Annotated in this window: 57 protein-coding genes (2 of these 57 running past the window's edge); 42 read left to right on the top strand and 15 right to left on the bottom strand. The window is 72.0% G+C overall.

The genetic code is table 11. From position 1 onward, the window contains the following. The 3 genes from BUE30_RS09985 to BUE30_RS09975 form a co-directional block, all read right to left on the bottom strand. Positions 1-1,598, bottom strand: the beginning of a protein-coding gene (locus BUE30_RS09985) for an alpha-2-macroglobulin family protein (RefSeq protein ID WP_073329505.1). Its footprint begins 3,808 nt before the window's first position; 1,598 of the gene's 5,406 nt are visible here — the first part of the coding sequence; it begins with the start codon at positions 1,596-1,598; its stop codon lies off the left edge, out of view. Between the two features lie 490 nt (positions 1,599-2,088). Next, entirely contained in the window at positions 2,089-4,131 is a 2,043-nt protein-coding gene (recQ, locus tag BUE30_RS09980; protein WP_073329502.1) for a DNA helicase RecQ, read from the bottom strand. Positions 4,132-4,272: 141 nt separating this feature from the next. Continuing rightward, positions 4,273-4,737, bottom strand: a complete 465-nt coding sequence (locus BUE30_RS09975; RefSeq protein WP_244526327.1) for a c-type cytochrome — start codon at positions 4,735-4,737, stop codon at positions 4,273-4,275. 207 nt (positions 4,738-4,944) lie between these two features. Here BUE30_RS09975 and BUE30_RS09970 point away from each other — a divergent pair, with 207 nt between their 5' ends. Then, positions 4,945-6,177, top strand: coding sequence for an Hsp70 family protein (locus tag BUE30_RS09970; protein WP_073329496.1), 1,233 nt, complete (start codon positions 4,945-4,947; stop codon positions 6,175-6,177). 84 nt (positions 6,178-6,261) lie between these two features. On the opposite strand, the gene BUE30_RS09965 is transcribed toward BUE30_RS09970, so the two are convergent. Next, positions 6,262-7,158: an LOG family protein gene (locus BUE30_RS09965; RefSeq protein ID WP_073329493.1), complete on the bottom strand. Its 897-nt coding sequence runs from the start codon at positions 7,156-7,158 to the stop codon at positions 6,262-6,264. Between BUE30_RS09965 and BUE30_RS09960 the strand changes: the two genes are divergently transcribed. The 4 genes from BUE30_RS09960 (at position 7,076) to BUE30_RS09945 (ending at position 10,292) form a co-directional block, all read left to right on the top strand. Continuing rightward, on the top strand, positions 7,076-8,140 hold the full coding sequence (locus BUE30_RS09960; RefSeq protein WP_083601345.1) for a phosphotransferase: 1,065 nt from the start codon (positions 7,076-7,078) through the stop codon (positions 8,138-8,140). The two genes, BUE30_RS09965 and BUE30_RS09960, sit on opposite strands and share 83 nt — an antisense overlap. Positions 8,141-8,201: 61 nt before the next feature. Beyond that, a complete protein-coding gene (dapD, locus tag BUE30_RS09955) occupies positions 8,202-9,029 on the top strand; it encodes a 2,3,4,5-tetrahydropyridine-2,6-dicarboxylate N-succinyltransferase (RefSeq protein ID WP_073330303.1) in 828 nt (275 codons plus the stop codon). A 184-nt stretch (positions 9,030-9,213) separates the two neighbouring features. Next, complete coding sequence (locus tag BUE30_RS09950) at positions 9,214-9,468, top strand: GlsB/YeaQ/YmgE family stress response membrane protein (RefSeq protein ID WP_073329490.1); 255 nt, start codon at positions 9,214-9,216, stop codon at positions 9,466-9,468. 464 nt (positions 9,469-9,932) lie between these two features. After that, positions 9,933-10,292 carry a hypothetical protein gene (locus BUE30_RS09945; protein WP_073329487.1) on the top strand — a complete coding sequence of 120 codons (360 nt, stop codon included), beginning with the start codon at positions 9,933-9,935 and terminating at the stop codon, positions 10,290-10,292. Between the two features lie 28 nt (positions 10,293-10,320). Here BUE30_RS09945 and BUE30_RS09940 read toward each other — a convergent pair whose 3' ends face one another. Beyond that, positions 10,321-10,590, bottom strand: coding sequence for a DksA/TraR family C4-type zinc finger protein (locus BUE30_RS09940; protein WP_073329483.1), 270 nt, complete (start codon positions 10,588-10,590; stop codon positions 10,321-10,323). Between the two features lie 214 nt (positions 10,591-10,804). On the opposite strand from BUE30_RS09940, the gene BUE30_RS09935 reads away from it, so the two are divergent. The 7 genes from BUE30_RS09935 to BUE30_RS09905 all read left to right on the top strand — a co-directional run bounded on the left by BUE30_RS09935 (position 10,805) and on the right by BUE30_RS09905 (position 18,307). After that, the gene (locus tag BUE30_RS09935) at positions 10,805-11,743 is read left to right on the top strand and encodes a sugar-binding transcriptional regulator (RefSeq protein ID WP_073329480.1); all 939 of its coding nucleotides are present in this window, start codon (positions 10,805-10,807) and stop codon (positions 11,741-11,743) included. A 163-nt stretch (positions 11,744-11,906) separates the two neighbouring features. Further along, positions 11,907-13,226: an ABC transporter substrate-binding protein gene (locus BUE30_RS09930; RefSeq protein WP_073329477.1), complete on the top strand. Its 1,320-nt coding sequence runs from the start codon at positions 11,907-11,909 to the stop codon at positions 13,224-13,226. Between the two features lie 138 nt (positions 13,227-13,364). Then, positions 13,365-14,231, top strand: coding sequence for a carbohydrate ABC transporter permease (locus BUE30_RS09925; protein WP_073329475.1), 867 nt, complete (start codon positions 13,365-13,367; stop codon positions 14,229-14,231). A gap of 13 nt (positions 14,232-14,244) precedes the next feature. Then, positions 14,245-15,072, top strand: a complete 828-nt coding sequence (locus BUE30_RS09920; RefSeq protein WP_073329471.1) for a carbohydrate ABC transporter permease — start codon at positions 14,245-14,247, stop codon at positions 15,070-15,072. 14 nt (positions 15,073-15,086) lie between these two features. After that, complete coding sequence (locus BUE30_RS09915) at positions 15,087-16,091, top strand: ABC transporter ATP-binding protein (protein WP_073329469.1); 1,005 nt, start codon at positions 15,087-15,089, stop codon at positions 16,089-16,091. Between the two features lie 67 nt (positions 16,092-16,158). Further along, positions 16,159-17,628: a mannitol dehydrogenase family protein gene (locus tag BUE30_RS09910; protein ID WP_073329466.1), complete on the top strand. Its 1,470-nt coding sequence runs from the start codon at positions 16,159-16,161 to the stop codon at positions 17,626-17,628. A gap of 13 nt (positions 17,629-17,641) precedes the next feature. Next, a complete protein-coding gene (locus tag BUE30_RS09905) occupies positions 17,642-18,307 on the top strand; it encodes an HAD family hydrolase (RefSeq protein ID WP_244526326.1) in 666 nt (221 codons plus the stop codon). 226 nt (positions 18,308-18,533) lie between these two features. Here the strand turns inward: BUE30_RS09905 and BUE30_RS09900 are convergent, their stop codons facing one another. Further along, on the bottom strand, positions 18,534-19,562 hold the full coding sequence (locus tag BUE30_RS09900; RefSeq protein WP_073329464.1) for an NAD(P)-dependent alcohol dehydrogenase: 1,029 nt from the start codon (positions 19,560-19,562) through the stop codon (positions 18,534-18,536). 114 nt (positions 19,563-19,676) lie between these two features. Here BUE30_RS09900 and bglB point away from each other — a divergent pair, with 114 nt between their 5' ends. From bglB to BUE30_RS09845, 11 genes are all read left to right on the top strand, one after another. After that, the gene (bglB, locus tag BUE30_RS09895) at positions 19,677-20,756 is read left to right on the top strand and encodes a beta-galactosidase BglB (protein WP_073329461.1); all 1,080 of its coding nucleotides are present in this window, start codon (positions 19,677-19,679) and stop codon (positions 20,754-20,756) included. Positions 20,757-20,846: 90 nt separating this feature from the next. Next, on the top strand, positions 20,847-21,692 hold the full coding sequence (gene kduI, locus BUE30_RS09890; RefSeq protein WP_073329459.1) for a 5-dehydro-4-deoxy-D-glucuronate isomerase: 846 nt from the start codon (positions 20,847-20,849) through the stop codon (positions 21,690-21,692). A 52-nt stretch (positions 21,693-21,744) separates the two neighbouring features. Further along, positions 21,745-24,222 carry a PA14 domain-containing protein gene (locus BUE30_RS09885; protein ID WP_212590714.1) on the top strand — a complete coding sequence of 826 codons (2,478 nt, stop codon included), beginning with the start codon at positions 21,745-21,747 and terminating at the stop codon, positions 24,220-24,222. Between the two features lie 62 nt (positions 24,223-24,284). After that, positions 24,285-25,568, top strand: coding sequence for an ABC transporter substrate-binding protein (locus tag BUE30_RS09880; RefSeq protein WP_073329454.1), 1,284 nt, complete (start codon positions 24,285-24,287; stop codon positions 25,566-25,568). Positions 25,569-25,577: 9 nt separating this feature from the next. Then, a complete protein-coding gene (locus tag BUE30_RS09875) occupies positions 25,578-26,588 on the top strand; it encodes a carbohydrate ABC transporter permease (RefSeq protein ID WP_073329451.1) in 1,011 nt (336 codons plus the stop codon). Continuing rightward, entirely contained in the window at positions 26,585-27,646 is a 1,062-nt protein-coding gene (locus BUE30_RS09870; protein WP_073329449.1) for a carbohydrate ABC transporter permease, read from the top strand. The genes BUE30_RS09875 and BUE30_RS09870 overlap by 4 nt, the downstream gene beginning before the upstream one ends. Continuing rightward, positions 27,646-28,710 carry an ABC transporter ATP-binding protein gene (locus BUE30_RS09865; protein WP_073329446.1) on the top strand — a complete coding sequence of 355 codons (1,065 nt, stop codon included), beginning with the start codon at positions 27,646-27,648 and terminating at the stop codon, positions 28,708-28,710. Before BUE30_RS09870 ends, BUE30_RS09865 begins: the two co-directional genes overlap by 1 nt. 169 nt (positions 28,711-28,879) lie before the next feature. After that, positions 28,880-29,701 carry an aldo/keto reductase gene (locus BUE30_RS09860; protein ID WP_073329443.1) on the top strand — a complete coding sequence of 274 codons (822 nt, stop codon included), beginning with the start codon at positions 28,880-28,882 and terminating at the stop codon, positions 29,699-29,701. 231 nt (positions 29,702-29,932) lie between these two features. Then, positions 29,933-30,805: a non-homologous end joining protein Ku gene (gene ku, locus BUE30_RS09855; RefSeq protein WP_073329440.1), complete on the top strand. Its 873-nt coding sequence runs from the start codon at positions 29,933-29,935 to the stop codon at positions 30,803-30,805. A 154-nt stretch (positions 30,806-30,959) separates the two neighbouring features. Beyond that, a complete protein-coding gene (ligD, locus tag BUE30_RS09850; RefSeq protein ID WP_073329437.1) occupies positions 30,960-33,389 on the top strand; it encodes a DNA ligase D in 2,430 nt (809 codons plus the stop codon). Between the two features lie 66 nt (positions 33,390-33,455). Further along, entirely contained in the window at positions 33,456-33,827 is a 372-nt protein-coding gene (locus BUE30_RS09845; RefSeq protein WP_073329433.1) for a VOC family protein, read from the top strand. A gap of 224 nt (positions 33,828-34,051) precedes the next feature. Here the strand turns inward: BUE30_RS09845 and rnhA are convergent, their stop codons facing one another. From rnhA to BUE30_RS09830, 3 genes are all read right to left on the bottom strand, one after another. Then, positions 34,052-34,510: a ribonuclease HI gene (gene rnhA, locus BUE30_RS09840; protein ID WP_073329431.1), complete on the bottom strand. Its 459-nt coding sequence runs from the start codon at positions 34,508-34,510 to the stop codon at positions 34,052-34,054. 67 nt (positions 34,511-34,577) lie between these two features. Beyond that, positions 34,578-35,036, bottom strand: coding sequence for a DUF3429 domain-containing protein (locus BUE30_RS09835; RefSeq protein WP_073329428.1), 459 nt, complete (start codon positions 35,034-35,036; stop codon positions 34,578-34,580). Next, positions 35,033-35,644: a LysE family translocator gene (locus BUE30_RS09830; RefSeq protein ID WP_073329425.1), complete on the bottom strand. Its 612-nt coding sequence runs from the start codon at positions 35,642-35,644 to the stop codon at positions 35,033-35,035. Before BUE30_RS09830 ends, BUE30_RS09835 begins: the two co-directional genes overlap by 4 nt. Before the next feature lie 159 nt (positions 35,645-35,803). On the opposite strand from BUE30_RS09830, the gene BUE30_RS09825 reads away from it, so the two are divergent. Beyond that, the gene (locus BUE30_RS09825) at positions 35,804-36,343 is read left to right on the top strand and encodes a cupin domain-containing protein (RefSeq protein WP_083601318.1); all 540 of its coding nucleotides are present in this window, start codon (positions 35,804-35,806) and stop codon (positions 36,341-36,343) included. 6 nt (positions 36,344-36,349) lie between these two features. Here BUE30_RS09825 and ispH read toward each other — a convergent pair whose 3' ends face one another. The 3 genes from ispH to BUE30_RS09810 all read right to left on the bottom strand — a co-directional run bounded on the left by ispH (position 36,350) and on the right by BUE30_RS09810 (position 38,884). Beyond that, complete coding sequence (gene ispH / locus BUE30_RS09820; protein WP_073329422.1) at positions 36,350-37,300, bottom strand: 4-hydroxy-3-methylbut-2-enyl diphosphate reductase; 951 nt, start codon at positions 37,298-37,300, stop codon at positions 36,350-36,352. 67 nt (positions 37,301-37,367) lie between these two features. Next, entirely contained in the window at positions 37,368-38,120 is a 753-nt protein-coding gene (locus BUE30_RS09815) for a helix-turn-helix transcriptional regulator (RefSeq protein ID WP_073329419.1), read from the bottom strand. 176 nt (positions 38,121-38,296) lie between these two features. Then, positions 38,297-38,884, bottom strand: a complete 588-nt coding sequence (locus tag BUE30_RS09810) for a LabA-like NYN domain-containing protein (protein ID WP_073329416.1) — start codon at positions 38,882-38,884, stop codon at positions 38,297-38,299. Between the two features lie 168 nt (positions 38,885-39,052). Here BUE30_RS09810 and folK point away from each other — a divergent pair, with 168 nt between their 5' ends. The 15 genes from folK to BUE30_RS09735 all read left to right on the top strand — a co-directional run bounded on the left by folK (position 39,053) and on the right by BUE30_RS09735 (position 50,916). Next, on the top strand, positions 39,053-39,610 hold the full coding sequence (gene folK / locus BUE30_RS09805; RefSeq protein WP_244526325.1) for a 2-amino-4-hydroxy-6-hydroxymethyldihydropteridine diphosphokinase: 558 nt from the start codon (positions 39,053-39,055) through the stop codon (positions 39,608-39,610). Between the two features lie 125 nt (positions 39,611-39,735). Continuing rightward, positions 39,736-40,089, top strand: coding sequence for a DNA-directed RNA polymerase subunit omega (rpoZ, locus tag BUE30_RS09800; protein ID WP_073329410.1), 354 nt, complete (start codon positions 39,736-39,738; stop codon positions 40,087-40,089). Between the two features lie 199 nt (positions 40,090-40,288). After that, positions 40,289-42,544 carry a RelA/SpoT family protein gene (locus BUE30_RS09795; protein WP_083601314.1) on the top strand — a complete coding sequence of 752 codons (2,256 nt, stop codon included), beginning with the start codon at positions 40,289-40,291 and terminating at the stop codon, positions 42,542-42,544. 22 nt (positions 42,545-42,566) lie between these two features. Beyond that, complete coding sequence (locus BUE30_RS09790; protein WP_073329407.1) at positions 42,567-43,265, top strand: DUF2062 domain-containing protein; 699 nt, start codon at positions 42,567-42,569, stop codon at positions 43,263-43,265. 38 nt (positions 43,266-43,303) lie between these two features. After that, positions 43,304-44,053 (top strand): pyridoxine 5'-phosphate synthase, encoded by a 750-nt coding sequence (locus BUE30_RS09785; protein ID WP_073329404.1) that lies wholly within the window; start codon positions 43,304-43,306, stop codon positions 44,051-44,053. After that, positions 44,050-44,358: a Dabb family protein gene (locus BUE30_RS09780; protein ID WP_073329401.1), complete on the top strand. Its 309-nt coding sequence runs from the start codon at positions 44,050-44,052 to the stop codon at positions 44,356-44,358. The genes BUE30_RS09785 and BUE30_RS09780 overlap by 4 nt, the downstream gene beginning before the upstream one ends. Beyond that, a complete protein-coding gene (locus BUE30_RS09775) occupies positions 44,355-44,795 on the top strand; it encodes a hypothetical protein (RefSeq protein ID WP_073329398.1) in 441 nt (146 codons plus the stop codon). The genes BUE30_RS09780 and BUE30_RS09775 overlap by 4 nt, the downstream gene beginning before the upstream one ends. Positions 44,796-44,801: 6 nt before the next feature. After that, complete coding sequence (gene acpS, locus BUE30_RS09770; RefSeq protein WP_073329396.1) at positions 44,802-45,233, top strand: holo-ACP synthase; 432 nt, start codon at positions 44,802-44,804, stop codon at positions 45,231-45,233. A gap of 46 nt (positions 45,234-45,279) precedes the next feature. Then, complete coding sequence (locus BUE30_RS09765; protein WP_073329394.1) at positions 45,280-46,584, top strand: MFS transporter; 1,305 nt, start codon at positions 45,280-45,282, stop codon at positions 46,582-46,584. A 2-nt stretch (positions 46,585-46,586) separates the two neighbouring features. After that, complete coding sequence (lepB, locus tag BUE30_RS09760) at positions 46,587-47,459, top strand: signal peptidase I (RefSeq protein WP_073329391.1); 873 nt, start codon at positions 46,587-46,589, stop codon at positions 47,457-47,459. Continuing rightward, a complete protein-coding gene (gene lepB, locus BUE30_RS09755) occupies positions 47,456-48,496 on the top strand; it encodes a signal peptidase I (RefSeq protein ID WP_073329388.1) in 1,041 nt (346 codons plus the stop codon). The genes lepB (BUE30_RS09760) and lepB (BUE30_RS09755) overlap by 4 nt, the downstream gene beginning before the upstream one ends. Next, complete coding sequence (gene rnc, locus BUE30_RS09750) at positions 48,493-49,173, top strand: ribonuclease III (RefSeq protein WP_073329385.1); 681 nt, start codon at positions 48,493-48,495, stop codon at positions 49,171-49,173. The genes lepB (BUE30_RS09755) and rnc overlap by 4 nt, the downstream gene beginning before the upstream one ends. Beyond that, positions 49,170-49,670 carry a GNAT family N-acetyltransferase gene (locus BUE30_RS09745; RefSeq protein ID WP_083601311.1) on the top strand — a complete coding sequence of 167 codons (501 nt, stop codon included), beginning with the start codon at positions 49,170-49,172 and terminating at the stop codon, positions 49,668-49,670. The genes rnc and BUE30_RS09745 overlap by 4 nt, the downstream gene beginning before the upstream one ends. Positions 49,671-49,673: 3 nt before the next feature. Next, positions 49,674-50,576 (top strand): GTPase Era, encoded by a 903-nt coding sequence (gene era / locus BUE30_RS09740; protein ID WP_073329382.1) that lies wholly within the window; start codon positions 49,674-49,676, stop codon positions 50,574-50,576. Positions 50,577-50,586: 10 nt separating this feature from the next. Beyond that, positions 50,587-50,916, top strand: a complete 330-nt coding sequence (locus tag BUE30_RS09735) for a DUF1491 family protein (protein ID WP_073329379.1) — start codon at positions 50,587-50,589, stop codon at positions 50,914-50,916. On the opposite strand, the gene BUE30_RS09730 is transcribed toward BUE30_RS09735, so the two are convergent. After that, complete coding sequence (locus BUE30_RS09730) at positions 50,913-51,488, bottom strand: COG4315 family predicted lipoprotein (protein ID WP_073329376.1); 576 nt, start codon at positions 51,486-51,488, stop codon at positions 50,913-50,915. The genes BUE30_RS09735 and BUE30_RS09730 overlap by 4 nt on opposite strands. Positions 51,489-51,556: 68 nt before the next feature. After that, positions 51,557-52,201: a Pr6Pr family membrane protein gene (locus BUE30_RS09725; RefSeq protein WP_083601309.1), complete on the bottom strand. Its 645-nt coding sequence runs from the start codon at positions 52,199-52,201 to the stop codon at positions 51,557-51,559. 98 nt (positions 52,202-52,299) lie between these two features. Here BUE30_RS09725 and recO point away from each other — a divergent pair, with 98 nt between their 5' ends. From recO to BUE30_RS09710, 3 genes are all read left to right on the top strand, one after another. After that, a complete protein-coding gene (gene recO / locus BUE30_RS09720) occupies positions 52,300-53,022 on the top strand; it encodes a DNA repair protein RecO (RefSeq protein ID WP_170865629.1) in 723 nt (240 codons plus the stop codon). A gap of 169 nt (positions 53,023-53,191) precedes the next feature. After that, complete coding sequence (locus BUE30_RS09715; RefSeq protein ID WP_073329373.1) at positions 53,192-53,815, top strand: hypothetical protein; 624 nt, start codon at positions 53,192-53,194, stop codon at positions 53,813-53,815. A gap of 493 nt (positions 53,816-54,308) precedes the next feature. Further along, the gene (locus BUE30_RS09710) at positions 54,309-55,061 is read left to right on the top strand and encodes a sulfite exporter TauE/SafE family protein (RefSeq protein ID WP_073329370.1); all 753 of its coding nucleotides are present in this window, start codon (positions 54,309-54,311) and stop codon (positions 55,059-55,061) included. A gap of 252 nt (positions 55,062-55,313) precedes the next feature. On the opposite strand, the gene fmt is transcribed toward BUE30_RS09710, so the two are convergent. Then, positions 55,314-55,444 carry the 3' end of a methionyl-tRNA formyltransferase gene (fmt, locus tag BUE30_RS09705; protein ID WP_073329367.1) on the bottom strand. Its footprint extends 766 nt past the window's final position, so 131 of the gene's 897 nt are visible here — the last part of the coding sequence; its start codon lies off the right edge, out of view; the stop codon is at positions 55,314-55,316.

Genomic DNA, 55,444 nt, shown 5'->3' with positions numbered 1-55,444 from the left:
CCGAGCACCGCGTTCCCGGTCGAGATCAGCTCGACCTCGGCGCCCGGCACCGCCGCCGCGCTGCCGAGCGAGCGGATCGCGACCGTCAGCCCGTCCGATCCTGCCCAGCTCGTCAGGCCGAGATCGGACAGGACGAACCATTGCGTCGCGGGCGGATCGTCGTAGGGATCCTGCCCCGGCACCCCCGCGACGAGGACGAAGAGACCCGGCTCCGCCCCCTCCAGCGGCTCGGACAGGGGGATGCGGCTGCGCCGCTCGACATTCAGCTCCTGCGGGACCTCGACCGTCCCTTCCCAGATCAGCGCGCCCGTCTCGTCCGAGAACTGCTCCTCCTGCCAACCGTAGAGCGGGTCGCGGAACAGCCCCTCGATCATCGTCGAGACGATGGCCCGGTCCGAGACCCGGTAGAGCCGCAGCTCCGCCGCGCCGGTATTGACGCTGTCGAGCGGCAGGGCCGGCTCGCCGGCGGCGGGCAGGATGTAGGCGCGGCCGGGAAAGCGGACGGCCGGCGCGCGGTCGCGGACGTAGAGCGACAGCTCCGTCGTCTCCGGCAGCACCTCGCCCGTCGCGGCGGGCAGGCCGGCGCGCAGGGCGAAGTCCACCTGCGCCCCGTGGGTCAGCCCGTCGAGGCACAGCTCGCGCCCGCTCACCGTGACCGAGAGGGCAGGATCGGCGCGGCGGACATAGGAATCGTAATCGACGCCGGCCGGGACGAGATCCTCGTTGAAGACCACGCAGACGCGGGGGGCGGCATTGTCGCTCTCCACCTCGGTCTCGACGACGCGGAAGCCGTAGAGCCCGGTCAGCCGGGCCAGCGCCTCCGTCCGGTCGGTGCCGGGATCCAGCTCCTGCGCGCGGCGCAGGGCCGTGAGGGCGGCGCGACCGTCGCCCCGCGCCTCGGTCACGCGGGCGATGTCGGCGAGGATCGCGGCCTGCTCCTCCGGCGGCCCGGCGCGGAGGAAGGCGTTCACGAGGGCGGGCACAGCGCTCCAGTAGGCCTCGTCCTCGGCCGGCAGCGCATCGGCGGCGAGGCCGTAATCCCGCCACTCCGCCGCCCGGTCGGTGAGAGAGACGGCGGCCCCCGTCAGCCGCAGCGCGCCCGGCCAGTCGCCCGCGGCGCGCCGCGCATCCGCCGCCTCGATCAGCGCCCCGGGCGCCATGCCGTTGGCCGGGTGGGTCCGCCCGATCCGCCGGGCGAGGCGGCGCGCCTCGGTCAGCTCCTCCGGCGCGAGGAAGGACAGCGCCGCCGCCCGCTGCGCCGCCCTCTCAAGCACGGCGGGATCCGTGCGGATCACCTCGCCCGAGATCGCGCCGAGGAAGGGCGCGGCGGGACCGCCGCCCGACTTGACGAAGCACGCGGCGGAGCGGGTGTTGTAGGTGAAGGCGCCGCAGCCCTCGTCGGCGAGGCAGGCCGCCTGGCAGGCGTCGAGCGTGGTGTCGAACCAGCTCGACCGATCGCCGCCGGGAAAGTCCGTGTCCTCGCGGATCGCGACGTGCCGGTCGGGCACCGGCCCGTCCTGCGCGCTCGCCCGGCCCGAGGCCAGCCCCGATGCGGCGGCGACGAGGAGGGCGAGGGCGGCGGCGCGGAACAGGGTCATCGTCGAAATCCGGAGGAAGAATGGCGCCAACCTGTCACGCCGCCCGATTCGGGACAACGACGGGCTGCGCCCCATGCCGGGTCCGTGAGGCCCGCCCCGGCGGCCGCCCGATCGCCCACCCTGTCTGTCTCTGGGCGGGCCGTCCCGGACAGACCCGGCGCAGACCGGACCGGACGAGGCCCGCCGGCCCCTCTGCGCCCGCCGGCGTCATGCCCCGCCCGGCCCCGGGCGAGGGGGCGGGCCGGGCATCGCACGATGCGCGCCCACCCTGTCTGTCTCTGGGCGGGCCGTCCCGGACAGACCCCGCGCCGACCGGACCGGACGAGTCCCCCCGGCCCCTCTGCGCCCGCCGGCGTCATGCCCCCGCCCGGCCCCGGGCGAGGGGGCGGGCCGGGCATCGCACGATGCGCGCCCACCCGCGCCGGACAGCGCGGGACAGGTGCCGACCGATCGCAGCCGGACCCGGGACCCCGGGCGCGCCGCCCCGGCCCTACTCCCCGCGGATCGCCTCGAGGAAGGCGTCGCCGAACCGCTCGGCATGACGCTCGCCCAGCAGCCGGACCAGCGCGTCGCGGTCGGCGGGCCGCGACCGGGCCACCCGGGCCAGCTGCGCGGCGGTGCAGGACATCGGCTTGTCGAGGCCGCTCTCGCCCCGCGCCAGGTCGCCCTGCGCCGCGACGAGGCGGTCGTAGACCTCCCCCTCCGCGCGGCCGGCAAGCTTGCGGCGGGCGGGATGCACCTCCTCCGCCGCGCCGGCGATCACCTCCAGGAAGGCCGCGCCGTAGCTCTCCAGCTTCTTGGCCCCCACCCCGCCGACCTTCGCCATCGCGTCGAGCGTGGCCGGCCGGGTCTCGGCCATCTCGATCAGGGTGCGGTCGGTGAAGATGATGTAGGCCGGCACACCCTGCTGCTCGGCCAGGAACCGGCGTTTCGCCTTGAGCGCGGACAGGAGCGGCGCGTCCTCCTCAGCGACCATCGCCTTCACCTTCGGTCCCGCCTTGGCAGACCGGATCGTGTCGCGCCGCAGGATCACCTCGGCCTCGCCCTTCAGCACCGGGCGGGCCGCCTCGGTCATCCGCAGGCCGCCGTGGCGCTCGGGGTCGGGGCGCATCAGGTCGCGGCCCAGCATCTGCCGGAAGATCGCCTGCCACTGGGGCTTCGACGTCTCCTTCCCGACGCCGAAGGTCGGCAGGTCGTCGTGGCCGCGCTGGCGCACCTTGTCGGTGGCGTTGCCCATCAGGATGTCGATCAGGTGCCCCGCGCCGAAGGTCTCGCCCGTCCGCAGCGCGGCCGACAGCGCCATCCGCACCGGCGTCGTGGCGTCGAACGTCTCAGGCGGGCTGTCGCACAGGTCGCAGCGCCCGCAGGGGCCCTCCGGCGTCTCGCCGAAATAGGACAGCAGCTCCAGCCGCCGGCACCGCGTCGCCTCCGCCAGGCCGAGCAGGGCGTTGAGCCGGCCGTGATCGGCCTGCCGCCGCTCCAGCGGGGCGGGGCTCTCGTCGATCTGGCTGCGGCGGAAGCGGATGTCCTCGGGACCGTAGAGCGTCAGCGTCTCGGCCGGGGCGCCGTCGCGGCCCGCGCGCCCGATCTCCTGGTAGTAGCCCTCGACCGATTTGGGCAGGTCGGCATGGGCGACCCATCGGATGTCCGGCTTGTCGATCCCCATGCCGAAGGCGATCGTGGCGCAGACGATGAGCCCGTCCTCCTGCTGGAAGCGCGTCTCGGCGGCGCGGCGATCCTCGGCCTCCATCCCGCCGTGATAGCTGATCGCGCCGTGCCCCGCCTCGCGCAGGGCCTGGGCCAGCGTCTCGGTCTTGGCCCGCGTGCCGCAATAGACGATCCCCGACTGCCCCTTCCGCGCCGCCGCGAAGTCGAGGATCTGGCGGCGGGGAGAGTCCTTGACCGCGAAGGCGAGGTGCAGGTTCGGCCGGTCGAAGCCGCGCAGGAACATCGCCGGCTCGCGCCCGGCGAAGAGCTTCTGCACGATCTCCTCGCGGGTCTCGGCGTCGGCCGTGGCGGTGAACGCGGCGAGCGGCACGTCCAGCGCCCGGCGCAGGTCGCCGATCCGCAGGTAGTCGGGCCGGAAGTCGTGGCCCCACTGGCTGACGCAATGCGCCTCGTCCACGGCGATCAGGCCGACGCCCGCGCGGGACAGCATCTGCACCACGCCCCCCACGGCCAGCCGCTCGGGCGCCATGTAGAGCAGCTTCAGCCGGCCGGCCGACAGCGCGTCCCAGACCGCGTCGGTCTCCTCCGGCGTGTTGCCGGAGGTGAGCGCCCCGGCCTCGACCCCCGCCTCGCGCAGGCCGCGGACCTGGTCGCGCATCAGCGCGATGAGGGGGGAGATGACGACCGTCACGCCGCCGCGCAGCAGGGCCGGCAGCTGGAAGCACAGCGACTTGCCGCCGCCCGTCGGCATGATGGCGAGCGTGTCGCGCCCGGCGGTCACGGCGTCGACAATCTCTTCCTGCCCGGGCCGGAAGGCGTCGAATCCGAACGTGTCCCGCAGGACCGCGAGGGTCTCTCTCTCCATGTGCCCGCTCCGCCTGGACCCCGGTGACAGGGGGTGTGGCCCTTGCGGGGGCGCCTCTGCGCCCCCCGGCTCTTCGTATCGGAGGATACCGGGGTTAACGGCCGATTGACAGACCCGGGGCCCGGCGCCCCGTCCCCGGCCTCAGCCCGAGGGGAGCCCCGAGAGATAGGCCCAGATGTCGCGCGCATCGGCCGGATCGCGCACCTCGTAGGCCATCCGGGCGCGGGCCCGCCGGTCGTCCAGCGCCTCGCGCAGGAAGCCGGTGGGCGACTGGATGTAGGCGGTGAAGTTCCCCTCGCCCCAGCTCGTGCCGCGCTGCCCGTAGGCGACCAGCGCATCGCCGTAGACGAAGCCGGGCAGGCTGCCCGGCTGGCGCCCCGCCACGCCGTAGAGGTTCGGGCCGGTCTCGGCGGTGCGCCCGGCCAGCGTGCGCCCGTCGGGGCTGCGGACGACGTGGCAGGCCACGCATTGGCGGTTGAACTGCGTCTCGCCGTTCGCGGCGTCGGCCTGCTGGGCGCGGGCGGGCGCGGCGGCGGACAGGGCCGCGACGACGGCCGTCGCGGCGAGGGCCGCAGCCCGGGCCATTCCCCGAAGTGACGATGTCATGGATGGTGGTCTCTCTTCTGCGGACAGGTGCGCGACTTCCCCGGTCGGCACACAGATACGCCCTGCGGACGGGCGTGCCAACGCCCCTGCCCGGCGAGATCACGAAAGGCGGATGCCGGCGCCCGGGAACGCGGGCCGCGCCGCGGCTTGACCGGCGGGGCCGCCTTGCGTATCGACCGCGGCTTTCCGCGAGGGGAGAGGCCCGCCATGACGGACTGGATCGGCATCGATTTCGGCACCTCGAACACCGCCGCCGCGCGCATGGCGGGGGATGCCCCGCGCCTGATCGAGCTGGAGCCGAGGCGCGATTCCATCCCCTCGGCCGTGTTCCTCGACTTCGACGGAGGAGAGATGCTGTTCGGCTCGGACGCGGTGGCCGCGCTGACCGACGGGCGCGAGGGGCGGTTCCTGCGCGCGCTGAAGCGCGTGCTCGGCACGCCGCTGATGCGCGAGACGCGGCAGCTGCTGAACCGTCGCATGACCCTCGTCGACCTCGTGGGCGAGGTGCTGGCACTGGTGAAGGCGCGGGCCGAGGCGGCGGAGGGGCGCCGCTTCACCCGCGTCGTCGCGGGCCGGCCGGTCCGGTTCCAGGACGATCCCGCGCGCGACGCGCAGGCGGCGCTCGACCTGACCGACGCCTATCGCGCCGCCGGGTTCGAGACGGTCGAATGGCTGCCCGAGCCGGAGGCCGCCGTGCTGGCGACCGGGATCGGCGAGGGGCTCGGCCTCGTCTTCGACATCGGGGGCGGCACGTCGGACTTCACCCTGTTCCGCGCGCGGAACGGCGTGCCCGAGGTGATCGCCAGCCACGGCGTGCGCGTCGGCGGCACCGATGCCGACCGGCTCGTCAGCCTCGCCCATGTCATGCCGCGCCTCGGCATGGGGGGCCTGCTGCATGCCGAACTCGGAAGCGATCTCTTCCCTGCCCCGCAGGCCCCGTTCCAGGACATGGCGACATGGGAGAAGATCGGCTTCCTGCAGACCCCGCAGATGATGCGCGAGGCCGCTCGCTGGACGAAGCTGGCCGACCGGCCCGAGCTCTTCGCCCGCTGGCAGCGCGTGCTCGAGGACCAGCTTGGCTTCGAGCTGGCGATGCAGGTCGAGGACGGCAAGATCGCGGCCAATGCCGGGGCGGCCGAGCTGGACCTGTCGCTGGTCGAGTCCGGCCTCGGCGCGCCGCTGGACCCGGGCCGGCTGGAGCGCGACCTCGCCCCGATGGCCGACGCGGTGGAGGCGGGCGCCCGCGAGGCGCTGGACCATGCGGGCGTGCGCCCGCAGGAGGTGACGCATCTCGTCTACGTGGGCGGCTCCGCCCTGCTCGGCGCGCTGCGGGGGCGGGCCGAGGCGCTCTGCACCGCGGCCGAACCGGTCGAGACGGCGGCCTTCACCGCCGTGGCGGCGGGCCTCGCCCGGCGGGCGGCGGCGCTGGAAGCGGCCTGACGCCCCGGGGCGCCGGGCGAGCCGGCCCCGGGCGCCCAGTTCGCCGGACCGGCCGGGGCCGCCCCGTCCCGGCTGATCCCCGGCCTAGTCGCCCGTCCGCTCTTCCTTCACCGGCGGCTCGCGGCCCGGAATGTCCTGCCGGATCTCGCCCTTGCCCGCCCAGCTCTCGATCGCCGCGATCGCCTCGTCCGCGGTCTCGACATAGGCGAAGAGGTCGAGATCGACGCGGCTGATCGTGCCGGCCTCGGCCAGCGCCTCCCAGTTGACGATCCCTTCCCAGAAGTCCCGGCCGAACAGCAGGACCGGCACCTTCGCCATGCGGCCCGTCTGGATCAGGGTCAGTGCCTCGAACAGCTCGTCCAGCGTGCCGAACCCGCCCGGAAAGACGCAGATCGCCGCGGCCCGCATCAGGAAATGCATCTTGCGGATGGCAAAGTAGTGGAAGTTGAAGCACAGCTCCGGCGTGACGAAGAGGTTCGGCGCCTGCTCGTGAGGCAGCACGATGTTGAGGCCGATCGACCGGCCGCCCGCATCCTGCGCCCCGCGATTGCCCGCCTCCATCACGCCGGGGCCGCCGCCGGTGACGATGACGTTCTCGTGGCCGCCCGTCTCCATCGAGAGGCGGGTCATCTTCTCTGCGAAGAGGCGGGCCTCCTCGTAATAGGCCGAGAGCCGGCCCAGCGTCTCGGTCCGGGCGCCCGCCGCCTTCGACGGCTCGGGGATGCGCGCCCCGCCGAAGAGCACGATGGTCGAAGTCACGCCCGCCGCATCCATCGCCAGTTCGGGCTTGAGCAGTTCCAGCTGCAGCCGGACCGGCCGCAGGTCCTCGCGCGTCAGGAAATCCTCGTCCGCGAAGGCGAGCCGATAGGTCGGCGAGCGCGTCTGCGGCGTGTCGGGGATGTGCTGCGTCGCCTGCCTGTCGGACCGGCTGTCGCGCAGCGGGTGGCGGCGGGCATCGTGGGGGCGGCGGATGTCGGGCATGTGCGTCTTCCGGGATCAGGGCGGCGCCGGTGTGCCGGAACCGCGGCGGCGTGTAAACGCCATGCAGGCCGCATGGATGCGGCGCGACACGACAGGACCGTCCGATGCGCCCCCTCCCCCCGCCCCCGACCGCCGCGACCGCTCGCGCCCTCGTCGCCGCGCAGGCCCCTGCCTTCCTCGACGGGGCGCCGTTTCCCCGGTCCCGGGCGGGACGGACAACGCCCTGTTCCGGCTGGGACCCAGGGCGGTGCTGCGGCTGCCCTTGCGGGAGTGCGGCGTGCGGCAGGTCGCGACCGACCGGCACTGGCTGCCGGGTCTCGCCCCCCTGCGCCCGCCCGGGCTGGCCGTGCCGCGCCTTCGCTTCGCCGGGGCGCCGGGCCCGGGCTTTCCCCATCCCTGGACGATCCAGGACTGGCTGGAGGGCGACAGCGCCCATCACGCGCCGCCGCGGGACGACCCGGCGGCAGGCCGCGCCCTCGCGGGAATGATGCGCGCCCTCCAGGCCCTGCCGGGGGCCGGGGCGCTGCCGCCCTCGCGCAGCCTCGCCGCGCAGGACGAATCCGTGCGTGCCCAGATCGCCGAGTTCCGCCCCGGGGAAGGCGACCGGGGCCGGCTGGAGGCCGAATGGGACGCGGCGATGGCCCTGCCCCGCCATGGCGGCCCGTCCGTGGTTGTGCATGGCGATCTGCATCCGCTCAACCTCGTGGTGCGGGGCGGCGCGCTGTCGGGCGTGATCGACTGGGGCGGCCTCTCGCGCGGCGACCCGGCCCGCGACCTGATGGCGGGCTGGACGGTGCTGGGCGTCCCCGGCCGCACGGCGCTGGCCGCCGCCCTGCGCCCGGACCCCGCGGCGCTGGCGCGGGGCCGGGCCCATGCGCTGGCCATGGCCTGCATGGGCATCCCGTTCTACCGGCGCGGCAACCCCGCCTTCCTCGCCATGATCCACCGCATCCTCGCCGAGGTGCTGGCCCATCCCGCGTGATGGACGGGGGCGCCCGGGTCGGCTAGGGGACGGGCGGACCACCCCGCCGATGGAGACCGCCATGCCCCACGCCCAGCTCGAAGCCGCGATCGAAGCCGCCTGGGAGGCCCGTGCCGAGATCACCCCCACGACCGGGGGCGAGACGCGCGAGGCGATCGAGGCGACGCTGGACGCGCTCGACGCCGGTACACTTCGGGTGGCCGAGCGCGGGGGGGACGGCACCTGGCACGTCAACCAGTGGGCCAAGAAGGCGGTGCTGCTGGGCTTCCGCATCAAGGACATGGAGCAGCATGCCGGCGGGCCGCAGGGCGGCGGCTGGTGGGACAAGGTGGACAGCAAGTTCAAGGGCTGGGGCGACAACCAGTGGCGCGCCGCGGGCTTCCGCGCGGTGCCGAACGCGGTGGTGCGCCGGTCGGCCTACATCGCGCCGGGCGTGGTGCTGATGCCGTCCTTCGTCAACCTCGGCGCCTACGTGGACGAGGGCACGATGGTCGACACATGGGCGACGGTCGGCTCCTGCGCCCAGATCGGAAAGAACGTGCATCTGAGCGGCGGCGTCGGGATCGGCGGCGTGCTCGAGCCGATGCAGGCGGGCCCGACGATCATCGAGGACAACTGCTTCATCGGGGCGCGGTCCGAGGTGGTCGAGGGCGTGATCGTGCGCGAGGGATCGGTCCTCGGCATGGGCGTCTTCCTCGGCCAGTCGACGAAGATCGTCGACCGCGAGACGGGAGAGAACTTCTATGGCGAGGTGCCGCCCTATTCCGTCGTCGTCGCCGGCTCGATGCCCTCGAAGAACGGCGTGAACCTCTACTGCGCGGTGATCGTCAAGCGCGTCGACGAGCGCACCCGGTCCAAGACCGGCATCAACGAGCTGCTGCGCGACTGATCCCCCGGCCCCCGATCCACCGGCCCCCGAACCACCGGCCCGCGACCGTCGGCGCCGACCCGGGGCGCCGCGACGGGTTCCGCGCCGCGCGATGGAACCGAACAGATGACAATCGCGTTATGAGCCCGATACGGACGGACCGATAGAGGTCCGCCGCTGCAAACGGGACGAAAGGACTAACGTCATGAACGGAGTGGGTTGGATCGCGGCCATCATCATCGGCGGCATCGCCGGTTGGCTGGCCGAACAGTTCATGAAGTCGAACATGGGCATCCTGATGAACATCATCCTCGGGATCATCGGTGCCATCGTGTTCAACTTCCTGCTCGGGCTCTTCTTCGATACCACGACCTATGGCTGGATCGGCTCTCTCATCGCCGGCTTCATCGGCGCCTGCCTCCTGATCTGGATCGCGCGGCTGGTCCGCCGCAAGACCTGATCTCTCCAGACATCCCGGCCCCGGGCCGGTCAGGGGCCCGTCGCGACAGCGGCGGGCCCTTCGACATTCAGCGCCCATCGGTCGGCCCTCGCCCCCGCATCCTGCCGCGCGATCCGCCCGGGCCAGTCCCGCGACAACGCCTCCGCCGCGCGGCGGCGCAGCGAGGGCGGGCGGGGCGCCCGCCCGGTCCGGGCCCGCGCCGCAGGCCGCCCGCAGGGCCCTCTGCCCCTCCGCCCCCGGGAGACGGGCCGTGTTCGGGCGGGGCAGCAGCATTTCCGCCCGCGCGCCATCGACCGTCACGAGGCCGTGACCCGCGATGGCGAGATGCACGTCGACGACGGACCGCTCCGCCGATCCGCGCCGCACCCCCGGCAGGACGGCGAAACCCAGCCTGCGGGGGACTTGTTCTTCCTATCCGCGAGGGATTAACGAGCCGTTGACAAGGGCCAGCAAGGCGGGACGTGATGCCAGAAAAGAGCGAGAAGCCGCGCCGGACGCCGCGTCCGCAGCATGTCTACACTCTGCTGGTCGAGGTCGGGCGGCGCCGGGGCGACGACCTGCCGGAGGGATCCACCGGCGCCGCGCTGATGTGCTATGCCTCCGGCGTGGACGAGGCCGAGGCGGTGCGCGAGACGGTCGCCATCCTCAAGCAGGCCGGGCTCGCCCCGCTCGACGTGTCGGGCTACGGCACGCTGGAGGAACGGCTGGCCGAGGGGCACGACATCGCCGACGAGGAACGCGCCCTGATGGACCGCGCGCGGGCGGAGAATTCGGTGATCATCGCGCAGATGACGCCGTTCTACGAAGACGGGCGGAAGGACTAGCCGCTGCGGCTCATCCTCCCCGCAGCAGTCACTTCAGCTGGCTGTCCTTCGATCCGCGGCGATTGATGCCGCCCCGCGCGACCTGGCGGCGGTCGCGCCCCGAGGCGCAGTCGACGCAGAGCTTCACCCCCGGTAGGGCCTCGCGCCGCTTCTGGGGGATCGGCTCACCGCATTCGGCGCAGTCCTCGGCGCTCTCGCCCTGCGGGGCGCGGCGGGCGCGCATCCGCGCCAGCTCGTCCGAGATCGACGCCTCGATCTGCTCGTTCACCGCGCCGTCGCGGGACCATCCGCCTGCCATGCGTCGCGCCTCCTCGCATCAGGGCCTCTCGCTTCAGGATCGTCCGGGGTCGCCGCGCCCTCGGCATCGCGAGATGCGCGCCCCGTCGCCTGCGCCCTGCGCACAACATAGGAAGCCGGGACGCCCTGGGCAAACCCGGCCCGGTGGACCGGGCGGCGCGCCTCGCCTACCCTTGCGCCCGCGCCCCGCGGAAGGGCGCGAGGGAAACATCACCATGACGACCGACCGCAAGCTCGACGATGCCGCCCGCGCGGCCTGGCTGTCCTATATCAGCGGGCTGAAGCAGGAGGAGATCGCGGCCCTGATGGGCGTGTCGCGCCAGACGGCCCAGCGCCTCGTCAGCCAGGCCGTGTCGGCCGGGCTGGTGAAGGTGCGGATCGACCATCCGATCGGCGCCTGCATGGAGCTGTCGCGCCGGATCGCGGACCGCTACGGCATCGCCTGCGACGTGGTGCCGACCCTCGGCCCCGGCGCGACCCATGCCGCCGTCGGCACGGCCGCCGCCACCCAGATCGAGCGCTGGCTCGCCCGGCCCGATCCCATCGTCATCGGTCTGGGGACCGGGCGCACCCTGCAGACGGCCGTGGACCTGCTGCCGCAGATCGACTGCGCGCAGCACAAGATCGTCTCGCTCACCGGCAACATCGCCCCCGACGGCTCCACCGCCTATTACAACGTGCTCTTCTCGGTCGCGGACCGGGTGACGGCGGCGACCTTTCCCATTCCCCTGCCCGTCATCGCCGCCACGACGGAGGAGCGCGACGCCCTGATCGGGCAGAAGACGCTCGCCGCCACCCGCGCCCTGTCCGAGCGGACGGACGTGCGGTTCATCGGGATCGGCACGATGGGCGAGGACGCGCCGCTGGTGCGCGACGGGTTCCTCACGCCCGCCGACCGCGACCGTCTTCTTGCCAAGGGCGCGGTGGGAGAGGTGATCGGACGGGTCTACGACGCGGCGGGAGAGCCGCTGCAGGACGAGATCAACGCCCGCGTCAGCAGCGCCGAGACGCCGCATGCCCCGCCCTGCCCGACCATCGCGGCGGCCTGGGGGGCGGACAAGGTCGGCCCGATTCGCGGCGCGATGGCGGGGCGGCTGATCACCGGCCTCGTCACCGACGAGGACACGGCGCGCGCGCTGCTCGAAAACGCCTGACCCGCGGGCGGCGTGCGCCCGGATCGCCCGATCCCCAAGCAGGATTGAGATCGCTGCAACGCGGCATCCATGCTGCGTGCGCATGGCTGCCCGGTTGACCGCGCATGGGGCGATGTGTCAAATGCTCGGGAGCTTGGCAATTGCTCATACCGGGAGGAAAGACATGCAAAGCCTGACCCGCGCCCTGATGGGCGCCACCGCCCTTTGCGCCGCCGCGACGCTCGCCGTCGCGCAGGACGACCCCGTCACGATCACCATCGCCACCGTGAACAACGGCGACATGATCCGGATGCAGGGGCTGACCGACGACTTCACCGAGGCGAACCCGAACATCACCCTCGAATGGGTGACGCTCGAGGAGAACGTGCTCCGCCAGAACGTGTCGACCGACATCGCCACGTCGGGCGGCCAGTACGACGTCGTCACCATCGGCACCTACGAGGTTCCGATCTGGGCCGAGCGCGGCTGGCTCGTGCCGCTCGACGACATGCCCGAGGGCTTCGCCGCCGACGACCTGCTGCCCTCCATCGCGGGCGGCCTGTCCTATGACGGCTCGCTCTACGCCTCGCCGTTCTACGGCGAGAGCTCGATGGTGATGTACCGCACCGACCTGATGGAAGAGGCCGGGCTCGAGATGCCCGACGCCCCGAGCTGGGACTTCATCGAAGAGGCCGCGGCCGCGATGAACGACCCCGAGAACGAGGTCTACGGCATCTGCCTGCGCGGCAAGCCGGGCTGGGGCGAGAACATGGCCTTCCTCACGGCCATGGGCAACTCGTTCGGCGCCCGCTGGTTCGACGAGGACTGGCAGGCCCAGTTCGACAGCGAGGAATGGGCCAACACGCTGAACTTCTACGTCAACCTGCTGACCGAGTACGGCCCGCCCGGCGCGCCGAACAACGGCTTCAACGAGAACCTGTCGCTGTTCCAGCAGGGCCGCTGCGGGATGTGGATCGACGCCACCGTCGCCGCCTCCTTCGTGACGAACCCGGATGACAGCCAGGTCGCCGACAGCGTGGGCTTCGCGCTGGCGCCCGACAACGGCCTCGGCAAGCGCGGCAACTGGCTCTGGGCGTGGTCGCTGGCCATCCCGACCTCGTCCGACGCGCAGGACGCGGCCAAGGCGTTCATCGACTGGGCGACCAACCCCGCCTATGCCGAGCTCGTGGCCGAGACCGAGGGCTGGGCGAACGTGCCCCCGGGCACCCGCACCTCGCTCTACGAGAACCAGGACTACCTGGACGCGGCGCCCTTCGCGCAGATGACGCTGGAGAGCATCCAGGCGGCCGATCCGACCAACCCGACGGTCGATCCGGTTCCCTATACGGGCGTCCAGTTCGTCGCGATCCCCGAATTCCAGGGCATCGGCACGCAGGTCGGCCAGTACTTCTCCGAGGCGCTGGCGGGCCAGATGTCCGTCGAGGACGCGCTGGCCCAGGCCCAGGACTACACGACCGAGGAGATCGAGGCGGCCGGCTACTGAGCCGCGCCTCCCGATCGCTCTGCCGGGGGGCGGCCCGCCCGCCCCCCGGTCCGAGACCGGCGACGACGGACCGGGCTGACGGACCGCCGCCCAAGAAGATCAAGAATCCACACCCCTTCCGCGACAGGGACACCCCAGATGGCTACCCAGCATTCGAGATCCGCCGCGCGATTCATGATGGCGCCCTCGGTGGTCCTGCTCCTGATCTGGATGCTGGTCCCGCTCGGCCTGACGCTCTGGTTCTCGTTCATGGACTACCGGCCGCAGCGCGGCACGTTCGATTGCTGCGTGGGCTTCGAGAACTACGCCCGCTTCGTCACCTCCTCCTCCTTCCAGGATGCGGTCATCACGACGCTGATCATGGTCGGCGGCATCCTCGCCATCACGGTGATCGGGGGCATCTTCCTGGCCCTCCTGCTCGACCAGCCCTTCTGGGGGCAGGGCGTGGCGCGCATCCTCGTCATCGCGCCGTTCTTCGTCATGCCGACCGTGTCCGCGCTGGTCTGGAAGAACCTCATCATGAACCCGGACAACGGCCTGCTCGCCTATCTGTGGCGGTTCTTCGGGGCCGATCCGGTGGTCTGGCTGACCGATTACGCGCTGTTCTCGATCGTCGTCATCGTCAGCTGGATGTGGCTGCCCTTCGCCACGCTGATCCTGCTCACCTCGATCCAGTCCCTCGACAGCGAGCGGCTGGAGGCGGCCGAGATGGACGGGGCGGGCGCGGTGGCGCGGTTCTGGTACATGATCCTGCCGCACCTCGCCCGGGCGATCACCATCGTCATCCTGATCGAGACGATCTTCCTGCTGGCGATCTTCGCCGAGATCTTCGTCACCACCGGCGGCGCCTTCGGCACGCAGAACCTGACCTACCTGATCTACCAGCGCGTGATCGAGAGCCAGAACATCGGCCTCGGATCGGCGGGCGGGATCATCGCGGTCATCCTCGCCAACATCGTCGCCATCTTCCTGATGCGCATCGTCGGCAAGAACCTGGACGCGTAAGGAGCACCCGAACATGGCCCGCGCCGTCTCTCCCCAGCGCAAGGCGATGACCACGATCGTGGTCTACCTCATCGCCTTCACCCTCTTCTTCCCGATCCTCTGGACGATCCTCGTCAGCTTCAACTCCGAGGCGCAGGCCATCGACCCGCCCCGCGTGCTCGACGGGTCCTGGACGCTGGAGAACTACACGCTCGTGCAGGAGCGGTCGGACTACATGCGCTATCTCTGGAATTCGGTGGTGATCGCGGTGGGGTCCACCCTGCTCGGCATCGTCATCGCGATCCCCGCGGCCTGGGCGATGGCCTTCGTCCCCGGCAAGCGCACGAAAGACGTGCTGCTCTGGATGCTGTCGACCAAGATGCTGCCGGCCGTCGGCGTTCTCTTCCCGATCCGCCTCGTCCTGATCGAGCTGGACCTGCTCGACACCAAGGTGGCGCTCGTCTTCATCCTGACGCTCATCAACCTGCCGATCATCGTCTGGATGCTCTACACCTACTTCAAGGAGATCCCGGGCGAGATCCTCGAGGCGGCGCGGATGGACGGCGCGACCCTGCGCAGCGAGATCGTGCACGTGCTGACGCCGATGGCCGTGCCCGGAATCGCGTCGACCATCCTGCTCAACATCATCCTGGCCTGGAACGAGAGCTTCTGGACGCTGACGCTGACCACGATCGACGCGGCCCCGCTCACCGCCTTCATCGCCAGCTATTCCTCGCCCGAGGGCCTGTTCTACGCCAAGCTCTCCGCCGCCTCGACGATGGCGATCGCGCCGATCCTCGTCATGGGCTGGTTCAGCCAGAAACAACTCGTCCGGGGCCTGACCTTCGGCGCCGTGAAATAAGGGATATTGGACCCATGGGACGCATCACGCTGAACAAGGTGACGAAGCGGTTCGGGGACGTCGAGGTCATCCCGCCGCTGGACCTGGAGATCGAGGACGGCGAGTTCGTCGTCTTCGTCGGCCCCTCGGGCTGCGGCAAGTCCACGCTGCTGCGCCTGATCGCGGGGCTCGAGGACGTGAGCTCGGGCCGGATCGACATCGACGGGTCCGACGCGACCTCGGTGCCGCCGGCGAAGCGGGGGCTGGCCATGGTGTTCCAGTCCTACGCGCTCTACCCCCACATGTCCGTGCGCAAGAACATCGCCTTCCCGATGAAGATGGCCGGCGTGCCGCAGGACGAACAGGCCCGCCGGATCGAGGGCGCGGCCAAGGCGCTGAACCTCACGGACTATCTCGACCGCCGGCCGGGCCAGCTCTCGGGCGGGCAGCGCCAGCGCGTCGCCATCGGCCGCGCCATCGTGCGCGAGCCGGCCGCGTTCCTCTTCGACGAGCCGCTCTCCAACCTCGACGCCGCGCTGCGGGTGGGCATGCGGCTCGAGATCAGCGAGCTGCACAAGCGCCTCGCCACGACGATGGTCTACGTCACCCACGACCAGGTCGAGGCGATGACCATGGCGGACAAGATCGTGGTCCTGCGCGCCGGCAACATCGAACAGGTGGGCTCGCCGCTGGAACTCTACCGCACCCCGCGCAACCTCTTCGTCGCCGGGTTCATCGGATCTCCCAGGATGAACCTGATCGAGGGGCCCGAGGCGGCGAGGCACGAGGCGCACACGATCGGCGTGCGTCCCGAGCATATCGCCGTCTCGGGAACCGAGGGGACCTGGAAGGGCCGCATCGGCGTCAGCGAGCATCTCGGCTCGGACACGTTCTTCCACGTCCACGACACGGGCCTGGCCGAGACGCTGACCGTCCGCGCCGGCGGCGAGGTCGACCTGCATCACGGCGACACCGTCTACCTCACCCCCGAGGCCGACAAGATCCACCGCTTCGACCGGAAGGGGCTGCGGATCGCCTGATCCGCCCGCCCCCTCCCCCGCCGGGGCCGAGCCCCGCCCCACGCAACGCCCCTGCCCGGAGGAATCCATGGCGATCCGCCTGTCCGCCGCGACCCTGTCCGACCTGCCCGCCACCGTCACCGCCCCCGGCTACGACCGGTCCGTCCTGACCCCAGGCATCGTCCATTTCGGGGTCGGCAACTTCCACCGCGCCCACCAGGCGATGTATCTCGACACGCTCTTCGCCACGGGGCGCGACCACGACTGGGCGCTGGTCGGGGCGGGCGTCTTCGCCGGCGAGGCGCAGGGCCGCGCCGTGCTCGAGGGGCAGGACTGGCTCTACACCCTCGTCGAGCAGGAGGCGGGGCGCAGCGCCGCCCGGGTCATCGGCTCCTATGCCGGGTTCGTGCCGCCGGCCGACGGCCCGGCCATCGTGGCGCAGCTGGCGGACCCGGCGATCCGCATCGTGTCGCTGACCATCACCGAGGGAGGCTACTTCCTCGATTCGAACGATGCCTTCGACGCGGCGCATCCCGCCATCGTCGCCGACGCCGCCGCCCCGGACGCACCGAAGACGGTGTTCGGCCTCATGCTGCAGGGCCTGCGGGCCCGCCGCGACGCGGGGATCGCGCCCTTCACCGTGATGTGCTGCGACAACATCCCCCATAACGGCGCGGTGACGCGGCGCACCCTGACCGGCCTCGCCCGGCTGTCGGATCCCGCCTTCGCCGACTGGGTGGAGGGGAACGTCGCCTTCCCCAATTCCATGGTCGACCGCATCACCCCCGCGACGGGAGAGCGCGAGCGCGAGATCCTGCGGACCGAGTTCGGGGTGGAGGACGGCTGGCCGGTCTTCTGCGAGGACTTCACGCAATGGGTGCTCGAGGACGCGTTCCCCCTCGGCCGTCCGGCGCTGGAGGATGTGGGCGTGCAGTTCGTCCCCGACGTCGCCCCCTACGAGCTGATGAAGCTGCGCATCCTCAACGGCGGCCATGCCGCAATCGCCTATCCCGGCGGACTGATGGACGTGCATTTCGTCCACGAGGCGATGGAGCATCCCAGGATCCGCGCCTTCCTGCGCAAGCTGGAGGAGACGGAGATCATTCCGAACGTCCCGCCCGTGCCGGACACCGACACCGCCGCCTATTTCGACACGATCGAGGCGCGGTTCTCGAACCCCAAGATCGGCGACACGATCCGGCGGCTCTGCCTCGACGGGTCGAACCGGCAGCCGAAGTTCATCCTCCCCACTCTCCGCGACGCGCTGAAGGCGGGCGGATCCGTGACCGGCCTCGCGCTCGAAAGCGCGCTCTGGTGCCGCTACTGCGCCGGCACGACCGACAGCGGGGCCGAGATCGCGCCGAACGATCCGAACTGGGACGCCCTGCAGGCCGTGGCGATCGAGGCGAAGGCCCGCCCCCGCGCCTGGCTGGAGCAGCGGGCGATCTACGGCGACCTGGCCGACGCGGCCCCCTTCGCCGAGGCGTTCGGCCACTGGCTGCGCCTGCTCTGGGCGGACGGCACGGAGGCGACGCTCGACGCCTATCTCGCCGGTTGACGCCTGCGCCGCGATGATGCCCCCCGGCCTGATCATCTTCGATTGCGACGGCGTGCTGATCGACAGCGAGGTGATGGCCGTCGAGGTGCTGACGGCCACCCTGACCGAGAGCGGCTGCCCGATGAGCCCGGCCGAGGGCTATGCACACCTGCTCGGCCGGTCCTCGAGCCATGCGACCGACTGGCTGGCGCGCGAGCGCGGCTTCGCCCTGACCCCGGCGGTGAAGGCGCTGAACCGCGACCGCCTGCTCGCCCGGTTCGACCGCGACCTCGCCGCGATGCCGGGCGCGGCGGAGGTGCTGGCCACGCTTCCCTGCCAGAGCTGCGTCGCCTCGTCCTCGGACCCCGAGCGGCTGCATCACGGGTTGCGGGTCACGGGGCTCTGGCCGCTGGTGGAGGGACGGGTCTTCTCGGCGGTGGAGGTGGCGCGCGGCAAGCCGGCCCCGGACCTGAACCTGCACGCCGCCGCCCGGATGGGCGTTCTGCCGCAGCGGACCTGGGTGATCGAGGACAGCCCGGCCGGGATCATGGCCGCGCAGGCCGCCGGCATGCGCGCCATCGCCTTCACCGGAGGGGCGCACATGCGGCCCTCGGGCCTCGCCGACGCGCTGGCCGCGCTCGGGCCGGACGCGACGATCTCGAACCTGACCGACCTTGCCGGGCTGATGGGCGGCGCGTGACCCCGCCCCGGCCCGGGGCCTCGGACGGCCGCCGGCCGAGCGGGCCGCGCGCGGACCACATACCCAAGGTCCGGCCGCACATGTCCTGCCCCGATGGGGTCGCGCCCCGGGGCCATGCGGGGCCTGCGGGCGCCCCGGCCCGCAGGGTCCCGGCCGGCGTCTGGGGCCGTCCCGCCGGGCCCGGCCCCGTAACAACGGCGGGACCAGCCCACCCGGCCCGCCCCGGTCAGAACGCGATCTGCATCTTCACGTCGCCCTTCGGCGCGCTGGCCGCGACCTCGAACGCCTCCACGCTGTCCTCGAAAGCGAAGGTGCGGGTGATCAGCGGTTTCACGTCGATCGCCCCGCTCGCGATCATCGCCACGCAGCGCGGAAAGACATGGGCGTAGCGGAAGATGTTCTCGACCCGCGCCTCGCGCACCATCGCCGCGCCCGCGTCGTACGGCACCGGCTCGGACTGGCCGCCGATCATCACGACGCAGCCGCCCGGCGCCAGCGGGGCGAAGACGCCCGCCGCCGCCTTCGGCGATCCCGTCGCCTCGTAGACCACGTCGCAGCCCCAGCCCTCGGTCGCGGGCAGGATCGTCTCGGCCGGCGTTCCCTGCCCCACGTCGATCGGATCGAAGCCGAGGCCCCGCGCGATCTCCAGCTTGGCGGCGTCGAGATCGGCCACCCAGACCCGCGCGCAGCCGCCGGCCCGCGCCGCCATCGCGGTCAGCAGGCCGATCGGCCCCGCGCCGAGCACCAGCGCGGTGTCGCCGGGCCGGATCCGCGCCTTGGTCGCGGCATGCACGCCCACGGCCAGCGGCTCCACCATCGCGCCCTCGGCGAAGCTCACGTCCTGCGGCAGCTTGAAGCAGTAATCCGCCGGGTGGGTGCAGGACGGGCGCAGGATCCCGTGGACCGGCGGCGTCGCCCAGAAGCGCACGGCGGGGTCGACGTTGTACATGCCCTGCCGCGCGGCGCGGCTGGTCTGATCGGGGATCCCCGGCTCCATGCAGACGCGGTCGCCGACGACCAGATGCGCGACCTCGGCGCCCACCTCCGTCACCACGCCCGCCGCCTCGTGGCCGAGGATCATCGGCGCCTCGACGACGAAGGGGCCGATCCGGCCGTGGGTGTAGTAATGCAGGTCGGACCCGCAGATCCCGACGACCTTCAGGTCGATCCGCACGTCGCGCGGGCCCAGCCTCTCCTCGATCGGGAATTCCCGCAGCGACAGCTGCCCCACCTTCTCCAGCACCAGCGCCCGCATCGCATCCTCCCCCTCGGCTCGCCCCGACATCCCCGTCCGCCGGGCCGGGGTCAAGCGGGGTCTTGACCGCGCGGGGGGCGCCGCCGCAGGGTCCGCCGCGACCGGAGGAGCCCCATGCCAGACAACGCCGCCCTGCGCGCCGCGCTCGACCGCCTCGTGACGGGCCTGACCGGCCTCGCCGACGAGGGCCGGTTCGACGAGCCCAATCTCGATGGCAGCCGCAGCGACTACATCAGCTTCCTCGGCTGGGAATGGCCGCAGGGGGTCGGCAATTACGGCCTCGTCCGGCTCTGGCAGGAGCGGCGGGACGACGCGCTGAAGGCCGAGCTCTCCCGCTACTACGCGCACAATCTCGAGCGCGGCCTGCCCCCGCTCAACGTCAACACGACGGCGCCGATGCTGGCTCTCGCCCTTCTGTGGCAGGACGAGCGGCGGCCGGACTGGCGGGCCGCGCTCGACGACTGGGCGGACCGGCTGACGCGCGAGGCCGCCCGGACCGAGGAGGGGGGCTTCCAGCACGACGTCTCCGACAGGGTGAACCCGGGCGAGCTCTGGGACGACACGCTGGTGATGGTCGGCCTCTTCCTCGCCGCCTGGGGCCAGGTCTCGGGCCGCCGCGCTCTGGTGGACGAGGCGGAGCGGCAGTTCCTCGTCCATGCGCGCTACCTCGCCGACCCCGCGACGGGCCTATGGTTCCACGGCTGGACCTTCGAGGGGCGGCACAACTTCGCCCGCGCCCGCTGGGCGCGCGGCAATGCCTGGATCACCGCCGGCCTCGTCGACCTGCCCGAACTCTGCGACCTCTCCCCCTCCGTCGCCGCCTACCTGCAGGGCGTCCTGCAGGCCCAGATCGCCGCCCTCCTGCCGCTCCAGACCGCGTCCGGCGCCTGGCGCACGCTGCTCGACGATCCGACCAGCTACGAGGAGACGTCGGCCACGGCCGGCATCGCCTACGGCCTGATGAAGGCGGCCCGCCTGGGCCTCGCGGGAGAGGAGGCGCGCGCGGCCGGCCTGCGCGGCGCGGATCACGTGCTCTCCCGCATCGACGCTGAAGGCGTGGTGCAGGGCGTCAGCTACGGCACCCGGATGGGCCACGACCTGCAATTCTACCGCGACATCCCGATCCAGCCGACCGGCTACGGCCAGGCCCTCGCCATGCTCTGCCTCGCAGAGGCCGCGCGCGCCCCGACCTGATCCCGCTCTTATCTTGCCCGAAATACTCCGGGGGGCTGCCGCAGGCAGCGGGGGCAGCGCCCCCTCCCCCGCCGATCACAGGAGATCCCGATGACCACCACCTGGACCACCCGCTACGGCGGCTCGCCCGCGATGATGGATTCGATGACGCAGGAGGATCTGCGCGAGGAATACCTGATCCCGGCGATCTTCGCCCCGGGCGAGGCGCGGCTCTGCTACACCCATGTCGACCGGATGATCGTCGGCGGCATCGTCCCGGCGGGCGGGGCGCTGCAGATCGGCGACGGCGCGGAGGTCGGGACCGATCATCTGTTCCAGGCGCGCGAGGGCGGCATCGCCAATCTCGGCCGGGGCGCGGGCACGATCACGGTCGACGGCACGGCCCACCGGCTCGATCCGCGCGACATCCTCTATGTCGGACGCGGCGCGCGCGAGGTCATGCTCGAGAGCGACAGCGCCGGCACCCCGGCGGAATTCTACCTCAATTCCGTCCCCGCGCAGGTCGACCACCCGACGAAGGTCATCACCCGGGCGGAATCCAAGGCCGTCACCATGGGCGATCCGGCGAAGGCGAACCTGCGGACCCTGCGGATGTACATCCACCCCGAGGTCTCGCCCTCCTGCCTGCTGCTGATGGGGATCACGGATCCGGCCGAAGGCAGCGTCTGGAACACGATGCCGCCCCACACGCATGAGCGCCGGATGGAGGCCTATGTCTATTTCGGCATGTCCGAGGAGGACCGCGTCTTCCACTTCATGGGCCGGCCCGACAACACCCGGCACCTCACCGTCGCGTCCGGAGATGCGGTCCTCTCTCCCGCCTGGTCGATCCACATGGGCTGCGGCACGGGGCCCTACGCCTTCGTCTGGGGCATGACGGGCGAGAACCAGGTCTACCAGGAGATGTCGCCCGTCGCGGTCAGGGACCTCGTCTGATCCCGTCCCGACCGTCACCGTCCCGATACCGAAGCCAGCGAGAGTGCCGCCCGTGCCCCACCTGACCCGCCCCCTTCCCGCCGGCGCGCCGCTCACGCTCTGGCGCCATTCGCCCGTGGCGGCGGCGGAGTTCGACGTCGAGCCGCGCCCGATGAAGGGCGAGATGGATCCCTTCTTCTTCCTGACGAAGGAGAAGAACTTCATCCCCCACGAATATCCCTGCCGCACCGAGTTCGCCGCCCGCTTCCGGGGCCGCCGCCCCGAGCCGCTGCAGACGGGCCCGGCGGAGGAGGTCTGGCTCGGTTTCGGCTCGCCCCGGCTGGACCTGTCCGGCTTCTGGTTCCGCGCGACCCGCGTCGCGGCCCGGGCGACCGGCACGATCCTGGCCGAGGCGGCGGGCCGGGCGCGACTGCGTCTCGCCACCTGCGGCGGCGCGATCCTGACGGTGAACGGGCAGGAGGTGCTCTGGACCGCCGCCTACAAGCGCAATTTCGAGGAAAGCGCCGAGGTCGAGGTCGATCTGGTCCCGGGCGAGAACCGGGTGGAGGTGGTCTTCGACGACCTCGCCGAGCGGGACGCACGCTTCTACGTGCAGCTCGACTACCTCTCCGGCCCCGCCGCCCGGCAGGGGATCGACGTGCAGGGAACCGGCGCGGCATCGGTCGAGGACGCGCTGACGCGGATGCATGTCGAGCGGGCCAGCTACGACGGCGGAACGGTCGCCCTGATCCTGGCCGCCCCGCTGCCGGGGCCGGCCAGGGCCACGATCCGGGTCGAGGGGGATTTCATGTCCCACGATCCCTACCCCCCGGTCCATGTCGATCTCGCGGAGGGGGCCACCCGGATCGAGGTGGGCGCGGCGGACGACCTGCCCGCCGATTTCCGGCATCTCGCCGTGCGGCTCGAGATGGACGGCTTCGCCGCCGAGCGCACCTTCGGCACCGAGATCAGCCACGCCACAAGGCAGGGTCCGGCCCCGTCCACCCTGCTGGGGCGCATCGACGAGGCGCTGGCCGTGATCGCCCGCGACGGCGAATCCGACACGGTCCGGGCGCTCGCCCGCCTCGCCACCGGGGATGGCGGTGACGAGACCCGCCGCATGATCGAGGACACGCTGCCCCGGATCGACGCCTGCTGGGATTGCGCCGATTTCGCGCTGGTGCCGCTGATCTGGGGCCGCAGCCGCTTCGGCGATCTTCTGGGGGCGGATCTCTGTGCGCGGATCGACGCCACGATCCTCGGCTACCGCTACTGGATGGACGAGCCCGGCAACGACGTGCAGTGGTATTTCTCCGAGAACCACGCCCTGCTCTTCCACACCGCCGCCCATCTGGGCGGGCACCTGCTGCCGGAGGCCACCTTCGCGCGCTCGGGCCGGACGGGGGCGGAGCAGTCGCGCATCGGGGCCGAGCGGCTGCGCGCCTGGTTCGACCATTTCGAGCAATGGGAGATGGCCGAGTTCAATTCCGGCCAGTACTTTCCCATCGACCTCAAGGGCCTGACGGCGATCCAGGCGCTCTCGCCCGACGCGGACCTGCGGGACCGGGCCGCGAAGGCCATCGCCCGGTTGGTCGAGATCGTCGCCAATTCCGCGCATCGCGGCGTCTTGACGGCGGCGCAGGGCCGCAGCTACGAACATTCGCTCCGCGCCGCCGGCAGCCATGAGCTGACGGCGATGGCGCGGATGCTGTGGGGCACGGGCAGCTTCGGCGCCCGGTTCCACTGCGTGCCGGGCCTCGCGCTCTGCCTGCGGGATCACGACCTAGATCTGCCCAACCTGACAAGCCGCGCCGTCTGGCGCAGCGAGGACGCGCAGGACTGGTCCTTCGCCCAGGGGCAGAACCGGATCGCCAAGCTGACCCACTACAAGACCGCCGATTACGCGCTCGGCACGGCGACGGCCTACCGCTGGTACGACTGGGGCTACCAGGAGACGCTGCTCCAGCTGCGGATGGGCAGCGATCCGAACGCGCAGGTCTGGATCAACCATCCCGGCGAGGTGATCCATTCGGGCTACGGCCGCCCCTCCTACTGGGGCGGCAGCGCCTCGGTCCCGCGGGTGCAGCAGTACCGCGACCTCGCCATCGTCCGCTTCGCCGGCCAGCCGCCGCAGCCCGCCTTCATCCATGCCTGGTTTCCCGCCGCGTCCTTCGACGCCGCGCGCGTCGAGGGCGACACCGCCTGGGCCGAGGCCGGGGCGGCCCGGCTGATGCTGCGTGCCTCGGGACCGCTGGAGGCGGTGAGCGAGGGGCCGACGGCGGGCAACGAGCTGCGCCTCGCCGGCCTCGACGGCTGGTGGCTGGTCCGCCTCGGCCGCGCCGCCGTCGCCGGCGGCGACTTCGCCGCGCGATTGATGCACTTGCGCCCCGAGGACCGAGAGGGAACACTCGCCCTCGACGACCCGGATTACGGCATGGTGCTGTTCCACCCCGACGGCACGGTGGAGGGAGAGGGCCGCCGCATCCGGCCGGAGGACATCACGGTATCGGGCACGCGGACGATCCTGCCGCGCGGCCCGCTGAGGACCTGACAGGATCGAGAGGGGACCGGCGCGGCGCCAAGACCGCAGGCCCCCGCCAAGGGAGGACACCCATGAAGCTTCTTCACACCAGCCTCGCCGCGCTGGCGCTCGCCGGCTTCGCCGGCGCCGCGCTCGCGCAGGACCCGACCGAGATCCGCATCCAGTGGTACTCGGACGGGATCGAGGGCGAGGTCATGCAGGACCTGCTCGACCGCTTCGAGGAGGAGAACCCGGATATCGACGTCGTGCTCGACAACGTCGCCTATCAGGTCATCCAGGAGCAGCTGCCGATCCAGCTCGCCTCGGGCCGGGGCCCCGACATCGCCCGCGTGACCAACCTCAAGGAGCAGGCGCAGCACTGGCTCGACCTGCGGCCCTATCTCTCCGACGAGCAGGTGGCCTACTGGGAGGAGAATTTCGGCAACCGCTTCGACTGGATGCGCGAGGACGGCTCGGACGCGATCCCCGGCTTCCTGACGCAGCTGACGATGGTCGGCGGCTTCGCCAACGCCACCCTGTTCGAGCAGGCGGGCGTCGAGATGCCGGGCGACGGCGCGACCTGGGACGAGTGGGTCGAGGCGGCGGCGCAGGTGATGGAGAGCCAGGGCACCGCCGCGGCCTTCGCCATCGACCGCTCGGGCCACCGGATCTCGGGGCCCAACGCCTCCTTCGGGGCGAACTACATCGCCGAGGACGGCTCGCCGGCCCCGATCGACGACGGCACGATGGAATTCGTGACCAAGCTCGTGAACTGGACGAACGAGGGGCTGCAGCTGCCCGACGTCTGGGTCTCGGCCGCGGGCACGACCTATCGCTCGGGCGCGGACGATTTCATCAACGCACAGATCCCGCTGCTCTATTCCGGCTCGTGGCAGGTGGCGAACCTGTCGACCACGATCGGCGACGCCTTCGACTGGGTCGCCATCGGCTCGCCCTGCGGGCCCGCGGGCTGCTCGGGCCTGGCCGGCGGCGCGGCGCTGGTCGCGATCGAGTACACCGAGCATCCCGAGGAGGTCGCGCGGGTGATGGACTGGCTCGCCAGCGAGAAGATCGTGCGCGAATTCTCCGAGCGGACGCTGTTCCTGCCCGCCCATGCCGGCATCGTCGAAGAAGGCGGCCTCGAGTTCCAGTCCGACGATCCGAACGTGCCTCCGGCGCTCGACCGGTTCGTCCAGGCCTCGGGCGAGACGCTGCCGCTGGCCGACCAGCTGCCGGCCTGGCGCTGGGCGAACGCCTATTACGGCGCGCTCGTCACCCGCATCAGCCAGGCCATGGCGGGCGAGATCACGCTGGATCAGGCGCGCGAGCTGATGGACCAGGACATCGCCGACGTCGTCGCCAACGCGAACCAGTAAGGGCCCGCGTTGAGCACCCTCGGACAACGGGCGGGCGCCGTGGTGACGGCGCCCCTCACCCTGCTGGCGCGGATCGTCGATCCGCCGCTCCGGCTGTGGCAGCGCTGGACCGGCCTGAACGGCATGGCCGCGTTCTTCCTCCTGCCGAACATGGCGATCTTCGGGGTCTTCGTGCTGATCCCGCTGGCGCTGAACTTCGTCTATTCCACGACCGCCGGGACGAACATCCTGCTGCGCGACCGGTCCTATGTCGGCGCCGAGCAATACGCCCGGCTGCTGGACTGCGCGAACTACCTCGAGCCGCTGACCTGCCGCGAGGACCAGTTCTGGACCGCGGCGTCGAACACGCTGGTCTTCGTCATCTTCCAGGTCTCGCTGATGATCGCGGTGTCGCTCATCACGGCGCTGATCCTGAACCGCGAGATCCGCGGCCGCAGCTTCTTCCGCGCGGTCTTCTTCTTTCCCGTCCTGCTGTCCCCGGTCGTGGTCGGCCTGATCTGGAAGTGGATCCTGCAGCGGCAGGGCCTGCTGAACCTGATGATGGTCAATCTGGGGCTGGAACCCGAGGTCTGGCTGAACGACCGCTTCTATTCCTTCGTCGCCACGATCGGCGTGTCGACCTGGGCGCATATGGGCTTCTACACGCTGATCCTGCTGGCGGGCCTGCAGGCGATCCCCAAGGATCTCTACGAGGCGGCCGAGATGGACGCGACGCCCCCGACCCGCGTGTTCCGCCGGATCACGCTGCCGCTGCTGGGACCGAACCTCGCCGTGGTGCTGGTGCTGGCGCTGATCCGGGGCGTGCAGATCTTCGACGAGGTCTTCGTCCTGACCGGCGGGGGGCCGGGCACGTCGACCCTCTACCTGACGCAGTACATCTACGAGGTCGGCTTCGCCTCGCTCCTGCGCAATCCGGGGCTGGCGGCGGCGGCGTCGATCGTGATGGGGGCCGTGCTGGTCGTGCTGACGCTGGCGCAGCTCTCCCTCAGCCGCCGCAGCGAACGGGCGGGCGAGCGATGAGCAACATGACCATCCGCCAGTTCGTCGGGCAGAGGCGCGGCCATGGCGGCCGCTGGCACTGGACCGACATCGCCACCTGGATCTGGCTGATCGGCGGAACGATCCTGATGTTCGGCCCGGCGCTCTGGCTCGTCATGTCGTCCTTCAAGAGCCCGGCCCAGCTGGCCGAGTTCCCCCCGACCCTGCTGCCCTACGCGCAGGAGACGGTGATGGTGGAGGGCTACGACGATCCCCTGCCCCTCTACACCGCGAGGCTGGAGGACGGCACGACCGCCGAGCTGGCCGAGATCCGGCGGATCGGCACCAATTCCCAGATGGTCGACCCCGCCGATCCCGGGACGCGGATCGACGTCAACATCGCCGACCGCACGCCGATCCGGTCCATCGGCTTCGCCACCGGGAACTACGTCGAGCCGCTGGTCGCCAACGACTTTCCCCGCTTCCTGTGGAACTCGGTCTTCGTGACCGTGATGGCGACGCTGATCACGCTGCTGACCAATTCGATGGCCGCCTTCGCGCTGTCGAAATACCGCTTCCGGGGGCGCGACGCGGTGATGCTGCTGATCGTGGCGACGCTGATGGTCCCGCTCTCGGTCATTCTCGTGCCGCTCTATTCGGTGGTGAACTTCACCGGGCTGCTCAACTCGCTCTGGGGGGTCATCCTGCCGACCGTGGCGACGCCGACGGGCGTCTTCCTGCTGCGGCAATACATGCTGACGATCCCGGACGAGCTGCTGGAAGCGGCGCGGATGGACCACGCCTCCGAATGGCAGATTTACTGGCGCATCGTGCTGCCCCTCGCCGCGCCGGCGCTGGCGGTGCTCGCCATCTTCTCGGTCGTGTGGCGCTGGAACGACTTCCTCTGGCCGCTGATCGTCCTGTCCCGGCGCGAGCTCTACACGCTGCAGGTCGGCCTCAACTCCTATGCGGGCGAGCTGAACGTGCAATGGCACTACATCCTGGCGATGACCGTGGTGACGATGATCCCCGTCGTGCTCGTCTTCGTCTTTCTCCAGCGGTTCATCACGACCGGCATCGCAGGCGCGGGGATCAAGTAATGGCCACCCTCTCCCTCAAGGACATCCGCAAGAGCTTCGCGGGGATCGAGGTGATCCACGGCGTCGACCTCTCGGTGAAGGACGGCGAGCTCGTCGTCTTCGTCGGCCCCTCGGGCTGCGGCAAGTCCACGCTGCTGCGCCTGATCGCGGGGCTCGACCGGCCGACCAGCGGGACGATCGAGCTGGACGGAAGGGACGTCACCGGGGTCAACGCCGCCGACCGGGGGCTGGCGATGGTGTTCCAGTCCTACGCGCTCTACCCCCACATGACGGTCCGCCAGAACCTGTCCTTCGGGCTCGAGAACACCCGCATGCCGAAGGCCGAGATCGCGCGCCGCGTCGATGAGGCGGGCCGGATGCTCGAGATCGGCGAGCTGATGAACCGCCGCCCGACGCAGCTGTCCGGCGGGCAGCGGCAGCGCGTCGCCATCGGCCGGGCCATCGTGCGCGAACCCTCCGCCTTCCTGCTGGACGAGCCGCTGTCGAACCTCGACGCCGAGCTGCGGGTGACCATGCGGGCCGAGCTGGCCCAGCTGCACGAGCGGCTGGCGACCACGATGATCTACGTCACCCACGACCAGGTGGAGGCGATGACGCTGGCAGACCGGATCGTGGTGCTGCGCGGCGGGCGGATCGAGCAGGTGGACACGCCGCTGGGGCTCTATAACCAGCCTGCCAACCTCTTCGTGGCGGGGTTCATCGGCGCGCCGAACATGAACCTCTTCCCCGCCACCGCGCGGGACGGACAGGCCGAGCTTCCGGGCGGGCTGAGGATCGACACCGGGCCCGGGGCGGCGCGGGACGGCAAGGTGACCATCGGCATCCGCCCCCAGCACATGCACCTCGCCGAGGCCGGCGAGCAGACGCTGGAGGGGCGGGTCGAGCTGGTCGAGAGGCTGGGCGCCGAGACGGTCGTCCACGCGGTCACGGCCGAGGGCACGACCTTCGTGACCGTCCTCGCCGGCCAGCCGGAGGTGGCGATGGGCGATACGCTCCACGTCACGCCCGACCGGGGGCAGGTCCATGTCTTCGACGCGGACGGACAGAGGGTGGCGCGGGACTGAAAGCCCGGCCGGCGGCCAGAGCGGCCCGGATCTCGCGCGAGGGGCGGGCATCGGCGCTGCGACGACGCCCCCGGCATCCCGGGGCCACGGCCCCTGACCCCGCGACGGGAACGGAACCCCGGGCGGGGCTCGCGCGCTCCTCCCCGTCACGGAGAAAAGGAAAAGACCGATGCGTTTCGACCGCCCGACGCTCGAATTCAACGACGGCCACACGATCCCCCGCCTCGGCTACGGCCTGTGGCAGGTGAAGGAGGCCGAGAAGATGACCGAGGCCGCGATCGGCCACGGCTTCCGCCTGATCGACGGCGCCGCCGCCTACCAGAACGAGGAGGGGATGGGTCGCGGCATCGCGCGGAGCGGCGTCGCGCGCGAGGAGCTCTTCGTCACGACGAAGGTGCCGAACGACCAGCAGGGACGGCAGAAGGCCAAGGACTGCCTGCGGGGCAGCCTCGACCGGCTGGGCCTCGACCGGGTCGACCTCGTGCTGATCCACTGGCCCGCGCCGAAGAACGACCTCTATCTCGAGACGTGGGAGGCCTTCATCGAGCTGCAGGAAGAGGGGCTGGCGACCTCGATCGGCGTATCCAACTTCGAGGAGGAGCATCTGCGCCGGATCATCGAGGCGACGGGCATGACCCCCGCGCTCAACCAGATCGAGCTGCATCCCGGCCTCGCGCAGGAGCACATGCGCCGGATCGACGAGGAGCTGTCGATCGTCACCCAGTCCTGGTCGCCGCTGGGCCGGGGCGCGTCGATGGAGGCCGGGCCCGTCACCGCGATCGCCGAGCGGCTGGACGCCTCTCCCGCGCAGGTGATCCTCGCCTGGAACCTGAAGCTGGGAAATTCCGTCCTGACCCGCACGGAGAACCCGGACCGCCTGACCGAGAACCTGGCCGCGATGGAGCTGGACCTGACGGACGAGGACATGCGCGCCCTCGCCGCGCTGGATACCGGCGACCGGCAGGGCCCGCATCCCGACGACAACAACTGAGGGCGGCGCTGACCGGCCGCCTGCCGCCCCGACCATCGCCGGCCGGGGGGAGGCGGCCGGTCGGCCTGCATGGCGGGATCGACGGACGGGCCATCGCCGCACCCGGGGCGGCATGCCCGGTCGCCCCGCCGCCGCCCCTCGCCGGCCGCGCTGCCAGAGCGGCGGGAACCGTCGCCCCCGCGCCGCGCGTTCCCCCGTTATCCGCAGACCCGATCGAAAGGGGAGTCCGCCATGGCCTCGCGTGCCGTCTGGAAGGGTCAGATCCGCCTCAGCCTCGTCTCGATCCCGGTCGAGATCCATTCCGCCACCAAGTCCGGCGCCCGCGTGTCGTTCCGGCAGATCCACGGCCCCAGCGGCAAGCGCGTCCGCTACGAGAAGACGGTGCCGGGGATCGGCCCGGTCAAGGCGGACGACATCCTCAAGGGCTACGAGGTCGGCGACGACGAATACCTGCTGCTCGAGCCGGACGAGATCGACGCCATCCGGCTGGAGACGAAGAAGACGCTTGAACTGGTGCAGTTCGTCGGCTCGGGCGATATCCCCCCGCTCTATTTCGACCGCCCCTATTACGTGGTGCCCACGGACGAGCTCGCCGAGGACGCCTACCGCGTGGTGCGCGACGCGCTGCGGGGGGCGGACAAGGTCGGGCTGGGGCAGCTGACGATGCGCGGCAAGGAGTACCTGTGCGCGCTCAAGCCCTGCGGCGACGGGCTGCTGCTGGAGACGCTGCATTACGCCGACGAGATCCGGAATGCCGACCCGCTCTTCTCGGGGATCGAGGACGAGGCCGCGGACGAGGAGCTTCTCGATGTCGCGGGCCAGCTGATCGAGCGCAAGAGCGGGCCCTTCGACGCCTCGGCCTTCACCGACCATTACGACACCGCCCTGCGCGAGCTGATCGAGGCGAAGCGCAAGAGCCGCAAGACCCCCCGGGCCAGGGCGGGAGGCGACGAGGACCGCCCCTCGGGCGAGAACGTGGTCGACCTCATGGGGGCGCTGAAGGCCTCGCTCAAGGAAAGCGGGAAGAAGGCGCCGGCCAGGAAGGCCCCGTCCGGGTCGAAACCGAAATCCTCCGGCGTATCCCGATCCCGGAAATCGGCATGAGGGGCCCGGCGGCGCGGCCTTGCGGCCGCATTCCCCTTGTCGGACCCCTTGGGACCGCGAGCCCGAAGGCCCGGCGCCGGGACCAGTGGGGCGTGCGGACGGTATTTGGAAACCCTGCGAAGGGGGGAGCGGGGCGCCCCGCCCCTGGCCGGCCATGAGGCCGCTCGACCGCTACATCGCCAAGCGCGACTTCGACGTCACGCCCGAGCCGCAGGGCGGGGGCGGGGCGGCCGGGGCGGCGCTGCGCTACTCGGTCCAGAAGCACGATGCCTCGCGCCTGCATTTCGACCTGCGGCTCGAATGGGACGGGGTCCTGCTGTCCTGGGCGATCACGAGGGGGCCCTCGCTCGACCCGTCCGACAAGCGCCTGGCGGTACGGACGGAGGACCACCCCCTCGACTACCTGGATTTCGAGGACGTGATTCCGGAGGGCTACGGGAAAGGCACCGTGATGCTCTGGGATCTCGGGCACTGGCAGCCGCTGGACCCGGTCGATCGGGGCCTGGCGAAGGGGCATCTGCACCTCGCCCTTCACGGGGCGCGGCTGACCGGGCGCTGGAACCTCGTGCGGATGCACGGGAGGGAGAAGGCGGAGAACTGGCTGCTCATCAAGGAAGAGGACGAGGCGGCGGGGGGCGCGGACCCGGTGACCCGGTGGGAGACCAGCGTCGCCTCGGGCCGCTCGATGGCGGCCATCGCGAAGGGGGCGGAGCCGGTGCCGCCCCGGTCCCGCCGGGCGGCCGCGCCGGGTTTCGCGGCACCGCAGCTCGCCACCCTGTCGCGGGAGGACCCGGCGGAGGACGAGCGGCGGTGGCACGAGCTGAAGTTCGACGGCTACCGGGCGCTGGTCTCCATCGGGAAAGGGGGCGCGCGGATCCGGACGCGCAGCGGCAAGGACTGGTCGGACCGCTTCGCCCCGCTGATCCCCGCCTTCGAGGAACTGCCCTGCGAGAGCGCCCTGATCGACGGAGAGATCGTCGCGGGGGCGGGACTGCAGGGGTTCGGCGCGCTCCAGAAGGCGCTGGGGGCGGGCGGGCCCTTCACCTTCCATGCCTTCGACCTGCTCTCGCTGGACGGCCGGTCGCTCGAGAAGAAGCCCCTTTCGGAGCGGCGCGCGGCGCTGGAGGAGCTGTTCGCGGAGGCGGTGCCGCTGTCCGCCCTCCAGCTGTCGCCGGTGATCGAGGGCGACCCCCTGCCCGCCTTCGAGGCGGTCTGCGGCGCGGGAGGCGAGGGGCTGATCTCGAAGCGGATCGACGCGCCCTACCGGCACGGGCGCAGCACCGACTGGCTCAAGCTGAAATGCGAGCGGCGGGACGAGTTCGTCATCCTCGGCTGGCAGGCGAGCGACAAGCGCGGCCGCCCCTTCGCCTCGCTCGCGCTCGGCACGCACGAGGCCGGCACGCTCGTCTATCGGGGCAAGGTCGGGACGGGGTTCGACGCGGAGCAGATGGAGGCGCTGGCGGACGCGATGGGGCCCCTCGCCCGCAAGACCCCCCCGGCGGAGGTCGATGCGGCCGACGCGCGGGGGATGACCTGGGTCACGCCCAAGCTGGTCGCCGAGATCCGGTATGCCGAGATCACCGGCGACGGGCGGCTGCGGCACGCCGCCTTTCTCGGCCTGCGCGAGGACAAGACGGCGGAGGAGGTGCGGGCAGGGAACGACCTCGCCCCCGGCGATCTGAGGGAGGCGGCGATGGGCGGCGACAGGGTGGACGTGGCGGGGATCGGCATCTCCTCCCCCTCGCGGGTGGTGTTCCCCGAGGCGGGCCTGCGAAAGGTCGATCTCGCCCGCTACTACGAGGCGGTCGCGGAGCGGATGCTGCCGGAGGTCGAGGACCGCCCGCTCAGCCTCGTCCGGATGCCCGAGGGTCTGGAGGGGGAGCGGTTCTTCCAGAAGCATGCCGGCAAGGGCTGGCCGGACGCGCTGCGCGAGGTGGAGATCGAGGAGAAGGACGGCACCGGGACCTACATGCATGTCCGCGACGCGGCGGGGCTGGTCGGGGCGGTCCAGATGGGGACGATCGAGTTCCACATCTGGCCCGCGCGCCGCGACCGGCTGGACCGGCCCGACCGGCTGGTCTTCGACCTCGACCCCGACGAGGGGCTGGATTTCGGGGACGTCCGGTCGGCGGCGGCAGATCTGCGGGATCTGCTGGAGCGGTTCGGCCTGCCCTCCGCCCCGCTGGTGACGGGGGGCAAGGGGGTGCACGTGGTCACGCCGCTGCGCCGGACGGCCGGCTGGGACACGGTCACGCTCTTCGCGCGGACCTTCGCCGCCGGCCTGGCGGAGAAGGAGCCGAAGCGGTTCACCGCGACCATTTCGAAGGCCAGGCGCAAGGGCCGGATCTTCGTCGACTGGCTGCGCAACGACCGGGGATCGACCGCCATCGCCCCGTGGTCGGTGCGCGCGCGCAAGGGGGCGCCGGTCGCGGTGCCCGTCACATGGGACGAGCTGGCCGGACTGACCCGGGCGGACGGCTTCGATACCGCGGCCGCGCTGGAGCGGGAGACGGTCGATGGGCCGAAGCCGGCCTCGGTGTCGCAGGACGCGATCGCGGCGCTGGAGGCCTGGTTGGGGGAATGAGTGCGGCAGGGGTTGCCGCCCGCCCTGCCGCGCGGTTCGGTGGGCCGGACCATCAGGGAGGGGACCATGACGCATCGCAGCCGAATCGGAGTCGTCTGCATCGATTGCCGCACGGAGGATCTGGGCGAGGCGCGCGCCTTCTGGTCCGGACTGCTCGGCGTGGAGGGCGAGACGGATCCGGACGGGAAATACGTCGCCTTCGAAGGGCTGGCCGGCCCCCGGGTGCTGCTGCAGGCAGTCGATCACGCGCCGCGGGTGCATCTCGACATCGAGACCGACGACCAGGAGGCGGAATGTGCCCGGCTCACGGCGCTCGGCGCGACGGAGGTGGCGCGGGTGAAGCGCTGGATCGTGATGGAGGCGCCGACCGGGCACCGGTTCTGCCTGGTGCGTCCGCAGGGCGACGACTTTCCGGGGGAGGCGGCGGCATTCGACTGAAGCGCGGCCCGCGGAGGCACCGGTGCGCCGGACGATCCTGCCAGGCACGCCGCGGATCGGAGTGTCGCCGGCCCGGCCGCGTTGGGGGTGTCCATCGGTGATCCCGACCGGAGGCCGAATACGGCATCCCGATCGTCAGTTCGGCCCCGGACGAGCTGAGCCGCACCATCCCGGCAGGAAGGATGGATGGAGCCGTCCCGGGCGGCGCCCTCCGGGAGGCGAGCCTAGCGGCGGGTCTTGAACGGCGCCATCCCGGCGCGGGCCAGCTCGTCGGCCCGCTCGTTCTCGGCGTGGCCGGCATGGCCCTTGATCCATTTCCAGGTCACGCGGTGGCGGGCGGCGGCCTCTTCCAGCCGCTGCCAGAGCTCGACGTTCTTGACCGGCTTGCCGGCGGCGGTCTTCCAGCCGCGGCGCTTCCAGCCGGGAATCCATTCGGTGATGCCGCCCTTCACGTAGGCGCTGTCGGTGACGACGGTCAGCGTCGAGGAACGTTCCAGCGCCTCGAGCGCCGAGATGGCGGCCATCAGTTCCATCCGGTTGTTGGTCGTCGCCGCCTCGCCGCCCTTCAGCTCGCGCTCGCGCAGGACGGTCTCGCCGTCCTTCGCCAGCAGCAGCGCGCCCCAGCCGCCGGGGCCGGGATTCCCGGAACAGGCGCCGTCCGTATAGGCGAAGAGGTCGGGCATGGGCGTCTCTCGGATCGGGTCTCGGGACGCCCTGATGCGGCATCGGGGCGCGGGCGTCCAGTGCCCCTCAGCCCCCCATCAGCGCCACCGGCGCGAGGCAGAGCGCGACGCCGGCCGTCAGGATCACCCGCAGCGTCATCCACCAGGGCGGCGCGAGGCCCCAGCCGGAGAAGGCGGCGTCGAGCGCCAGCAGACCGGCGAAGCCCGCGATCAGGTTCACCGCCGCCGAGACCGGCCCGCCCCCCACCATGAAGAAGGCCCAGAGCGCCGGGATCACCGACAGCGCGTAGCCCGCGGCGGCGCGCGCGCCCTCCGCCTTCGTGGCGAAACCCCAGAGCACGCCGGACATGAAGGCGAGGATCACCTGTCCGTAGGAGAGGCCGACATAGGGGCCGGTGAACCGCCCGCCCAGGATCTCCAGCGACCAGAGGCCGATCTGGGGGGCGAGCGTGGTCAGCGCCCCCCAGGCGAAGGGGATCAGCCCGGCGAGACCGAGCAGCAGCGGGGCGAGGGGAATGCGGGTCATGCCCGTTCCGTCGCCAGGCGCCCGGCCAGCGCCGCCATCACCCCCGCGACCGACCGGCCGAGCCAGGCCATCGCGCGGGGGCTGGAGAGGACGCGGGCGCGCAGACGTGCGGCGAAGAGGCCGTAGAGCGCGAAGACCGCGAAGGTCATCGCCATGAAGATGCCGCCGAGCCCCGCCATCTCGGCCGAGGCGCGGGCGGGATCGCCCGAGAGGAAGGGCGGCAGCAGGGCGAGGAAGAACACTGTCAGCTTGGGGTTCAGCACGTTGATCAGCGCCCCCCGCGCCGCGATCCCGGGGCCGGAGCGGCGCGCCGCGTCCGGCCGGATCGCGAGCGCGCCCGAACCGCGCAGGGCCCCCCAGCCGAGCCACAGCAGATAGGCGATCCCCGCCCATTTCACGACCCCGAAGGCGAGCGCGGAAGCGTGCAGGATCGCCGACAGACCGAGGATCGCGGCTGCAAGCGCCGGCATGATCCCGAGGGTGCAGCCGAACGCGGCCCAGAGCGCGGCGCGTCGTCCCTGCCCCAGCGCGACGGCGAGCGTGTAGACGACCCCCGTCCCGGGGACGAGCACGACGACGAGGGCGGTGAGCAGGAAGTGCGGGGACATGGGCGGCTCCGGGGGGGTGCCGGCTCACCCTGCGCGGCGGCGCGGACCCGGTCAACCGGCGCGAATCCGACCTCGCCGCGTCGCGGGCGGTGCGGCGCCGCGGGCCCGTCCGGGTTACGTGGGGGCGAGCGGATGACGGACGGCAGAGGGCCTACCCTGATGAGCGACGCGGCACGGATCGACACGGTGCAGATCGGGACCGGGCAGATCGGGACCGGGCAGATCGGCACGGCCCCGCCCGCGAACGCCGGGATCGCTCCGGCGCCGGTGCCGGACGCCGCCTCGCTGATGCAGGCGCTGCCGGCGGCGATGGCCTGCATCGCCAATGCCGATCACCTGCCGCTCGAAGGGGGCGAGGATCCCGCCTTCGGTTCCGTCCGCTGGCGCACGCTCTTCTCGGCCGACCGGACTCCGACGGCGGATTTCGTCCTCGGCGTCGCGGAATTCGGTCCGGCCGGCACGCTCGCGGCGCATCGGCACGACCCGGCGGAATTCTATTTCGGGCTGTCGGGGTCGGGGATTGTCACGATCGACGGTATCCCGCATGCGATCGGCCCCGGGATCGCGCTCTTCGTTCCCGCCGGGGCCGAACATGCGACCCTGGCCGGCGGGGACGGGCTGCGCTTTCTCTACGGCTTCGCGCGCGACCGCTTCTCGGACGTGGTCTACAGGTTCAGCGCGCCGCCGGAGGCGGGGTGAACGGCTTCACGCCGGCTCGCGCAGGATCCGGGGAACCTTGAACTCCACCCGCTCGACGGCGGTTTCCACCAGCCGCGTCTCGACCTCGTAGCGGGCGCGGAAGGCGTCGATCACCTCGTCGATCAGCACTTCGGGGGCCGAGGCGCCGGCCGTCAGGCCGATCGACCGCACCCCTTCGAGCGCGCGCCAGTCGATGTCCCCGGCCCGCTGGACGAGCTGGGCATAGGGGCAGCCGGCCTTGCGCGCGACCTCGACCAGCCGCTTGGAATTGGACGAGTTCGGCGCGCCGACGACGAGCAGCGCGTCGCAGTCGGGGGCCATCGCCTTGACCGCGCCCTGCCGGTTGGTCGTGGCGTAGCAGATGTCCTCCTTGTGCGGCCCCTCGATGGCGGGGAACCGCGCGCGGAGCGCCTCGACCACGTCGGCCGTGTCGTCCACCGACAGGGTCGTCTGCGTCACGAAGGCGAGCCGCCCGGGATCGCGCACGTCCAGCGTCGCCACGTCGGCGGGCGTCTCGACCAGCAGCACTTCGCCCGGGGGCAGCTGGCCCATCGTGCCGATCGTCTCGGGATGGCCGGCATGGCCGATCATCACCAGCTGGCGCCCCTCCTCGGCATGGCGGGCCGCCTCGATATGGACCTTGCTCACCAGCGGGCAGGTCGCGTCGACGGCGATCATCTCGCGCCGCGCCGCCTCGGCCGGGACCGCCTTCGGCACGCCGTGGGCCGAGAACACGACCGGACGGTCGCCCGGGCATTCCTCCAGCTCCTCGACGAAGACGGCGCCCTTGGCGCGCAGATCGTCGACGACGTACCTGTTGTGGACGATCTCGTGCCGGACATAGACCGGCGCGCCCCATTTCTGCAGGGCCAGCTCGACGATCTTGATGGCCCGGTCGACACCGGCGCAGAAGCCCCGGGGGGCGGCGAGATGGATCGTGAGGGGAGGCAGGGTCATGCCCCCGAGGTAGGCGAGCCGGGCCGCGCCGTCCAGCCCGGGGCCGCCCTGCGCGGCCGCGCAGCGGTCACGGCTGGCGGAGCAGGTTGACCAGCTCGATCCGGTTCGACACGCCGAGCTTGCGGTAGAGGCTCTTGACGTAGTCGTTCACCGTATGGACCGAGAGGCCGCAATCGCGCGCGCAATCCTTGCGGCTGAGGCCCCTCGCCAGAAGGATCGCCAGCTCGCGCTCGCGCGGGCTGAGCGCGGCGAGCGCGGAGGGGGTGGAGGGGGGCCGAGAAGGGTCCGGCCTCTGCCCGGCGCCCAGCTCCTCCAGCCGGCGATGCGCGACGAGGGCAATCAGCCGGACCGATTCGGGGGGCGCGGGCCAGGCCGCCTCGAACGCCGCGCGGCCGAGATCGCAACCGACGTTGAAGCCGCCGTAGCGCGTCGACTCGGCCAGCCGCACCGGGACGGCGAAGCCGCTCGTGAAGCCGGTCCGCGCCGCGCGGCGGATGAAGTCGCGCGCCGCGGCGGGGAGGTAGTCGTAGTCTTGCAGGTAGGCGGGGCCGGTGCGGGTGATTTCGTAGCTGTGACAGCACCATTCGAGGAACGGGTCCTGCGCGGGGTCCACGCCGTCGTAGAGCTCGGGGATGTTGGTCAGCGTCGCCACGTCGCGCCGCCCCCGATCCGCGGTGATGTAGATCACCTTGGGAAATCCGGCGGCGGCGAACGCGCCCAGCGTCGCCTCCCATGCGGTTTCGGCGTCCGGGGCGGTGTCGATCGCCGCGGCGCCGATCGGCTCTGGCTGCTGGACCGGCACCCTGCCCCCCCCCGACATGGGGGATAGGCCCCCGTTCGGGCGGCAGGTTAAACATCTGGCGTTGAAGAGGAAGGCCCGGGGCACCCTGCCCCCGGCACGAAATTCTTTTTGCATCACCTGCCGCGGCGCGACGACCCACGTCGCGCCGCAATTCCGTGCGGGGTGCCGGCGCGCGATCCCGTGCGGGGCAGGCCTCAGCTCTCGCGCGAAGCGGGCTCGGTGACCGCGCCCTCGCCGCGCTCGACGCGCGGCTCGCGCGGGGGCCGGCCGATCACGTCGCGCAGCTCCTCGAGCTCGATGAAGTTGTCGGCCTGCCGGCGCAGCTCGTCCGCGATCAGCGGCGGCTGGCTGCGGATCGTCGACACGACCGAGACCCGCACGCCCTTGCGCTGCAGCGCCTCGACCAGCGGCCGGTAGTCGCCGTCGCCCGAGAAGATGACGATGTGATCGACATGGGGCGCGGTCTCGAGCGCGTCGACCGTCAGCTCGATGTCCATGTTGCCCTTGATCTTGCGCCGGCCCTGGCTGTCGGTGAACTCCTTGGCCGGTTTCGTCACCATGGTGAAACCGTTGTAGTGCAACCAGTCGACCAGCGGGCGAATCGGCGAATACTCGTCGTTCTCCAGCAGGGCGGTGTAGTAGAAGGCGCGCAGCAGCTTGCCCCGGCGCATGAATTCCTGCCGAAGAAGCTTGTAGTCGATGTCGAATCCGAGCGATTTGGCCGCGGCGTACAGGTTGGAGCCGTCGATGAAGAGCGCCAAGCGCTCATCGCGGTAGAACATTCAAATATCCTTCCCGGCGGGACCTGCCGGACCATGGGCATGATAAGGTGTGACGGAGTTACGCCAAGCCCCGCCTAATATCGGGATCGTCTCATGACGCAAGATGGCCGACAAGGGAGTCACCCGACGTCGCGGAAGGACCCGGATCACAAGGTCGAAAGACGCGCCGTGATCGCGCTCGGCAGCAACATGGGCACGCCCGACCGCCCCGGCACCGCCATCCTGCGGGACGCGCTCGGCCGCCTCTCGGCGCGCGCGGGCGGGCCGGTCCGGCAGAGCGCGCTGTGGCGCACGCCGGCCTACCCGGCCGGGATCGGGCCCGACTTCCTGAACGCGGTCGTGGCGCTGCCGACCCGCCTCGGCGCGCGGGCGCTGCTGGACGCGCTGCACCGGATCGAGGCGGAGGAGGGCCGGGTCCGCAAGGCCCGCTGGGGGCCGCGCCCGCTGGACCTCGACCTGATCGCGCTGGACGACGCCGTCCACCCGGACGCCGCGACCCTGCGGCACTGGATCGACCTTCCCGTAGAGCGGCAGGCGACGGACTGGCCCGACCGCCTGCTGCTGCCGCATCCGCGCCTGCAGGACCGCGCCTTCGTCCTCATACCGATGGCCGAGGTCGCCCCCGACTGGCGGCATCCGCTGACCGGTCTGGATGTCGACGGGATGATCGCGGCCCTTCCCCCGGACGCGGCGGCGGGGATGGCGCGGCTGGACCCGGCGCCCTGACGGCCGGTGGCCCGGCCCCGCGCCGGCCAGCCCCCCGCGACCCGGAACCCGCTTGTCAAGGCGCAACTGGGCTCTTATGTGGGGGGCTTCGTTCCGCACAGAATTCCCAGGCCGGAGGCTTCCGCATGGCCCGCGTCACCGTCGAAGATTGCGTCGACAAGGTCCCGAACCGCTTCGAACTCGTCCTGCTCGCCGCGCACCGCGCCCGCGAGATCGCGTCCGGCGGTCCGATCACCGTCGCCCGCGACAACGACAAGAACCCGGTCGTCGCCCTGCGCGAGATCGCCGACGAGACGCAGCAGGCCGACGACCTGCGCGAGCGCATGATCGAGGCGCACCAGACCCAGATCGAGGTCGACGAGCCCGAAGAGGACCAGATGGCCCTCATGATGGGCGCGGAAGCGGACAAGCCCGCCAAGGACGACATGTCCGAGGAGACGCTGCTGCGCCAGATCATGGAAGCGCAGAACCAGCGCTGAACCACGCCCGGGGGAGGCTGAGCACCGAATGCCGCGCCCGCCCGCCAGGGACGATCTTCCGCCCGCCATCCCGCCGGATGGCGGGCGGTCCTCGTCCGGGACCCCGGCCCGCCGCGGCAAGGGCACCGCGCCGCGCGGCCGCGCCCGGACCGGGGGGAAAGGCGACCGGACCGGCCCCGGCACGGGTCCGGAGACTGACATGAGGGCAGGCTCCGAGGCTGGCTCCGATACTGGCTCCGATACTGGCCCCGAGACGGCTTCCGAGGCCCGCCCCGGGACCGATACTGGCGGAGCGGCCGCCGCCCCACCGCCCCCGACCGGCACGCCGGACGCGCTGATCGCGCAGGTCAAGACCTACAATCCCCGCACGAACGAGACGCTGCTGCGCGACGCCTGGACCTTCGGCGCCGGGATGCATGACGGCCAGTTCCGCCGCTCGGGCGAGCCCTACTTCACCCATCCCGCCGCGGTGGCGATGATCCTCGCCCGGCAGCAGATGGACGACGGCACCATCGTCACCGCCCTGCTGCACGACACGATCGAGGACACCAAGGCCACCTTCGCCGAGGTCGAACGGCGTTTCGGCGCCGAGATCGCGGGCCTCGTCGATGGCGTGACCAAGCTGACGAACCTGCAGCTCACCTCGACCGAGACCAAGCAGGCCGAGAACTTCCGCAAGCTCTTCATGGCGACCAGCCGCGACCTGCGGGTCACGCTGGTCAAGCTGGCCGACCGGCTGCACAACATGCGCACGATCTCGTCCATGGCGCCCGAGAAGCAGCGCCAGAAAGCGCGCGAGACGATGGACATCTACGCCCCCCTCGCCGGGCGGATGGGCATGCAGTGGATGCGCGAGGAGCTGGAGGACCTGTCCTTCAAGGTCCTGAACCGCGAGGCGCGCGGCTCGATCATGCGCCGCTTCGTCGTGCTGCGGCGCGAGAGCGGCGACGTGATCGAGCGCATCACCCACGACATGGAGACCGAGCTCGCCCGCGCCGGGATCGCGGCCGAGATCAAGGGCCGCACGAAGAAGCCCTATTCCGTCTGGCGCAAGATGCAGGAGAAGGGCCAGGGCTTCTCGCGCTTGTCGGACATCTACGGCTTCCGCGTGATCTGCGCGAGCGAGGAGGATTGCTACCGCATCCTCGGCGTCATCCACCGCCGCTGGAAGGCCGTTCCCGACCGGTTCAAGGACTATATCAGCCAGCCCAAGTCGAACGGCTACCGCTCGATCCACACGACCGTCTCGGGGCGCGACGGCAAGCGGGTGGAGGTGCAGATCCGCACGCAGGAGATGCACGAGGTGGCCGAGACCGGGGTCGCCGCCCACTGGTCCTACCGCGACGGCGAGCGGGTCGAGAACCGCTTCGCCGTGGACCCGGTGCGCTGGATCGCCTCGATGACCGAGCGCTTCGACGAGGACCAGGATCACGGCGAGTTCCTCGAGGCGGTCAAGCTCGAGATGTACACCGACCAGGTGTTCTGCTTCACGCCCAAGGGCGACGTGATCAAGCTGCCCAGGGGCGCGACGCCCCTCGACTTCGCCTTCGCCATCCACACTCGGATCGGCATGGCCTGCGTGGGCGCCAAGGTGGACGGGCTGCGCGTGCCGCTCTGGACCCGGCTCAAGAACGGACAGTCGGTCGAGATCATCACCGCCGAGGGCCAGACGCCGCAGGCCACCTGGGTCGACATCGCCGTCACCGGCCGGGCCAAGACCGCGATCCGCCGCGCCCTGCGCGAGGAGGACCGCGAGCGCTTCGTCAAGCTGGGCCGCGAGCTCGCCCGGGTCGGATTCGAGAACGTGGGCAAGCGCGCGACGGACAAGGCGCTCGGCCTCGCCGCGCGGACGCTGGGGCTCGAGGACGCGACCGAGCTGCTCGCCCGGCTGGGCGCGGCCGAGCTGACCAGCCGCGACGTGGTGCGCGCCCTCTATCCCGAGCTCGCCGGCCGCCAGGGAGAGACGGTCGACGCGGCCCGCGCCGTCGTCGGCCTCGAGGACGGGCAGAGCTTCCGCCGCGCCCGCTGCTGCCAGCCGGTCCCGGGCGAGCGGATCATCGGCATCGCCTTCCGCGGGCAGGGCGTCGTCGTCCACGCGATCGACTGCGCCGCCCTCGCCGAATACGAGGACCAGACCGAGCGCTGGGTCGACCTGCGCTGGCAGGACGGCCGGCACCGCGCGGTGAACACCGTGACGCTCGACCTGACCATCACCAACAGCGCCGGCGTGCTGGGGCGGATCTGCACCCTGATCGGCGAGCAGGGCGCGAACATCGCCGATCTCCATTTCATCGACCGCAAGCCGGACTACTATCGCCTGATGATCGATACCGAGCTCGCGGACGTGGAACACCTGCACCGCGTCACCACCGCGCTGGAGGCGGACAGCAACGTCTCCTCCCTCGACCGGCTGAGGGATCCGGCGCTGGCCGGGCTCACCATGGCGGGCTTCTGACGGGCGGAACGGGGGGCGATCCGTGGTCTTCAAGCGCAGGGACAGGCGCTCCCCCGGGCGGGCCGTGCTCGAGGTGGTCTATCCGCGCGGCGGCTGGCGGCGCGCCTTCGACTACGTCAAGCACCGGATCCGCCGCCTGCCCGACACGCCCGAGAAGATCGGCCGCGGCATCTGGGCCGGCGTCTTCGCCGCCTGGACGCCGTTCTACGGCTTCCACTTCATCGTCGCGGCGCTGCTGGCCAAGGTGCTGCGCGGCAACATCCTCGCCGCGCTCCTGGGCACCTTCGCCGGGAACCCGCTGACCTACGTTCCGATCGGCGTCATCGCGCTGGGCACCGGGCACGCGATCCTCGGCCGGCCGCCGGGCAGCGATCCCGGGCGCGGCCTCGGCGCCGATTTCGCCGGGGCGGGGCGCGACCTGTGGCACAATCTCGGCGCCGCCTTCGGGCCCGAGCAGGCCCATTGGGGCCGGCTCGCGCAGTTCTACCACGACGTCTTCCTGCCCTATCTCGTGGGCGGCATCCTGCCCGGCATCGTCGCCTCGACCGTCGCCTATTACGTCACCGTCCCGCTCATCGCCGCCTACCAGAACCGCCGGCGCAAGCTGCTGCGGGCCAAGCTGGGCCGGCTGACCCCCCGCGAGGGCGGGGCGGCGGGCCGCGACACCGCCACCGGGGCAGAGGCAAAGACGGGGCCTGACACCGGGCCGGACCGGCGCTAGGGTCCGCGCCACCCACCCGAGGAGAGGCGCGAGACCGCATGGACAGGCTGAGACTGGGCGTGAACATCGACCACGTGGCGACCGTGCGGAACGCGCGGGGCGGCGCCGTGCCCGACCCGGTGCGCGCGGCGAAGCTGGCCGAGGAGGCGGGCGCCGACGGCATCACCGCCCACCTGCGCGAGGACCGGCGCCACATCTCTGACGACGACATCGCCCGCCTGATGGACGCGCTCTCCCTGCCCCTGAACCTCGAGATGGCGGCCACGGACGAGATGCAGGCCATCGCGCTGCGCCACCGTCCGCACGCGGTCTGCCTCGTCCCCGAAAAGCGCGAGGAACGCACGACCGAGGGCGGGCTCAACGTCGCGCAGGACGAGAACCGCCTCGCCCAGTTCATCGCGCCGCTGCGCGAGACCGGCAGCCGGGTCTCGCTCTTCATCGCCGCCGACCGCCCGCAGGTCGAGGCCGCGGCCCGGATCGGCGCCGCCGTGGTCGAGCTGCATACCGGCGGCTATTGCGACGCCTTCGCCGAGGGGCGCACGGAGGCGGCGGAGGCCGAGCTGGCGCGCCTGCGCGAGATGGCCGCCTTCGCCCATTCGCTGGGACTCGAGGTGCATGCCGGGCACGGCCTCACCTATGACAGCGTCGGTCCCGTCGCCGCCTTCCCCGAGGTGGCCGAACTGAACATCGGACATTTCCTGATCGGAGAGGCGATCTTCACCGGCCTGCCCGAGGCCATCGCCGAGATGCGCCGCCGGATGGACGCGGCGCGGGGGGCGGGCGCATGATCCGGCACCTCGTCTGCCTGCGGCCCACGGACGAGGAGGCCGCCCGCGCCCTGCCCCGGATCCTCGCCGATCTCGGCGCGCTGACGGGCGAGATCGAGGGGTTCGTCGCCTTCGCGGGCGGACCGAACATCGACGCCGAGGGCCTCTCGCCGGGAATCACCCATCTCTTCAGCTGCGACTTCGCGGACCGCGCCGCGCTGGACCGCTACGCCGCCGATCCCCGTCACCGCGCGCTCGGCGCGCGCCTGGTGGAGGCCTGCGGCCCCGGCGGCATCACCGTCTACGACATGGAGATCGCCCCATGAGGATCGCCGCCGCCGTCGCGCTCGCATGGCTCGCCTCTCCCGCCGCGGCGCAGGTGATCCGCGATTGCGACAGCCATATCGCCAATGCCCGCAACCTCGCCCTGCCCTATGACGAGGCGACGCGGATGTTCGCCAACGGCGACATCACCCTGATCTCGCTGCTGCTGGACGAGCCGGCCTGCTGCGGGGCGCACCTCATGGTGCTCTATCCCGATCCCGAGGATCCGTTCACCGCCTGCGCGCTGGTGACGACGAAGGACGAGCTCGGCTGGTCGAACCTCGACCTGCCGGGCACGGAGGGCGCCTACGATCCGGCGACCGGTCTCACCCTCGACGTGCCGGCCCGCCGCTGGGACGGGAGCGATTTCGCGCCCTTCACCCTGTCGGTGATTGTGAACCAGCAGACCGGCGTGGTCCGGGCCACCGCGCCCGACTGACCGGCCATGATCCTCGGCATCGGCACGGACCTGTGCAACATCGAGCGGATCGAGCGCACGCTGGAGAGGTTCGGCGACCGCTTCCGCAACCGCGTCTTCACCGAGATCGAGCAGGCCAAGGCCGAGCGGCGCGCCGACACGCCCGGCACCTATGCCAAGCGCTGGGCTGCGAAGGAGGCGTGTTCCAAGGCGCTGGGCACCGGTCTGCGCATGGGCATCGCCTGGAAGGACATGGCCGTGAGCAACCTGCGGACGGGACAGCCCGTCATGCATGTCACCGGCTGGGCCGCCGACCGGCTGGCCGCGATGACCCCGCCGGGTCATGAGGCGATCATCCATGTCACGCTCACCGACGACCATCCCTGGGCGCAGGCCTTCGTCGTGATCGAGGCGCGACCGCTGGAGTCTCACGGTCCCGTGACCTCGCGTCCCGCTTGACCGAAGCCACCGCGCGGCATTCGGTCGCGCCGCGAGGGAGGTTCACATGGCAAGACGCACCCTGCCCGGCGGGCCCGAGTTCCGCCGCCTCGTCGCGGCGCAGATCCCGGCGGACTTCGCGGACTGGCTCGACTTCGTCGCCGTGGGCGCCCTCCTCGCCTTCGTGTGGGAGGCGCCGCCGATCGCCTATGCCTGGCTCGGCGTGGCGATGGGCCTGCCCGGCGCCACGATCGGGCTGCTCGCCGGGGCGCTGATCGACCGCTGGCCGCTGCGCCGCACGCTGGTGGGCGCGAATCTGGGCCGGGCGGCGGGAACGGCGCTGCTGATCGTCGCGCCGGGCTGGGAATGGCTGATCGCGGCGCTGGTGCTGAAGTTCACCGCCGACGCCTTCTTCACCCCGGCCAAGCAGACCGCCCTGCGCCGGCTGGTGCCGGAGGACGAGATCGTGGCGGCGAACGCGCTGTCCCGCGCGGTGAACCAGGCGTCGAAGATCGCCGGGCCCGCGCTCGGCGGGGCGCTGCTCGTCCTGCTGGCGCCGCAGCAGGTCTTCGCGCTGAACGCCGCGATCTCGATCCTCGCGGCGCTGCTTCTCCTGCGGCTGCCGCCCCTGCCCCGCCTCCCGGCGGAGGGGGGCCATCCGTCGACCATCCTCGCCGATCTGCGGGCCGGCCTCGCCTTTGCGGGGCGCACGCCCCTCGTCCGGGGCTGCCTCCTCCTGATCGGCTGCGGCTTCTTCGGGATGTTCGTCTACGACACGTTCTGGCCGCCCCTGGTGCGCGAGCTGACGCTCGAGGCGACGGATCTCGGCTGGTTCCTGGCCTCGGTCGGGCTCGGCGGCGTGCTGGCGAGCGGGGCGATGATCCGCGCCCCCGGCGGCGCGGCCGCGCTGCGCCTCGCCGGGGCCACCCTGATCGGGAACGCGGTGCTGATCGGCGCGCTCGGCCTCGCCGCCGGTGCGGGGGTCGCGGTGCCGCGCCCCCTCGTCCTCGCCCTCGCCTTCCTGCTGGGCGCCTCCTCCTCCGTGGCGCTGGTCGCCCTGCCGGGGGTGCTCCAGCAGGCGACGCCGCCGGCGATGATGGGCCGGACCGCCGCGCTGATGGAGGCGGTGGCCGCCCTCGCCGTGGGGGTCGCGCCATTCACCGGCGCCCTCCTGGCGGAGACGCTCGGCATCGGGGCGCCCTTCGTCGCCGGGGCGGCGCTCGCGGTGGGGGTCGGCTGCGGCGCGATCGTCCTGTCGCGGCGTGCCCGTGCGGCGGCGCTCGCGGGCACGTCGCTTGACACGGACCCGCCCTCAACCCATGAAACCGCGCGACCACAGGCACGCCCGTACGAGGCGGCCCGGAAGGAGTGACGATGTCCGAGGAGAAATCCGGCGTTCTGGCGAGCGTCGTCGAGACGGTGAAGACCATCGTCTACGCGCTGCTGATCGCGGGGCTCTTCCGGACGCTGTTCTTCCAGCCCTTCTGGATCCCGTCGGGCTCGATGAAGGACACGCTGCTGATCGGCGACTTCCTCTTCGTCAACAAGATGGCCTACGGCTATTCCTACGCCTCCTGCCCCTCGATCCGCGTCGCGGCGCTGGGGATCGACATCGGCGCCGACGATTTCTGCGGCTTCCTGCAATCGGATCCCGACGGTCCCGAGGCCGAGCCCGGCGGCAGCCGCATCTTCGGCTCGATGCCCGAGAGGGGCGACGTCGTCGTGTTCCGCCGCCAGGTCGACGGGATCGACCTGATCAAGCGCGTGGTCGGCCTGCCCGGCGACCGGATCCAGATGGTCGACGGCGTGCTGAACATCAACGGCGAGCCGGTCCAGCTCGAGGAGGCGGGCCAGTTCGTCGAGGCCTACCTCCCGCAGGGGCCGCAGCGGCAGATGCCGAACTGCATCAGCCGCCCCGCGCCCGGCGGGGATTGCGTGTCGGACCGCTACATCGAGACGCTGCCGAACGGCGCCAGCCACGCCGTGCTCGACACCGGGCCGGAGGTGAACGGCGCCGACGATACCGGCATCTACACCGTGCCCGAGGGGCATCTGTTCATGATGGGCGACAACCGCGACCATTCCGCCGACAGCCGCTTTCCCGCCGGGCCCCGCTCGGGCGCGGGCTACGTCCCGCTCGAGGATGTGGTGGGCCGGGCCGACCGGGTGATCTTCTCCTCCGCCGGCGCGTCGATGCTCGCCTTCTGGACCTGGCGCTCCGACCGGTTCTTCCACCGGATCGAGTGAGGGACGCCGCCGCCACCTTCCTGGCGCGGGCGCTGCATTTCCTCGCCGACGGTTTCGACTGGGCGGGCCGGTCGCACAGGGCGCCCTTCGTCCTCGCCTGGGCGATCTTCGCCGCCCTGCTGCTGCCCGTGCTGGCCCGGCCGGACCTGCTGTCCGGCGGCTGGCGGTGGCTGGTGGTCCCGGCGCTGGCGCTCTGGCTCTTTCCTCTCGTCGGCCATTCGGTCCGCCGGGCGCATGACATCGGCCGCTCGGGCTGGTTCGTCTGGCTGCTCGCCGTGCCGCTGATGGGGGCGCTGCTCGTGCTCTACGCCGCGACGCGCCGCCCGGTGACGCGGCCGCGCACCGGATCCTCCCTCGGCGCGCTGGGGCCGGTCCTGGTGGGGGCGATGGTCCTCGTCGTGCTGGCCCGTACGATCTGGGTCCCGCTGTCTGTGGTGACCGGCGACATGAAGCCGGCCCTGCTGGTCGGGGACGTGGCGCTGATGCGGCGGACGGACGCCCCCCTGCACGGCGAGGTGGTCGCGATCCGCCGCGCGGACGGCACGCTGGGCGTCCGCCGCGTGATCGGCCTGCCGGGCGACCGCGTCGCGCTGATGGACGGCCGGATCGAGATCGGCGGCGTGCCGGCCGCCTACGCCCCTGCCGGCTTCTTCACCGAGCGGCTGGAGAGGCAGGGGCCGCGCGGGCTCGTCCCGCGCTGCGCGGGCGGCGCCGTCGGTTTCGGCGGCCAATGCGCGAAGCGGGCCTGGACCGAGACGCTGCCCGGCGGCGCGGCGCAGGTCGTTCTCGACATCGCGCCCCGTCCGACGGACAATATGGACCCGATCGACGTGCCGGAGGGGCGATATTTCGTGCTGGGCGACAACCGCGACAATTCCTCGGACAGCCGCGTCGCCGCCGCGGCGGGCGGGCTCGGCCTCGTCGATCGCGCCGCCATCGAGGGGCGCGTGACCGGGGTGCTGATGTCCTATGCGGGGCGGGCCTGGTGGCAGGTCTGGACCTGGCGCTGGGGCCGGATGCTGGAGGGCGTGGAATGACCCTCTCGGCCGATGCCCGCGCCTTCATGGCCCGACTCGGGCACGAGTTCGGCGATTCCTCCCTGCTGAGCCAGGCGCTGACCCATGGCTCGGCCGCCTCGCCGACGCGGCGCGACAACGAGCGGCTGGAATTCCTCGGCGACCGGGTGCTGGGCCTGACCATGGCCGAGGCGCTGCTGGGCGCCGATGCCGAGGCGGCCGAGGGGCAGATCGCACCGCGCTACAACGCCCTCGTCCGGCGCGAGACCTGCGCCGACGTCGCGCGCGAGATCGACCTCGGCGCGGCGCTGCGGCTCGGCCGGTCCGAGCGGATGTCGGGCGGCCGCCGCAAGGAGGCGCTGCTGGCCGACGCGATGGAGGCGGTGATCGGAGCGGTCTATCTCGATGCCGGCTTCGACGAGGCACGAGCGCTGGTCCTGCGGCTCTGGGGCGGGCGCGTCGGGTCGGTCGCCGAGGATGCGCGCGACGCCAAGACCGCGCTGCAGGAATGGGCACAGGCCCGGGGCGAGCCGCCCCCCGCCTATGTCGAGACCGCGCGCGAGGGCCCGCCGCACAAGCCCGTCTTCACGATCGAGGTCCGGACCGCCGGCGGCCGCACGGCCAGCGCCACGGCCGGGTCCAAGCGCGCGGCCGAGCAGGAGGCGGCCAGGCGCCTGATGGCGGAGGTCGCGCCGTGAGCGTGGCGATCACGGACGAGCGTCCGGCCGACGCGGCCGCGATCCGCGCCCTGGTCGAGTCGGCCTTCGCCGGGGCGCCCTATGCCAGCGGCAACGAGGGGCGGATCGTCGACGGGCTGCGCGCGGACGGGGACATGACCTTCTCGCTCGTCGCGGTGCAGGACGGGGTCGTCGTCGGCCACCTCGCCGCCTCGCCCGCGCGGGTCGGCACCGCGCCCGGCTGGCTGGCGATCGGGCCGCTCGCCGTCGCGCCGGCCCTCCAGCGGCAAGGCATCGGATCGCGCCTGCTCGAGGCGGCCCTGCAGCGGGCGACGCGGGCCGGCGCTCCGGGCCTCGTCCTCGTCGGCGATCCGGGATATTATGGGCGCTTCGGGTTCGCCGCGGCGCCCGGCCTGACCTATCGCGCCACCGACGCGCACCACATCCTGCGCCGCACCCTCGCGGGGCCGGCCGCCACCGGCGAGATCCGCTTCGCCCCCGCCCTTCAAGGAGCCTGAGACATGACCCGCGCCGGCTTCGCCGCCCTGATCGGAGAGCCCAACGCGGGCAAGTCGACGCTGCTGAACCGCATGGTCGGGGCCAAGGTCTCGATCGTGACGCACAAGGTGCAGACGACGCGCGCCCGGATCCGGGGCGTGGCCGTTCACGGCGAGGCGCAGATCGTCTTCGTCGACACGCCCGGCCTCTTCGCGCCGAAACGGCGGCTCGACCGGGCGATGGTCGCCGCCGCCTGGGGCGGGGTGGCCGATGCCGACGTGGTCTGCCTGCTGATCGAGGCGCATCGCGGTCTGACGGACGGGGTCGGCGCGATCCTGTCGACCCTGCCCGAGAAGGTCGGCCGCACGCCTGTCGCGCTGGTCATCAACAAGATCGACAAGGTGAAGGCCGAGACGCTGCTCGCCCTGTCGCAGGATCTGAACGCGCGTTTCCCCTTTGCCGGGACCTTCATGATCTCGGCCGAGAAGGGCTACGGGACCGAGGACCTGATGGGCTGGCTGGCGGACCGGATGCCGGAGAGCCCCTTCCTCTACCCCGAGGACCAGCTCGCCGACCTGCCACTGCGGATGATCGCGGCCGAGATGACGCGCGAGAAGCTGACGCTCCGCCTGCACCAGGAGCTTCCCTACGAGCTGACGGTCGAGACGGAAGGCTGGGAGGAGCGGCAGGACGGCTCCGCCCGGGTCGACCAGGTGGTCTACGTCGCGCGCGACGGCCACAAGGGGATCGTGCTCGGCAAGGGGGGCGAGACGATCAAGCAGGTCAGCCGCGCCGCCCGCGAGGAACTGGCCGAATTCCTCGGCCGCAAGGTCCACCTCTTCCTCACGGTGAAGGTCCGCCCGAACTGGCTGGAGGAGAGCGAGCGCTATTCCGAGATGGGCCTCGATTTCCGCGACGGGGGCTGAGGGCGCGCCGATGGCCCGTCTGGCGGCGCATGTCTGGGTCGGCGCCTACCTCGCCCGACTGCGGGCCGAGGCGATTCCGGCCTTCGTCGTGGCCCGGGGCGACGACACCGCCGGATCGGTGCTGGTTCGCGTCTCGACGCTGGACGGGCGCGGGACGATCTACCAGCGCCGCTTCGACCTGATGACGGGCGCGCGGCGCTGGGACGTGCTCGAGGACGGGTCCGACGGCGATCTCGACGCCGCCGTGTCGCGGCAGCGCCGGACCGATCCCGATCTCTGGGTGATCGAGGTGGAGGACCGGGCCGGCCGCCACCTTCTCGACCAGCCGGGGCTGGACTAGCCGTCCGTCCCCCTCTCGAACTCGCCGTCGACCGGGGTCGCGCTCTCGGGCGCGTCGATCAGCGGATCGTTCAGCGCCGGATCGCCCGGGTCGGGGGCGATGCCCGCGTCGATCTGCGCACCGGTCGGGTCCAGCAGATACCACCAGCCGCCATAGCTGTGATTGCCCTGCCCCTTGGGTGATTCGCCCACCGCGTCCAGCTCGAAGTAGAAGAGCGGCTGGCTGTCGTAGACCAGCACCTCGGTCCCCTGCCAGTCGAGCGACGCGACCAGCGCGGGGTCGAGATCCTCGCTCACGCTCGGATCGCCATGGGCGGGGACGAGCGGCCAGTCCACCTGGCACACCTCGTTGCAGCTCTCGAGCGGCTGCTGCCCGTCGCCCGCGCGCTCGTTCGTCTCGAACGTGTAGACCGGGCGGCCGTCGCCATCGGCGATGATCGGGCCGTAATCGCTGTCGATCACCATCAGGTCGACGAGGTCGGCGGAGGGGTCGGTCTGTGCCTGCGCGGCCCCGGCGAGCGCGAGGGCGGACGTGGCGGCGGCGAAGGCGAGCGGAAGGAGGGGACGTGTCATGTCGGGGAACCTCGGATCGGGTCTGTCCACCGTCAAACCGGCCAATGTCCCGCCTTGTTCCCGTCCGCTCACCCCCGCGCGAGGGGCCGCCCGCCCGGCCGGTCGATCGCGCGCCCCAGCCCGGCCAGCAGCAGCCCCCCGACCCAGAACGCGACGAGGAGGATGCCGAACCAGCGCCCGAACCCCGCCCAGCCCAGCCGGGCGACGTCGACGAAGAAGTAGGGATAGACCCCGTCCGCCGCGCCGCGCAGCAGCGCGTAGCCGCAATAGAGCGCGGGCCAGCCCAGCCAGAGGATCGCATGACGCGGCCCCAGCCCCCGCGTCGGCGCCGCGGCCAGCCACCAGGCGAGGACGGCCGCCGGGGCGAGCGTGTGAAGGACGAGATTCGCCCCCCAGTCGAGGGTGAGGAGGGGATAGGTTCCGCCCAGCAGCAGGTGGAAGACCAGCGCCGTAATCGCCATCCACAGGGTCACGCCGCCCAGCCAGCCGGGCGGCGCCGGTCGCCCCGCCGCCGCCGCCCCCAGCAGGGTGGCGGCCGCGATCCCGTTCGTGAGGATCGTGAAGTAGCGCGCCATGCCCCAGAGCTGCGGGATCAAGGTGCCCGCCCAGCCCGCCGCGAGGTCGAGGGCCAGACCAAAGAGGGCGAGCAGCCCGACCAGCGCAGCGACGGATCGGGCGGCGGGGGTGATGGCGCTGTCGGTGGCAGGGGTCATGGCGGGCACGAAACGGCGCGGCGCCGTCCTTGGCAAGGGCGCCCGGCCCAGTTCCGCGCCCCCTTGGCAATCGGGACCAGCCGTCCCTAACTCGGCGCATGATCGAATGGCAGGACAGCGGCACGATCCTTGCGGTGCGCCCGCATGGCGAGAACGGCGCGATCGTCGAGGTCTTCACCGCCGCGCATGGCCGCCATGCCGGGCATGTACGCGGCGGCACGGGGCGACGGCTGCGCGGCACGCTGCAGCCCGGCGCGCAGGTGGCGGTGCGCTGGACCGCCCGCCTCGACGCGCATCTGGGCCATTTCACCGTCGAGCCGCGCCGCAGCCGGGCCGCGCAGGTCCTGACGGACCGGCTCGCCCTGGCCGGGCTGACCACGGTCGCGGCCCTGCTCGGCCTCGTCCTGCCCGAGCGGGACCCCCATCCCCGCCTCTTCGCGCGGACCGAGGCGCTGTTCGACCTCCTCGGCGACAGCGACCTCTGGCCGCTGGCCTACCTGCAATGGGAACTGGCGCTGCTGGACGAGATGGGCTTCGGGCTCGACCTCGCCCGCTGCGCGGTGACGGGGGGAGAGGAGGGGCTCGCCTACGTCTCCCCCCGCTCGGGGCGGGCGGTCAGCGCGGCCGCCGCCGGGGACTGGGCGCCCCGCCTCCTGCCGCTGCCGCCGGTGCTGCGCGGCGCGGGCGAGGCGACGGGCCCCGAGATCGCCGCCGCGCTCGGCACGACGGGGTGGTTCCTGCAGCATCGCCTGCTGGGGGCAGAGCGCCCCCTGCCCGCCGCGCGCGAAAGGCTGGTCGCCGCCATCGACAGGCAGGGCTGACGGGCAGGGCTGACGGGCGGACCTGACCGGCGCGCCCAGGCGACGGACCTCATCCCCGGGCCCCATTGCCGGACCCCACCGCCGGGCCCCGGCCGGGGAACCTGCCGAAGCTTGGCAGCCGGACCCGGCCTTGGCAGGATGCCGCAGGGGAAACGCAAGGGGACCGACCATGACCACCAGAGACAGACGCGGCCACGGGGCCGCCCTCGCCCTCCTCGCAGCTCTGCTGCCGGCGATCTCGGCCGCGCAGGACGCCGTCCCGTCCGAGCGGGCGATCGTCTACCCGCCCTCTGGCGAGCTGCGGATACTGTCCGGTCTGACGCTCAGCCCGGAAGCGCAGGACGCCTTCGACCAGCAGTTCCGGGCGAACACCTACTTCTCGGCCTTCGCCTATGCCAAGAACGGCGGCTGGGGCTACGCAACGACGGGAAATTCTCTGGAAGGGGCGCGGGCCGTCGCCATCGCGGAATGCGAGAACGCGAACGACGATTGCATCCTGATCGCCGAAATCGTCCCGCGCGGCTACCGCGACCCCCAGCCGGGGGACGTGACGATGACCCCGGCGGTCTACACCTACCTCTTCGATCCCGACGCCGCGGGCGCCCCGGAGGGCGCGCCCCGCGCCTTCGCCGTGGGTCCCGACGGGGCCTACGCGCTGGTCTGGGGGCAGCCCAGCCAGGAGGCCGCGAACCGGGCCGCGCTCGCCGATTGCAACGGTTACGTCCGCACCGAGCCGCCCGGCCTGCCGCCCCTGCCCTGCGTGCTGGTCCCGGGCCTGCCCGGGACGAACTAGAGCCGAAGGGCGCCGGGACCGGCCGCACCGGCACGTCCGACCCCGGGGGACTGCCCCGGCGCGGCGCCGGCGCCCCCTCGGGGGACGCGGCGTGACGCCGGTCCGGACGGGCAGGCTTCGCGGCCGACCGGTGAGCGCATCCGACCGGACGGCGGCGGCGCACCACCCGAAGCCGCCGCCCTCCCCCGTCGCAGCGGACGGCCGGGACCGGACGGCACCGGCCCCGCCCGTGCCGATATGGTCGGCGGAAAGGGCACCCTGCCGTGCGCATGTGCCGGGCCGACCTGCGCCCCATCCGGGACGGCCATCCGGTGAGGAGACGGATCCCGGCCCCCCGCATCGCGGCCCCTGCGCCCGGTCGCGGGATCCCCGGCCCCGGACATCACGGCACGCCGGGCCCTTCGCGCCGCCCGTCCGGAGCCGGAGCGGGGCGGGGGCGAACGCCCGCACGATCCCCCGTGCACCCGCCAGAGGAACCCGCTAGGCAGTCGGAATGGACCTCCTCGATCCCGCCATCCTCCTTCCCGCACTGGCCATCGCCCTGCTTGCGGGGGTCATCAAGGGACTCTCCGGCTTCGCGATGCCGATGATCCTGATCTCGGGCCTCTCGACCTTCCTGCCGCCGCAGACGGCGCTGGCGGGGCTGATCCTGCCGACGCTGGTGACGAACGGGATGCAGGCGCTGCGGCAGGGGCCCCGCGCGGCGTGGGAGACCATGCGCCGCTTCGCGGTCTTCCTCGTCGCGGGGGGGATCCTGCTGGTGATCTCGGCGCAGCTGGTCGCGGTGCTGCCGCCCCGCGCGCTCTACCTGCTGATCGGGGTGCCGATCACCGCTTTCGCGGTCATGCTCCTGGCGGGGTGGCAGCCCCGGCTGAGCGCCGCGAACCGGGTGGTGGAGGCGCTGGTCGGCGGGTTCTCGGGCTTCGTCGGCGGGCTGTCGGGCGTCTGGGGCCCGCCCACCGTCGCCTACCTCACCGCCATCGACACGCCGAAGCGCGACCACGTCCGGATCCAGGGGGTGATCTACGGGCTGGGGGCGCTGGCACTGCTGGGAGCGCATGTGCAATCGGGCGTCGTGCGGGCCGAGACGATGCCCTTCTCGGTCGCGCTGCTCGTGCCGGCGATCCTGGGGATGCTGATGGGGCAGAGGGTGCAGGACCAGATCGACCAGGCGCAGTTCAAGCGCGTCGTGCTGGCGGTGCTGCTGATCGCCGGGCTGAACCTCGTCCGGCGGGGCCTGACCTGAGCGTCGCCTCCGGCGGGGCGCCCGGGTGGCCCGCCGGCCGGGATCCGGGGACGAGCCGTCGCCGGTGACGGCCCCGGGGAACCGGTCTCACGGATCATGGAACGAGCGGCCGGATCGGTCGGCCGGGGACCGGGCCGCCCGACCGCCGCTGCGACCGCCTCGTCGATCTTGGGGAGGTAAACGGCACCGCCACCGGCCCGGAATCGGGCGGGCCCCGGCTGGCCCCGACCGGGCCGGGCGGCCGCGCAGGATCTAGGCCAGCCGCTCCGGCAGGGGCCGGCCGCGCAGCGCCTCGGTCGCCTGCATCGCGCGCTTGCCCGCGCGCTGCACCTCGGTGATTTCGACCGCACCGCTGCCGCAGGCGATGGTGAATCCGCCCAGCA

It is taken from the genome of Wenxinia saemankumensis (genome assembly GCF_900141735.1).
Taxonomy (GTDB): Bacteria; Pseudomonadota; Alphaproteobacteria; order Rhodobacterales; family Rhodobacteraceae; genus Wenxinia; species Wenxinia saemankumensis.
This window is presented reverse-complemented; position numbering and strand designations above follow the sequence as displayed.

Excerpts from the sequence above, each read along its gene's own strand:
- ispH (WP_073329422.1), bottom strand. The coding sequence starts at position 37,300 with ATGACCCTGCCTCCCCTCACGATCCATCTCGCCGCCCCCCGGGGCTTC.
- BUE30_RS09860 (WP_073329443.1), top strand. The coding sequence starts at position 28,880 with ATGCGTTTCGACCGCCCGACGCTCGAATTCAACGACGGCCACACGATC.
- BUE30_RS09845 (WP_073329433.1), top strand. The coding sequence starts at position 33,456 with ATGACGCATCGCAGCCGAATCGGAGTCGTCTGCATCGATTGCCGCACG.
- era (WP_073329382.1), top strand. The coding sequence starts at position 49,674 with ATGACCCGCGCCGGCTTCGCCGCCCTGATCGGAGAGCCCAACGCGGGC.
- BUE30_RS09785 (WP_073329404.1), top strand. The coding sequence starts at position 43,304 with ATGGACAGGCTGAGACTGGGCGTGAACATCGACCACGTGGCGACCGTG.
- BUE30_RS09925 (WP_073329475.1), top strand. The coding sequence starts at position 13,365 with ATGGCTACCCAGCATTCGAGATCCGCCGCGCGATTCATGATGGCGCCC.
- BUE30_RS09810 (WP_073329416.1), bottom strand. The coding sequence starts at position 38,884 with ATGTTCTACCGCGATGAGCGCTTGGCGCTCTTCATCGACGGCTCCAAC.
- BUE30_RS09830 (WP_073329425.1), bottom strand. The coding sequence starts at position 35,644 with ATGTCCCCGCACTTCCTGCTCACCGCCCTCGTCGTCGTGCTCGTCCCC.
- lepB (WP_073329391.1), top strand. The coding sequence starts at position 46,587 with ATGTCCGAGGAGAAATCCGGCGTTCTGGCGAGCGTCGTCGAGACGGTG.
- BUE30_RS09780 (WP_073329401.1), top strand. The coding sequence starts at position 44,050 with ATGATCCGGCACCTCGTCTGCCTGCGGCCCACGGACGAGGAGGCCGCC.
- BUE30_RS09715 (WP_073329373.1), top strand. The coding sequence starts at position 53,192 with ATGACCACCAGAGACAGACGCGGCCACGGGGCCGCCCTCGCCCTCCTC.
- BUE30_RS09730 (WP_073329376.1), bottom strand. The coding sequence starts at position 51,488 with ATGACACGTCCCCTCCTTCCGCTCGCCTTCGCCGCCGCCACGTCCGCC.
- BUE30_RS09970 (WP_073329496.1), top strand. The coding sequence starts at position 4,945 with ATGACGGACTGGATCGGCATCGATTTCGGCACCTCGAACACCGCCGCC.
- rnc (WP_073329385.1), top strand. The coding sequence starts at position 48,493 with ATGACCCTCTCGGCCGATGCCCGCGCCTTCATGGCCCGACTCGGGCAC.
- BUE30_RS09870 (WP_073329449.1), top strand. The coding sequence starts at position 26,585 with ATGAGCAACATGACCATCCGCCAGTTCGTCGGGCAGAGGCGCGGCCAT.
- BUE30_RS09835 (WP_073329428.1), bottom strand. The coding sequence starts at position 35,036 with ATGACCCGCATTCCCCTCGCCCCGCTGCTGCTCGGTCTCGCCGGGCTG.
- BUE30_RS09905 (WP_244526326.1), top strand. The coding sequence starts at position 17,642 with ATGATGCCCCCCGGCCTGATCATCTTCGATTGCGACGGCGTGCTGATC.
- BUE30_RS09765 (WP_073329394.1), top strand. The coding sequence starts at position 45,280 with ATGGCAAGACGCACCCTGCCCGGCGGGCCCGAGTTCCGCCGCCTCGTC.
- dapD (WP_073330303.1), top strand. The coding sequence starts at position 8,202 with ATGCCCCACGCCCAGCTCGAAGCCGCGATCGAAGCCGCCTGGGAGGCC.
- ligD (WP_073329437.1), top strand. The coding sequence starts at position 30,960 with ATGAGGCCGCTCGACCGCTACATCGCCAAGCGCGACTTCGACGTCACG.
- BUE30_RS09725 (WP_083601309.1), bottom strand. The coding sequence starts at position 52,201 with ATGACCCCTGCCACCGACAGCGCCATCACCCCCGCCGCCCGATCCGTC.
- BUE30_RS09915 (WP_073329469.1), top strand. The coding sequence starts at position 15,087 with ATGGGACGCATCACGCTGAACAAGGTGACGAAGCGGTTCGGGGACGTC.
- acpS (WP_073329396.1), top strand. The coding sequence starts at position 44,802 with ATGATCCTCGGCATCGGCACGGACCTGTGCAACATCGAGCGGATCGAG.
- BUE30_RS09900 (WP_073329464.1), bottom strand. The coding sequence starts at position 19,562 with ATGCGGGCGCTGGTGCTGGAGAAGGTGGGGCAGCTGTCGCTGCGGGAA.
- BUE30_RS09950 (WP_073329490.1), top strand. The coding sequence starts at position 9,214 with ATGAACGGAGTGGGTTGGATCGCGGCCATCATCATCGGCGGCATCGCC.
- BUE30_RS09910 (WP_073329466.1), top strand. The coding sequence starts at position 16,159 with ATGGCGATCCGCCTGTCCGCCGCGACCCTGTCCGACCTGCCCGCCACC.
- recQ (WP_073329502.1), bottom strand. The coding sequence starts at position 4,131 with ATGGAGAGAGAGACCCTCGCGGTCCTGCGGGACACGTTCGGATTCGAC.
- rpoZ (WP_073329410.1), top strand. The coding sequence starts at position 39,736 with ATGGCCCGCGTCACCGTCGAAGATTGCGTCGACAAGGTCCCGAACCGC.
- BUE30_RS09710 (WP_073329370.1), top strand. The coding sequence starts at position 54,309 with ATGGACCTCCTCGATCCCGCCATCCTCCTTCCCGCACTGGCCATCGCC.
- BUE30_RS09960 (WP_083601345.1), top strand. The coding sequence starts at position 7,076 with ATGTGCTGCGTCGCCTGCCTGTCGGACCGGCTGTCGCGCAGCGGGTGG.
- recO (WP_170865629.1), top strand. The coding sequence starts at position 52,300 with ATGATCGAATGGCAGGACAGCGGCACGATCCTTGCGGTGCGCCCGCAT.
- bglB (WP_073329461.1), top strand. The coding sequence starts at position 19,677 with ATGCCAGACAACGCCGCCCTGCGCGCCGCGCTCGACCGCCTCGTGACG.
- BUE30_RS09935 (WP_073329480.1), top strand. The coding sequence starts at position 10,805 with ATGACGACCGACCGCAAGCTCGACGATGCCGCCCGCGCGGCCTGGCTG.
- BUE30_RS09795 (WP_083601314.1), top strand. The coding sequence starts at position 40,289 with ATGAGGGCAGGCTCCGAGGCTGGCTCCGATACTGGCTCCGATACTGGC.
- rnhA (WP_073329431.1), bottom strand. The coding sequence starts at position 34,510 with ATGCCCGACCTCTTCGCCTATACGGACGGCGCCTGTTCCGGGAATCCC.
- BUE30_RS09975 (WP_244526327.1), bottom strand. The coding sequence starts at position 4,737 with ATGACATCGTCACTTCGGGGAATGGCCCGGGCTGCGGCCCTCGCCGCG.
- BUE30_RS09815 (WP_073329419.1), bottom strand. The coding sequence starts at position 38,120 with ATGTCGGGGGGGGGCAGGGTGCCGGTCCAGCAGCCAGAGCCGATCGGC.
- ku (WP_073329440.1), top strand. The coding sequence starts at position 29,933 with ATGGCCTCGCGTGCCGTCTGGAAGGGTCAGATCCGCCTCAGCCTCGTC.
- BUE30_RS09880 (WP_073329454.1), top strand. The coding sequence starts at position 24,285 with ATGAAGCTTCTTCACACCAGCCTCGCCGCGCTGGCGCTCGCCGGCTTC.
- BUE30_RS09865 (WP_073329446.1), top strand. The coding sequence starts at position 27,646 with ATGGCCACCCTCTCCCTCAAGGACATCCGCAAGAGCTTCGCGGGGATC.
- kduI (WP_073329459.1), top strand. The coding sequence starts at position 20,847 with ATGACCACCACCTGGACCACCCGCTACGGCGGCTCGCCCGCGATGATG.
- BUE30_RS09930 (WP_073329477.1), top strand. The coding sequence starts at position 11,907 with ATGCAAAGCCTGACCCGCGCCCTGATGGGCGCCACCGCCCTTTGCGCC.
- BUE30_RS09920 (WP_073329471.1), top strand. The coding sequence starts at position 14,245 with ATGGCCCGCGCCGTCTCTCCCCAGCGCAAGGCGATGACCACGATCGTG.
- BUE30_RS09940 (WP_073329483.1), bottom strand. The coding sequence starts at position 10,590 with ATGGCAGGCGGATGGTCCCGCGACGGCGCGGTGAACGAGCAGATCGAG.
- BUE30_RS09945 (WP_073329487.1), top strand. The coding sequence starts at position 9,933 with ATGCCAGAAAAGAGCGAGAAGCCGCGCCGGACGCCGCGTCCGCAGCAT.
- BUE30_RS09775 (WP_073329398.1), top strand. The coding sequence starts at position 44,355 with ATGAGGATCGCCGCCGCCGTCGCGCTCGCATGGCTCGCCTCTCCCGCC.
- BUE30_RS09965 (WP_073329493.1), bottom strand. The coding sequence starts at position 7,158 with ATGCCCGACATCCGCCGCCCCCACGATGCCCGCCGCCACCCGCTGCGC.
- BUE30_RS09735 (WP_073329379.1), top strand. The coding sequence starts at position 50,587 with ATGGCCCGTCTGGCGGCGCATGTCTGGGTCGGCGCCTACCTCGCCCGA.
- BUE30_RS09825 (WP_083601318.1), top strand. The coding sequence starts at position 35,804 with ATGAGCGACGCGGCACGGATCGACACGGTGCAGATCGGGACCGGGCAG.